The sequence below is a fragment of the Gluconobacter thailandicus F149-1 = NBRC 100600 genome (assembly GCF_000964465.1).
Taxonomy (GTDB): Bacteria; Pseudomonadota; Alphaproteobacteria; order Acetobacterales; family Acetobacteraceae; genus Gluconobacter; species Gluconobacter thailandicus.
Genome location: NZ_BANH01000074.1, coordinates 1 through 53,709, shown reverse-complemented (window position 1 = coordinate 53,709; position 53,709 = coordinate 1). Strand labels below are relative to the sequence as shown.

General features: G+C 57.0%; 57 protein-coding genes and 1 pseudogene. 23 read left to right on the top strand and 35 right to left on the bottom strand.

The window, feature by feature from the left end:
* Positions 1 to 3 precede the first annotated feature (3 nt).
* Complete coding sequence (locus tag B7444_RS14750) at positions 4 to 1,188, bottom strand: aminotransferase class III-fold pyridoxal phosphate-dependent enzyme (protein WP_081603795.1); 1,185 nt, start codon at positions 1,186 to 1,188, stop codon at positions 4 to 6.
* Positions 1,189 to 1,383: 195 nt separating this feature from the next.
* On the opposite strand from B7444_RS14750, the gene B7444_RS14745 reads away from it, so the two are divergent.
* The 8 genes from B7444_RS14745 (at position 1,384) to B7444_RS14710 (ending at position 9,583) form a co-directional block, all read left to right on the top strand.
* Entirely contained in the window at positions 1,384 to 2,814 is a 1,431-nt protein-coding gene (locus B7444_RS14745) for an aminotransferase-like domain-containing protein (RefSeq protein WP_231502981.1), read from the top strand.
* A gap of 593 nt (positions 2,815 to 3,407) precedes the next feature.
* Positions 3,408 to 5,591, top strand: a complete 2,184-nt coding sequence (locus B7444_RS14740) for a TonB-dependent receptor (protein ID WP_231502982.1) — start codon at positions 3,408 to 3,410, stop codon at positions 5,589 to 5,591.
* A 264-nt stretch (positions 5,592 to 5,855) separates the two neighbouring features.
* Positions 5,856 to 7,019, top strand: coding sequence for an amine dehydrogenase large subunit (locus B7444_RS14735; RefSeq protein ID WP_048855208.1), 1,164 nt, complete (start codon positions 5,856 to 5,858; stop codon positions 7,017 to 7,019).
* Complete coding sequence (locus B7444_RS14730; protein ID WP_146911354.1) at positions 7,019 to 7,537, top strand: MauE/DoxX family redox-associated membrane protein; 519 nt, start codon at positions 7,019 to 7,021, stop codon at positions 7,535 to 7,537. Before B7444_RS14735 ends, B7444_RS14730 begins: the two co-directional genes overlap by 1 nt.
* Positions 7,534 to 8,133 carry a redoxin family protein gene (locus B7444_RS14725; RefSeq protein WP_007283970.1) on the top strand — a complete coding sequence of 200 codons (600 nt, stop codon included), beginning with the start codon at positions 7,534 to 7,536 and terminating at the stop codon, positions 8,131 to 8,133. The genes B7444_RS14730 and B7444_RS14725 overlap by 4 nt, the downstream gene beginning before the upstream one ends.
* A complete protein-coding gene (gene mauA / locus B7444_RS14720) occupies positions 8,120 to 8,707 on the top strand; it encodes a methylamine dehydrogenase (amicyanin) small subunit (protein ID WP_035730529.1) in 588 nt (195 codons plus the stop codon). The genes B7444_RS14725 and mauA overlap by 14 nt, the downstream gene beginning before the upstream one ends.
* Positions 8,704 to 9,159: a c-type cytochrome gene (locus B7444_RS14715; RefSeq protein ID WP_007283968.1), complete on the top strand. Its 456-nt coding sequence runs from the start codon at positions 8,704 to 8,706 to the stop codon at positions 9,157 to 9,159. The genes mauA and B7444_RS14715 overlap by 4 nt, the downstream gene beginning before the upstream one ends.
* Positions 9,137 to 9,583, top strand: coding sequence for a c-type cytochrome (locus tag B7444_RS14710; RefSeq protein ID WP_035730530.1), 447 nt, complete (start codon positions 9,137 to 9,139; stop codon positions 9,581 to 9,583). The genes B7444_RS14715 and B7444_RS14710 overlap by 23 nt, the downstream gene beginning before the upstream one ends.
* On the opposite strand, the gene B7444_RS14705 is transcribed toward B7444_RS14710, so the two are convergent.
* The 4 genes from B7444_RS14705 to petA form a co-directional block, all read right to left on the bottom strand.
* Entirely contained in the window at positions 9,580 to 10,185 is a 606-nt protein-coding gene (locus B7444_RS14705; protein ID WP_007283966.1) for a thioredoxin domain-containing protein, read from the bottom strand. The genes B7444_RS14710 and B7444_RS14705 overlap by 4 nt on opposite strands.
* Before the next feature lie 68 nt (positions 10,186 to 10,253).
* The gene (locus B7444_RS14700; protein WP_007283965.1) at positions 10,254 to 10,946 is read right to left on the bottom strand and encodes a cytochrome c1; all 693 of its coding nucleotides are present in this window, start codon (positions 10,944 to 10,946) and stop codon (positions 10,254 to 10,256) included.
* Entirely contained in the window at positions 10,943 to 12,142 is a 1,200-nt protein-coding gene (locus tag B7444_RS14695) for a cytochrome b (protein WP_007283964.1), read from the bottom strand. Before B7444_RS14695 ends, B7444_RS14700 begins: the two co-directional genes overlap by 4 nt.
* Before the next feature lie 9 nt (positions 12,143 to 12,151).
* Positions 12,152 to 12,808 (bottom strand): ubiquinol-cytochrome c reductase iron-sulfur subunit, encoded by a 657-nt coding sequence (gene petA, locus B7444_RS14690; RefSeq protein WP_035730531.1) that lies wholly within the window; start codon positions 12,806 to 12,808, stop codon positions 12,152 to 12,154.
* 181 nt (positions 12,809 to 12,989) lie between these two features.
* Between petA and B7444_RS14685 the strand changes: the two genes are divergently transcribed.
* Genes B7444_RS14685 through B7444_RS14675 form a run of 3 tightly spaced genes read left to right on the top strand, consistent with a single transcriptional unit; the run spans position 12,990 to position 16,796 of the window.
* Positions 12,990 to 13,445 carry a (2Fe-2S)-binding protein gene (locus B7444_RS14685; RefSeq protein ID WP_007283962.1) on the top strand — a complete coding sequence of 152 codons (456 nt, stop codon included), beginning with the start codon at positions 12,990 to 12,992 and terminating at the stop codon, positions 13,443 to 13,445.
* The gene (locus tag B7444_RS14680) at positions 13,438 to 15,609 is read left to right on the top strand and encodes a xanthine dehydrogenase family protein molybdopterin-binding subunit (RefSeq protein WP_035730532.1); all 2,172 of its coding nucleotides are present in this window, start codon (positions 13,438 to 13,440) and stop codon (positions 15,607 to 15,609) included. The genes B7444_RS14685 and B7444_RS14680 overlap by 8 nt, the downstream gene beginning before the upstream one ends.
* Positions 15,606 to 16,796: a cytochrome c gene (locus B7444_RS14675; RefSeq protein WP_007283960.1), complete on the top strand. Its 1,191-nt coding sequence runs from the start codon at positions 15,606 to 15,608 to the stop codon at positions 16,794 to 16,796. Before B7444_RS14680 ends, B7444_RS14675 begins: the two co-directional genes overlap by 4 nt.
* Here B7444_RS14675 and B7444_RS14670 read toward each other — a convergent pair.
* The 4 genes from B7444_RS14670 to B7444_RS14660 form a co-directional block, all read right to left on the bottom strand.
* A complete protein-coding gene (locus tag B7444_RS14670) occupies positions 16,786 to 17,328 on the bottom strand; it encodes a cupin domain-containing protein (RefSeq protein WP_007283959.1) in 543 nt (180 codons plus the stop codon). The two genes, B7444_RS14675 and B7444_RS14670, sit on opposite strands and share 11 nt — an antisense overlap.
* Before the next feature lie 625 nt (positions 17,329 to 17,953).
* On the bottom strand, positions 17,954 to 18,346 hold the full coding sequence (locus tag B7444_RS16450; protein WP_146911356.1) for a DUF6527 family protein: 393 nt from the start codon (positions 18,344 to 18,346) through the stop codon (positions 17,954 to 17,956).
* Positions 18,346 to 19,506, bottom strand: a complete 1,161-nt coding sequence (locus B7444_RS14665; protein ID WP_007283957.1) for a ThiF family adenylyltransferase — start codon at positions 19,504 to 19,506, stop codon at positions 18,346 to 18,348. Before B7444_RS14665 ends, B7444_RS16450 begins: the two co-directional genes overlap by 1 nt.
* Positions 19,481 to 20,017: a multiubiquitin domain-containing protein gene (locus tag B7444_RS14660; protein WP_007283956.1), complete on the bottom strand. Its 537-nt coding sequence runs from the start codon at positions 20,015 to 20,017 to the stop codon at positions 19,481 to 19,483. The genes B7444_RS14665 and B7444_RS14660 overlap by 26 nt, the downstream gene beginning before the upstream one ends.
* 161 nt (positions 20,018 to 20,178) lie before the next feature.
* On the opposite strand from B7444_RS14660, the gene B7444_RS14655 reads away from it, so the two are divergent.
* Positions 20,179 to 20,484 (top strand): helix-turn-helix domain-containing protein, encoded by a 306-nt coding sequence (locus tag B7444_RS14655; protein WP_159107810.1) that lies wholly within the window; start codon positions 20,179 to 20,181, stop codon positions 20,482 to 20,484.
* A complete protein-coding gene (locus B7444_RS14650; protein WP_048855206.1) occupies positions 20,481 to 21,011 on the top strand; it encodes an ImmA/IrrE family metallo-endopeptidase in 531 nt (176 codons plus the stop codon). Before B7444_RS14655 ends, B7444_RS14650 begins: the two co-directional genes overlap by 4 nt.
* 238 nt (positions 21,012 to 21,249) lie before the next feature.
* On the opposite strand, the gene B7444_RS14645 is transcribed toward B7444_RS14650, so the two are convergent.
* The 14 genes and pseudogenes from B7444_RS14645 to B7444_RS14580 form a co-directional block, all read right to left on the bottom strand.
* Positions 21,250 to 22,449, bottom strand: coding sequence for a TrbI/VirB10 family protein (locus tag B7444_RS14645; RefSeq protein ID WP_007283953.1), 1,200 nt, complete (start codon positions 22,447 to 22,449; stop codon positions 21,250 to 21,252).
* Positions 22,446 to 23,448 (bottom strand): annotated as a pseudogene (trbG, locus tag B7444_RS14640) (P-type conjugative transfer protein TrbG). Before trbG ends, B7444_RS14645 begins: the two are co-directional and overlap by 4 nt.
* Complete coding sequence (gene trbF / locus B7444_RS14635) at positions 23,445 to 24,128, bottom strand: conjugal transfer protein TrbF (protein ID WP_007283951.1); 684 nt, start codon at positions 24,126 to 24,128, stop codon at positions 23,445 to 23,447. The pseudogene trbG and the gene trbF overlap by 4 nt, the downstream one beginning before the upstream one ends.
* Positions 24,129 to 24,133: 5 nt before the next feature.
* Positions 24,134 to 25,540: a P-type conjugative transfer protein TrbL gene (gene trbL / locus B7444_RS14630; RefSeq protein WP_007283950.1), complete on the bottom strand. Its 1,407-nt coding sequence runs from the start codon at positions 25,538 to 25,540 to the stop codon at positions 24,134 to 24,136.
* A gap of 5 nt (positions 25,541 to 25,545) precedes the next feature.
* Positions 25,546 to 26,328 (bottom strand): P-type conjugative transfer protein TrbJ, encoded by a 783-nt coding sequence (trbJ, locus tag B7444_RS14625; RefSeq protein WP_007283949.1) that lies wholly within the window; start codon positions 26,326 to 26,328, stop codon positions 25,546 to 25,548.
* Positions 26,325 to 28,778, bottom strand: coding sequence for a conjugal transfer protein TrbE (trbE, locus tag B7444_RS14620; RefSeq protein WP_007283948.1), 2,454 nt, complete (start codon positions 28,776 to 28,778; stop codon positions 26,325 to 26,327). Before trbE ends, trbJ begins: the two co-directional genes overlap by 4 nt.
* 13 nt (positions 28,779 to 28,791) lie before the next feature.
* Entirely contained in the window at positions 28,792 to 29,067 is a 276-nt protein-coding gene (locus tag B7444_RS14615; protein ID WP_007283947.1) for a VirB3 family type IV secretion system protein, read from the bottom strand.
* A complete protein-coding gene (locus B7444_RS14610; RefSeq protein WP_007283946.1) occupies positions 29,067 to 29,399 on the bottom strand; it encodes a TrbC/VirB2 family protein in 333 nt (110 codons plus the stop codon). Before B7444_RS14610 ends, B7444_RS14615 begins: the two co-directional genes overlap by 1 nt.
* Positions 29,396 to 30,376: a P-type conjugative transfer ATPase TrbB gene (gene trbB / locus B7444_RS14605; protein ID WP_035730536.1), complete on the bottom strand. Its 981-nt coding sequence runs from the start codon at positions 30,374 to 30,376 to the stop codon at positions 29,396 to 29,398. The genes B7444_RS14610 and trbB overlap by 4 nt, the downstream gene beginning before the upstream one ends.
* 172 nt (positions 30,377 to 30,548) lie before the next feature.
* Positions 30,549 to 30,992 (bottom strand): ribbon-helix-helix domain-containing protein, encoded by a 444-nt coding sequence (locus B7444_RS14600; protein WP_007283944.1) that lies wholly within the window; start codon positions 30,990 to 30,992, stop codon positions 30,549 to 30,551.
* Between the two features lie 2 nt (positions 30,993 to 30,994).
* A complete protein-coding gene (locus tag B7444_RS14595) occupies positions 30,995 to 32,983 on the bottom strand; it encodes a conjugal transfer protein TraG (RefSeq protein ID WP_007283943.1) in 1,989 nt (662 codons plus the stop codon).
* Positions 32,984 to 33,100: 117 nt separating this feature from the next.
* Positions 33,101 to 33,397, bottom strand: a complete 297-nt coding sequence (locus B7444_RS14590) for a DUF2285 domain-containing protein (RefSeq protein ID WP_035730537.1) — start codon at positions 33,395 to 33,397, stop codon at positions 33,101 to 33,103.
* Positions 33,398 to 33,747: 350 nt separating this feature from the next.
* Positions 33,748 to 34,653 (bottom strand): LysR family transcriptional regulator, encoded by a 906-nt coding sequence (locus B7444_RS14585; RefSeq protein WP_197026270.1) that lies wholly within the window; start codon positions 34,651 to 34,653, stop codon positions 33,748 to 33,750.
* 312 nt (positions 34,654 to 34,965) lie between these two features.
* Complete coding sequence (locus tag B7444_RS14580; RefSeq protein ID WP_007283938.1) at positions 34,966 to 35,661, bottom strand: SDR family NAD(P)-dependent oxidoreductase; 696 nt, start codon at positions 35,659 to 35,661, stop codon at positions 34,966 to 34,968.
* 99 nt (positions 35,662 to 35,760) lie between these two features.
* Here B7444_RS14580 and B7444_RS14575 point away from each other — a divergent pair, with 99 nt between their 5' ends.
* Complete coding sequence (locus B7444_RS14575) at positions 35,761 to 36,666, top strand: LysR family transcriptional regulator (protein ID WP_007283937.1); 906 nt, start codon at positions 35,761 to 35,763, stop codon at positions 36,664 to 36,666.
* A gap of 275 nt (positions 36,667 to 36,941) precedes the next feature.
* Here the strand turns inward: B7444_RS14575 and B7444_RS14570 are convergent, their stop codons facing one another.
* Positions 36,942 to 38,174, bottom strand: a complete 1,233-nt coding sequence (locus B7444_RS14570) for a DUF3363 domain-containing protein (protein ID WP_373277517.1) — start codon at positions 38,172 to 38,174, stop codon at positions 36,942 to 36,944.
* Between the two features lie 213 nt (positions 38,175 to 38,387).
* On the opposite strand from B7444_RS14570, the gene B7444_RS17260 reads away from it, so the two are divergent.
* A complete protein-coding gene (locus B7444_RS17260; RefSeq protein ID WP_231502984.1) occupies positions 38,388 to 39,266 on the top strand; it encodes a hypothetical protein in 879 nt (292 codons plus the stop codon).
* On the opposite strand, the gene B7444_RS14565 is transcribed toward B7444_RS17260, so the two are convergent.
* From B7444_RS14565 to B7444_RS14540, 6 genes are read right to left on the bottom strand one after another with little or no spacing between them, the layout of a single operon-like run.
* Entirely contained in the window at positions 39,232 to 39,885 is a 654-nt protein-coding gene (locus B7444_RS14565) for a lytic transglycosylase domain-containing protein (RefSeq protein ID WP_007283934.1), read from the bottom strand. The genes B7444_RS17260 and B7444_RS14565 overlap by 35 nt on opposite strands.
* 3 nt (positions 39,886 to 39,888) lie before the next feature.
* Positions 39,889 to 40,224, bottom strand: coding sequence for a DUF736 domain-containing protein (locus tag B7444_RS14560; protein WP_007283933.1), 336 nt, complete (start codon positions 40,222 to 40,224; stop codon positions 39,889 to 39,891).
* Positions 40,208 to 40,813, bottom strand: coding sequence for a S26 family signal peptidase (locus tag B7444_RS14555; RefSeq protein ID WP_007283932.1), 606 nt, complete (start codon positions 40,811 to 40,813; stop codon positions 40,208 to 40,210). The genes B7444_RS14560 and B7444_RS14555 overlap by 17 nt, the downstream gene beginning before the upstream one ends.
* Positions 40,810 to 41,325, bottom strand: a complete 516-nt coding sequence (locus tag B7444_RS14550) for a DUF2840 domain-containing protein (protein WP_007283931.1) — start codon at positions 41,323 to 41,325, stop codon at positions 40,810 to 40,812. Before B7444_RS14550 ends, B7444_RS14555 begins: the two co-directional genes overlap by 4 nt.
* Positions 41,322 to 42,440 (bottom strand): replication initiator protein A, encoded by a 1,119-nt coding sequence (locus B7444_RS14545; protein ID WP_007283930.1) that lies wholly within the window; start codon positions 42,438 to 42,440, stop codon positions 41,322 to 41,324. The genes B7444_RS14550 and B7444_RS14545 overlap by 4 nt, the downstream gene beginning before the upstream one ends.
* Complete coding sequence (locus B7444_RS14540) at positions 42,441 to 42,710, bottom strand: helix-turn-helix transcriptional regulator (protein WP_007283929.1); 270 nt, start codon at positions 42,708 to 42,710, stop codon at positions 42,441 to 42,443. It lies immediately after the preceding gene.
* A gap of 342 nt (positions 42,711 to 43,052) precedes the next feature.
* Between B7444_RS14540 and B7444_RS14535 the strand changes: the two genes are divergently transcribed.
* From B7444_RS14535 to B7444_RS14525, 3 genes are read left to right on the top strand one after another with little or no spacing between them, the layout of a single operon-like run.
* Positions 43,053 to 44,306, top strand: coding sequence for a hypothetical protein (locus tag B7444_RS14535; protein WP_007283928.1), 1,254 nt, complete (start codon positions 43,053 to 43,055; stop codon positions 44,304 to 44,306).
* A complete protein-coding gene (locus B7444_RS14530) occupies positions 44,303 to 45,481 on the top strand; it encodes a hypothetical protein (RefSeq protein ID WP_007283927.1) in 1,179 nt (392 codons plus the stop codon). The genes B7444_RS14535 and B7444_RS14530 overlap by 4 nt, the downstream gene beginning before the upstream one ends.
* A gap of 41 nt (positions 45,482 to 45,522) precedes the next feature.
* Complete coding sequence (locus B7444_RS14525) at positions 45,523 to 46,050, top strand: hypothetical protein (RefSeq protein ID WP_146911359.1); 528 nt, start codon at positions 45,523 to 45,525, stop codon at positions 46,048 to 46,050.
* A 46-nt stretch (positions 46,051 to 46,096) separates the two neighbouring features.
* Here B7444_RS14525 and B7444_RS14520 read toward each other — a convergent pair whose 3' ends face one another.
* From B7444_RS14520 to B7444_RS14505, 4 genes are all read right to left on the bottom strand, one after another.
* Positions 46,097 to 46,582, bottom strand: coding sequence for a DUF2285 domain-containing protein (locus B7444_RS14520; protein WP_048855207.1), 486 nt, complete (start codon positions 46,580 to 46,582; stop codon positions 46,097 to 46,099).
* Positions 46,583 to 46,631: 49 nt separating this feature from the next.
* Entirely contained in the window at positions 46,632 to 46,820 is a 189-nt protein-coding gene (locus tag B7444_RS17485) for a transcriptional regulator domain-containing protein (protein WP_373277516.1), read from the bottom strand.
* Between the two features lie 370 nt (positions 46,821 to 47,190).
* Complete coding sequence (locus tag B7444_RS14510) at positions 47,191 to 47,871, bottom strand: DNA methyltransferase (protein WP_007283923.1); 681 nt, start codon at positions 47,869 to 47,871, stop codon at positions 47,191 to 47,193.
* Positions 47,872 to 48,219: 348 nt separating this feature from the next.
* Positions 48,220 to 49,134 carry a LysR family transcriptional regulator gene (locus B7444_RS14505; RefSeq protein WP_007283922.1) on the bottom strand — a complete coding sequence of 305 codons (915 nt, stop codon included), beginning with the start codon at positions 49,132 to 49,134 and terminating at the stop codon, positions 48,220 to 48,222.
* Positions 49,135 to 49,235: 101 nt separating this feature from the next.
* Here B7444_RS14505 and B7444_RS14500 point away from each other — a divergent pair, with 101 nt between their 5' ends.
* Entirely contained in the window at positions 49,236 to 50,030 is a 795-nt protein-coding gene (locus tag B7444_RS14500; protein ID WP_007283921.1) for an NAD(P)H-dependent oxidoreductase, read from the top strand.
* A gap of 99 nt (positions 50,031 to 50,129) precedes the next feature.
* Here B7444_RS14500 and B7444_RS14495 read toward each other — a convergent pair whose 3' ends face one another.
* Positions 50,130 to 50,855, bottom strand: a complete 726-nt coding sequence (locus B7444_RS14495) for a DUF2726 domain-containing protein (protein WP_035730568.1) — start codon at positions 50,853 to 50,855, stop codon at positions 50,130 to 50,132.
* A 107-nt stretch (positions 50,856 to 50,962) separates the two neighbouring features.
* On the opposite strand from B7444_RS14495, the gene B7444_RS14490 reads away from it, so the two are divergent.
* The 4 genes from B7444_RS14490 to B7444_RS14475 all read left to right on the top strand — a co-directional run.
* Positions 50,963 to 51,190: a hypothetical protein gene (locus B7444_RS14490; RefSeq protein ID WP_007283919.1), complete on the top strand. Its 228-nt coding sequence runs from the start codon at positions 50,963 to 50,965 to the stop codon at positions 51,188 to 51,190.
* Positions 51,191 to 51,291: 101 nt separating this feature from the next.
* Positions 51,292 to 51,615 carry a type II toxin-antitoxin system HigB family toxin gene (locus tag B7444_RS14485; RefSeq protein WP_007283918.1) on the top strand — a complete coding sequence of 108 codons (324 nt, stop codon included), beginning with the start codon at positions 51,292 to 51,294 and terminating at the stop codon, positions 51,613 to 51,615.
* Positions 51,605 to 51,985, top strand: a complete 381-nt coding sequence (locus B7444_RS14480) for a helix-turn-helix domain-containing protein (RefSeq protein WP_007283917.1) — start codon at positions 51,605 to 51,607, stop codon at positions 51,983 to 51,985. The genes B7444_RS14485 and B7444_RS14480 overlap by 11 nt, the downstream gene beginning before the upstream one ends.
* Before the next feature lie 28 nt (positions 51,986 to 52,013).
* Positions 52,014 to 53,709: recombinase family protein (locus B7444_RS14475; RefSeq protein ID WP_048855205.1), on the top strand; the 1,696-nt coding region annotated here is incomplete at its 3' end.

The following is a 53,709-nucleotide window of genomic DNA, read 5'->3' as shown; positions in this document are numbered from 1 at the left end:
GAATCAAAATTCCCTACAAAAATCAATGGGTCCTGAGCCTAGACCGATATTGCGGATATCTTTGATACCCTTCAGATCAGCAAGGGAATGAATGGCCTCTGCCAGAATGGGTTCTAGACTACGAGCCCGAGAAATCAGGGACTCTTCTTCCATAATGTCCAGAACGGCATGACCGACAGCCGCAGCCAAAGGATGGCCCGAATAGGTATAGCCATGGGCAAATTCAACGGCATTTTTCGGACCAGTCATGAACGTGTCGTAAATGTCTGAGCTGACAATGACACCCCCCATCGGGACGATACCGTTGGTAACGGCTTTGGCGAACGTAATCATGTCCGGTTTCACATCAAACCGCTGGGATGCAAAATTTTCGCCCATGCGCCCGAAGCCTGTAATGACTTCATCAAAAATCAGAAGAATACCGTGCTTAGTGCAAATTTCGCGTAACCGCTGAAGATACCTGACTGGAGGTACCAGAACGCCCGTTGATCCCTGAACAGGTTCAATGATGACTGCGGCGATTGTTGAAGCATCATGCAGGCCGATCAGGCGCTCCAGATCTTCAGCATACTCGACACCCCAGTCCGGCTGCCCTTTGGAGAAAGCCATGTGCGCTGGATTGTAAGTGTGGCGCAAATGATCAACGCCATTCAGCATTCCGGTAGCAAACATCTTACGATTAGGAACAATGCCGCCAACCGACATGCCACCAAAGCCAACACCGTGATATCCACGCTCCCGGCCTATCATGCGAAAGCGACCACCTTCCCCTCTGAGACGATGATAACCGAGCGCAATTTTGAGGGCCGTATCCACAGCTTCCGAGCCGGAATTGGCAAAGAAAACATGATCCAATCCGCTGGGAGCCATACCCGCAATACGCTCAGCCAGGCGCACAGTCACAGGATTGGTCATCTGGAAGGCTGTGCAATAATCGAGGGTCTCAGCTTGCGTCTTCAAAGCTTCCACAATCCGCGGGTGACCATGCCCCAGAGGGGTGCACCACAACCCGGACAGCGTATCAAACAACGGTTTGCCTTCAGGCGTGTAGTAATAGGCTCCCTTCGCAGACGTGATGATGCGGGATGCCGGATCTTCCTTGACACGGCGGTTCGCCGTGAATGGCATCCAGTAAGTGCCGTTTCTCAAGGTCCGTTCACAATCGAATTCATTGAGCAACTGTGCCATTCCGCAACCTTTGTTATTAAACGCTGCCGCGCCCGGAGAGGTGGGAATACGGCGTTTCATGAATATTCTTTATTCGGAACAAGATTGCCTATATACAGTTCCCTGTTTTATGAGTGAACCTGTACCGGTCAATCGAGCAGTACAGGTTCTTTTGACTTGGAAAATAGCCATGACTGCCCTTCTGAGGGCGATGGTTTGAAAATTTTCAGTGGCTCGCGCATCGATATGCTCAAACTTTCCACGGCCTCTTCCCAGCCGCTTGTTGCCCAGATTGTCACCCAGATTGCAGAGCGGATCCGCACAGGCGACTGGCCAGAAGGCATGAGACTCCCTTCTATTCGACGGCTTTCTGCAGATTCCGGTGTCAGTCCCCTCACGGTTTCCAATGCCTATAACCGACTTGTTGCGGATGGCCTCCTGGAGGCTCGAAGAGCAAGTGGCTACTTTGTTACCCGGCAGGAAGACAGCGGTCGTATGCTTCCTCAGCGAACAGTGGCGACATCCGTAGATTCCCTATGGCTTCTGCAACGCGCTTATGAGAGCGCTCCAAACCATATTCAGGCGGGTTGCGGCTGGTTGCCTGACAGCTATCTATTTGGCAGTGGCGTAAAGCAGGCTCTCAGCAGCCTCGGCCGCAAATCAGAACAGATGGGTCTGGGATATGGAAATCCCTACGGGCATGAGGGCCTGCGGGAACAGATCTGCCTGATGCTTTCCAGGCAAGGAATTGCCTGCAACACCTCTTCGATCATTATGACGCATGGTGCCAGTCAGGCGCTTGAGCTTGCCGTTCGTTGTCTAACCCAAAGTGGTGACACGATATTTGTCGAAGACCCGGGGTATTGCAACCTTTTCCCGGCGCTTCAGGCGTTGAGGCTAAACATCGTTGGTATTCCCCGCTTGCAGGATGGCCCATGCCTGGAAACCCTGCAGAAACTGGCTCAGACGAAAGCTCCCAAAGTTTTTATCATCAACACCAGACTCCATAACCCAACCGGAACAAGTTGCAGTGCACCTGTTCTTCATCAGGTTCTGAAACTGGCTGAGCTTTATGGATTTACCCTGATTGAGGATGACATCTTTGGAGATCTTGCTGCAGAGAAAACACCAACACTGGCCTATCTAGGCCGGCTGGATCAGGTCATACGTGTCAGCAGTTTCTCCAAGACAATCTCGCCGGGATTGCGTGTTGGGTATGTTGCGTGCTCACCGAGCATGGCTCACCATATCCTCAAACTAAAAATGGCTAGTAGCCTGACAAGCAACGGTATTTCAGAGGCAATTGTGCATCACATTCTAGCAGATGGTCGCTACCGGCTTCATCTCGCAAGACTCCGCGAAGCACTTTCAGAATTACAAAAAAGCGCCGGGAAAAAATTTCAGAAGTGTGGCCTTGTTCCGTTTGGGAAACCCGAGGGTGGGATGTTTTGCTGGATGCGGTTTCCTCACGATATCGACCTGCTGACATTAACCCAAGAGGCTGCTCTCGCTGGCATCATGCTCGCTCCGGGAAGCTACTTTTCTCCTGACAATGCGCCGTCTCCCTGGCTACGTTTCAATATCACTCATACAAATTCTCCACGCCTGTTTTCCTTTTTAAATCAAAGGGTTTTCCAGAAGCTGTAAAATGTAGTCCATTTGAGGCGCACCAAAAGCCGCAACCAGAGCGACAGCGAAGGTTCGACGAGTCTATTGAATTGAAGTGTTTTGAATCCTAAACACCCATGGGCGTTTTATCAGCCTACTCAAGGACTTTCCATTTAACGAACAAAACCGTTGCGACTTCGATTTTATCTTCATACACTTTGCAAAATGACGGCTATTAAAGCTCTCCGATGAGAAATTCCTTCTCTCGAAGCGTTTTACTGATGCCTCAAGGCCAATGTGCTCTGGCGTCGATCGGCAACACCCTGCGTCTCTTTAAGAGACCGATCGGGGAGTCCGCAGTGGTTGTTACAGACACCCAAAGAGATGGAACAGAACTCGTGAGCAAAAGAACACCCCTCTCGGTCCATGCGAAGTGTCCTTTTCGACGTCTTTCCTTTCGGAAAACCCTTTCATTATCCGCCCTTCTCTGCGTTCTTCCAGGCCAACTCTATGCTGCAGAAAGCTTGCCATCTCCCAAAAAAGCCGTCGCTCACTCAACGCGAAAAGCATCCAACCCGGTAAAAAGAACGACGCATCGTACCCCAACATCCGTTACTGGCGGCAACGAAACGATGAGGGTCAGCGCAAGCCGAGCAGTGTCACGAGGGGCTGAAAACGTTGTTTCAAAGGCCGTTATGGCGCAGTTCACGCCGGGAACAAGCGTCCTGAAAGCCGTAGACCGCCTGCCCGGCGTCAGCTTCAGTTCCACAGACCCCTTAGGTATCGATACATGGGGCAGTAGCATCTACGTCCGTGGATTTTTCATGGATCAGATCGGCGTAACGCTGGATGGTATCCCTCTGAATGATCAGACCTACGAGAGCAACAACGGACTGAACGTCATTCAGGCCTCTATTTCCGATGATATCGAGCGCTCTGTCCTGTCGGAAGGACCAGGAGGCGTAGACGTTCCATCCATCTCTACGCTGGGCGCCACTCTTCAGTTTGAAACGTCCGATCCCAAGGATAAAGCGGGCGGAAAGATTTCTCAGGGTTTCGGCAGCTATAGTTCCTATCGCACCTATATCCGGGCGGATACCGGCAAGCTGAATGCCTCGGGCACCAAAGCTTATGTCGCCTATTCCCGAAGCCAGGAAGGCAAGTGGATGGGCGGCGGGGACCAGTTCCAGCAGCAGGTAGACGCAAAAATCGTTCAGCCCATCGGTCATGACAGCGTGATCAAAGCATTTTTTAACTGGAGCGACATGCAAGAATGGGGCTATCAGGATACGTCCCTTGCAATGCTCAAGACACTTGGCTGGCGTGTTCCGCACCTTTATCCAAACTATGGTTTGGCAACAGCCTATGCCGCTGGCGAAGTCTCCCTTCCAACCTCAGATGCGATTGAGGCCAACGGAGATGAACCTTACCTGTACGATGGCGGTCAGGCAGAAGTTGATTATACGGGCGGCCTGAACCTGGATCTGGCGCTGACGGATCGTCTTCGCTGGAAAAGCACGATTTATGGAACAAGTCAGACGGGTTATTACACCTATTCTGATTATGAAACGCCATCAGCGGACACCGGCGCGCCCTTCTCGGAAGAGGTCTGGCAGAACCGCCAGGAGCGCTATGGTTTCACGACGTCCCTGAACTATCATATTGCTCATCATACAATCGATACAGGCGTCTGGTTCGAAAACAACAACCAGCAGGCAGATCTCTTCTGGTATAATGAGCCACTTCTTGGGACAGGTGCACCGCTAAAAACTGTTGGCCCGTACGACACTTATGGAAAAGCCTTCATGCAGGGCTATGGTTTCGTATGGCACACAAACAACTTCACATATCACCTTGAGGATACGTGGCGTCCGTTGGAAAACGTCCGCATTTCTGCTGGCTTCAAGTCCATGATTTCCACTACGGCAGGTGGAGCAAACTACAATAACTCGGATTATACTGGCGCGGATGCTCTTCCAAACGGCAGTATGACGGCTTCGGCTGCATTCCTTCCACACGTGGGAGGAAGCTGGCACTTTCTTAGCCATCATGAGCTTTATTTTGATCTTGCCGAGAACATGCGTTCTTATCAGGTACTCCCGAATGGTGTGGGAAACTCTGTATGGTCCGTCCAGGATCAGGACACTTTTCAGCAACTTCGCCATACTGTGAAGCCGGAGCGTGACTGGGTTTATGCGGTTGGATATCGCTACACGGACAAATATGTTCAGGCCAGTCTGGCAGGCTATCATGCAGACGCCAGCCACCGCCTCCAGTCTGCTACGGAAGGTACAATTACGAACCCGGTATCAAGCGTAACCCAAACAAGCGTTCACACGAACGGAGTTGATGCCTCTCTGACCCTAACTCCTGTCAAAGGACTGACACTCTATAACAGCGTCAGTTACAACCACTCGACTTATGGCGGAAATATTACCACAGCCGATGGTATTTATTATACCAAAGGAAAGAAAGTCGTGAACTATCCTCAGTTCATGTACAAGGCGAACCTTTCGTATCGGTGGAAAGGCCTCGAAACACACTTCGATGTTCATTATTATTCCAAGCGGTACTTCAGCTACACAAACGACACCTCGGTTCCAGGTTATTGGTTAGCCAGCGCAGGGGCGAGATACAATGCCGGGAACTGGGGAATTGCCAAGAACATCACTTTTGACTTCAACGTCTATAATCTTTTCAATTCAAAATATATTTCCATGATGGGTGAAAATGGCAATCCGATGTCTGGGGACTACCAATCGCTTGAACGCGGGTCACCACGTCAGTTCTTTGGTACTATCAGCACGGAATTCTGAAAAAATGCTGGTATCGAGCCTACGGCAGGATTGTAGCCGAACAATAGAGAGGGTGTTTCCGCTCCTGCCCGCACCAATGTCCCGTGACTATTCAGGATGATCGCCCTTTGCATCTGCCTTTAAATTGATACCCCGCGCATCTGCAAGGATCAATCAAAACGGGAAAGGATCTTTGCAAAATCATAACAAAATGCCACCGTCGTGTTCCATATTGCTCGCAAGGATATGAATCGTATGCTTAAACTCCCAACAAAATTAGCGGCCATGACAGCGTTTCTGCTGGCAACCGTCGCTTCAGGAGCGTGTGGGAGCGCATATGCCGACGATCCTGTCCTTCAGACGGAGGAGAGCGATATCATCAAGCTTTCCCCCGTTACCGATCATCGCATCCTTGTTCAGGATGCTGTGGGACATCACGCAAAAGACGGGCGTGTCTATGTTGTGGATGCAGACAGGGGCAAGCTTCTTGGAATGGTTCAGGCTGCCTATAATGGGAACGTCGTACAGGACCCAAAAGGACGCGCGTTCTATGTAGGCGAAACTGTCTGGTCCCGCGGTAATCGTGGGGACCGCGCTGATCTGCTCGCATCCTACGATCCACAGACCCTTGAGATCGTAAACGACCAGGTCCTTCCTGGGCGGGCACTCGTTACACCCAAGAAAAATGATCTGACCATCAGCAGTGATGGCAGCCGCCTGTATATTTATGACATGGTACCGACGAACGCGGTGCATGTCATAGATACTGCAAGTCACAAACTCAGTCTGAATGTTGATCTTCCGGGCTGCGCCCTGACTTACCCATGGGGCAATGCCGGTTTCACGTCCATTTGTGCCGACGGAAGCCTCGCAAATGTAAGTCTCAACGCTGGAAAAGCCGAGGTCACCCACACGAAGCCGTTCTTTGACCCAGAGAAGGATGCTGTCTTCGAGCATAGTCCAACACGCCGGACTGACGGCAAAACCTGGTTCATTTCTTATAGTGGCCTCGTTTACCCTACGGCATTGTCTGCGCAAACGAAGATCGACACAGCCTGGTCCATTCAGGAAGCCGCAGGAATGAAAGCTGCTCCAGCGGCTGACAGTCCTTTTACGGTAACCTGGCGTCCCGGCGGTTGGCAACTCTCAGCCTTGCATTATGCAACAGGGCATCTCTTCGTAACGATGCATCAGGGCACGTTTTGGACGCATAAAACGGCCGGAACGGAAGTCTGGGAGCTTGATGTAGAGACCCACAAGCTGATCCGGCGTATCAAACTGCCAAAGCCAAGCTCCATGGTGGGGGTAACGCAGGATGCCAAGCCACTGATGTTCACCTCGGATGAAGCAGGAGATCTCTTCATCTGGGATGCTACAACCGGGACGATGCTACGCAAGATGCCTCATCTGGGTGATGATCTGTATTTTACAGTTGCTCTGGGGGAGTAATGACGTGTCTCGTTACGCAAATGGCTGGTGCGGTGACTGCCAACATAATAGGCGCTCTGTTTCTGGCCTCTGCAAGTTCGAAGGCTCTGGATGTCTCACGGTTTGCATCTGACATTGCCGCATATCGGTTGATCCCGCTCGATATGGCCTTCCCGGTTGCCTATGGGCTGGTTGGTGTTCAGGCCGCTTTGGGGGGTTGGCTATGGAGCGGATGGCTTGCGGCTACGGCAGGAATTGCAGCATCACTCCTGCTGTTATTCTTTGCCTTCGTGATGGGCATTAATGTCGTTCGGGGACGTATAACCCTGTCATGCGGATGCCTTCCGGGAAGCAACAGCCAGCTTTCATGGACTGCTGTAGGAGGAAATATCGGCTTGGCCCTTCTGGTGCTTCTCGCAGGCTTCCTGACAAGGCCCGTTGGTATTTTCCTGAACGGCGAGGCTCTCCTTGCAGGCATCAGCATTCTTCTGATTGCCCTTGCCTCTGTCCATCTCCGCCAGCCGGAACACCACGTATGATGCTCTTTCTCATGATCTCCACGGTTCTGCTGACCTGTCTTACGCTGGGACTGGCTGTGATAGTCTTTGCACTGGCGCGTCAGATCGGCGTGCTCCATGAGCGAACCGCTCCAATCGGCCAGCAGCCTGTTCTTGCAGGATTGCAGGTGGGTCAGGCCCTTCCGCGCATTACGGCACGGCTTTTGGACGATAGTCCTTTCCCGCTTGGAGGGATGCATACGACCGGCCGATCAAACGTGCTGATGTTCATTTCAGCAGATTGCCCCGTCTGTAAAAAAACACTCCCTGTCGTACAGGCCTTGGCGGTAGCTCATGACATTGACCTGATTCTGATAGGGGAAGAAGACGTTCCAGCCCTTCGGGCCATGACTGCCAGAACACACCTCGAACACACTCCGCTTGTGACCAGTCAGGAACTCTTGCTTCTACTTCAGATTGGGCGCCTGCCTACACTCGTTGCACTCGACAATCGCGGTGTCATTACGGCGCGGGATGTCGCTAGCACCCGAGCACAGGTCGAAGCCATTCTTGGCACTCTACCTGTCCCAGTTTCTTCTTCCTTTGAAACCAAGGAGCTTCTGCATGACGCAGTCTGATCCCTCATCTGGACGCGAGATGCGCGCCAATCCGCTGGATCGCGTCACGGAACGCCTGATCCGACATGTTGCCGGTCATAGCTCTCGACGCAGCTTGCTGGGGCGCCTGGGGGCATGGGCAACATTTGGCGCACTGGTACCAGTTCTGCCCGTAGAACGCGTGTCTGCCGCAACGCCGACAAAAGCAGCGCCTTCTCCAAAGGCTCCCTCGCCTTTTGCCGCCAAAGCACAAACCACCGATCCCACAGCATGCAATTACTGGCGATATTGCGCGATTGATGGATTTCTTTGCGCGTCCTGTGGAGGAGGCATCCATAGCTGCCCCCCGGGAACACGTCCTTCTCCTACATCCTGGATTGGGACCTGTTTCAATCCAGGTGATGGTCAGTCCTATCTTGTTGCCTATCGGGACTGCTGCGGTCAGGACGCCTGTAGTCAACCTGCCTGTCTTGGAACTGATGGAGATCAGCCAAGCTACCGTCCGCAGGCGAATAACGACATCATCTGGTGTTTCGGGACGGGTGCCCTTGTCTATAACTGTTCAACATCCGTTATCGTTGGAAATGCTTCATGATCAAACGTACAGCTTTTCTTTTCACCTGCATCCTGGCTGCTACGCCCTTAGCCTATGCTGAAGATGGCCAGTCTGTTTACAATAGCAATTGCAGCGTCTGCCATCAGGCTGGCGGAATTGGCTCACCGGGCCAGTTTCCACCCCTTACTGGACGTGTTGGCAAGATTGCAGTCTCCCCGGAAGGCAAGACCTATATTGCGGATGTTCTATTGAATGGGTTGCATGGCGCCATTCAGGTTTCCGGCGCGAGTTATATGGGGTTCATGCCGTCTTTCAAAGCACTCAGCGACGATCAGATTGCCGCAGTCCTGAGCTATGTGTCGTCCCTGAGCACGCCGGGAGCACCGGGTTTTACGGCTGATGACATCAAGACTGCCCGGGCAACGCCCAAAAAAGCAAAGGATCTCATTGCTGAAAGGAAAGCCCTTGATGCTACGCATCCCCTTCCCTGAGATCCTTGCCGTGGTCCTGACGTTGTGTGGAACGTCAGCGGCCCAGGCGGCCGTACAGACTCATACCGTGACCAATTACCTGACTCATTGTGGGGGGTGTCACGGTATTGAAGGCATCTCTGGGCGGACATTTATCCCGGTACTGCGCGATCAGGTTGGGGTCTTTAGCTGCTCTACAGAAGGAAGAGCCTATCTCGCACGCGTGCCGGGAATTTCGATGTCCTTGATCCGGGATGATCAGGAACTGGCGGATGTCCTCAATTTTGTTCTGTTCCAGCTTGGAGGAAAGAGCACTCCGGCTGGAACACCGCACTATTCAGCGTCCGAAGTGCATGAATTAAGAGCTCATCCCATTTCAACGACGGATCTTTTATCCCTAAGAGCGGCAGTTTTAAGCCGCGCTCAGGCGAGTTGTCCTCACTAGGGTGCAAGGGCGCCCGGATTTGCAGTCATGAAAGATTGCAAAGACGCGTGCCCTGTTTCCTGAACCCCTAACAGACTTTCAAGATGCTCAAGGCTGTTGACCAGTCCACGCGCTACGACATGCCCATCAGCGCCTAGCAGAACCGCAAAAGGCACACGGTCCACGCCTAGGCGCTGCCCGATCATGCCTTCGTTGACGAAAGCCTGTTCTGGAATACCCAGCATGGAAATCGCGCTCTTCTGGGCATCCAAAGCGTCATCACCGCAAAAAAGCAGCTCCAGCTTCTCCCGACGGGTGAAGTCCACGGCGATAGGAATCATCTTGCGTGAGATGGGGCATGAACCAGAGATGAAGAGTAAAAGCTGGCTTTTCCCATTAGAATTCATACCGCCAATAGAAATGAGATCTCCTGACACGGTTTCTAATTCGATCGCTTCGAGGTGATTAACTGCGGACATGGTGGGCGCGAGGGCCCCTAAAGGGGCAATACGGCGGTAAAAATATCGCACTTGCCCCAGTAAGGCGATCACCACACACACTGTTGCAATCAGCACGAGCCATAAAAGCGCCTGAGTGCCCAATAATGCAGATGAATCAACCATATTATTCGTCCCGCTCAGGAAAATATTGGAACACTAAATTTGTATCTGATCGCTTAAGATCGAAAAGATTATTCAAGGGTCTTCAATCGCTTCCAGACACGATGCTTCAGTATCCCGAGCAACGCCGCAAGCCCAGCAAGATAAGCCAGAACGAAGATCCCCGTCCGATGTCTGGCCTGAAGGTGCGGTCGTGCTGTCCAGTTAATAAACGCGGTGACATCATTAGCCATCTGGGGGATCGTTGCAGTGGTGCCGTCAGTGTACTTCACCTGTCCGTCATGCAGTGGTTGTGGCATGGCGATATGAAGGTGCGGCATAGCCGTATTATAGAACGCGCCCGGCGGTAACGTGGCCCCTGCCGGAGCCGACGTGTAAGACTCCAGAATGTGAATAATCCTCTGAGAACCACCTTCCTGTGTCAGGGCCAGTCTGGAAAAATCTGGCGGAAGGCCACCATGATTGGCCATTCGCGCCATGCTCTCGCTAGGATAGGGCGAACCGATATGATCTGACGGATGCGCAGGACGTGTCTTTGGATCACCATCCTCATCCAGACCATCAGGGACCTGATGCTGACTGGCATAGCTCTTGATATCAGGCACGGATATGCCCAGCCCCGTAAGATCCGAATACGTCACGTAATTCAGACTATGGCATGAGCTACAGATCTGTCGAAAAACCTGAAACCCGCGCTGCTCCGGCGTCGAGGCATGGACTGAGCCCCCTGCCAGAAGAAGCGTAGCGATGAAAAAACGTTTCATCCCCTAGGCTCCTGCAGGCTTGAGGGAGGAGATTTCGAAATTTCCACAAGGGGAAGATAGGGAAGCAAAACCAGAAAATAGAGATACCAGTATGCTACTGCGATCCGGCTGATCCAGAGCCAGAAACCCGTGGGAGGATGCATTCCTGCCGCTCCAAGCGCAATGAACGCCAGAAAGAGAATGGGCAATGCAATCCGCAGAATAGGTCTGTAACGGGCTGAGCGCACTGGCGATGCGTCCAGCCAGGGTACGGCGAAGAGAACACCAAGACTTCCTGCCGCCAGCAGAAGACCACCAACCTTCGAGGGGATGGCGCGCAGAATTGCGTAGAACGGCGCGAAGTACCACTCGGGCGTAATATCCCTTGGCGTTACAAGAGGATTAGCCTGCGCATAATTATCGGCCAGTGTCAGGATATCAGGCGCGAAGAAAATCAGTCCGGCATAAACCATCAGAAAAAGGCAGAGACCCAGACCGTCCTTGGTTGTGTAATACGGATGAAAAGGAACCGTATCATCGGTCTTGGCTGGCTCAATACCTGTTGGGTTGTTGGAGCCTGCTACATGCAAGGCCGCAACATGCAAAACGACAAATCCAATAATGGAAAAGGCGGTCACGAAATGCAGGACGTAAATGCGATGAAGCGCTGTATTTCCCAGCCCCTCTCCCCCTAACAGCCAAGCAGCCAAGGGTTTTCCGATCACTGGAAGGGCGTTCAGTGCGTTGATGACAACTGTTGCCCCCCAGTAGGACATCTGTCCCCATGGAAGGATATAGCCTGCAAAAGCTGTCGTCATGACGAGCAGGAGCAGTCCAAGCCCCGTTAACCAGAGCAGTTCCCGGGGGGCTTTGTAAGAGCCATAGTAGAGGCCGCGCCCGATATGCACGTACAAAGACACAAACAACATGGAGACACCCCCCATGTGAATCGCACGGACAAGCCATCCCGAGGAAACCTGACGATCGATCATCTCGATGCTGGCAAAGGCCTCTGTCACGGTAGGGGTATAGTTCAGCGCAAGGAAGATGCCACTCAGGATCAAAAGCCCCAAGGCAATCGTTGCGAAAGCACCGAAATTCCAGAGATAATTGAGATTTCGCGGCATAGCGAAATTAACATATTCCCGCCGGAAAGCCGTGATCACAGGTAGCCGGGCTTCAAGCCATTCTGACAGAGAATTGGAGCGTTCAGTCATAGCGGCCGCTCAGATCTGCTGGATGTTGGCAATATCGAAGTCGGGATCGCCTTTGCTTTGCCCGATACGAAGATGGGTCGCCGAAACCATGGTGACAGGCGGAACCGGCAGATTATAGGGTGCAGGCGCATTCTTGTAGGCGCGGCCGGCAATATCAAACTGCGACCCATGACAAGGGCAGGCATATTTCCCGGACTGGTCCGAAGGAGATGGAGTATCGTAGGATGGTACGCAGCCTAGATGGGTACATATTCCAATCAGCACACCAATTTCAGGCACGACAGAGCGATGCCAGTTGGTTGCATCCTTGGGTTGCTGAAGGATTTTAGACTCTGGGTCCCGCAAACGTTGCGCTGCGCCAAGAGCCTGCAACGACGCAAGCATAGCGGCCGTTCGGCGTTGCACAAAAACAGGCCAGCCCCGCCATGTCACGACGGCCTGCTGTCCAGGCGGAATTGCAGAAAGATCAACATCGACCGTGTCATCTTCCCCTACACGACTGTTCCGCGTTCCGTTCAAACTATCCAGAAAGGGATAAGCCAAAGCACAGGCACCCGCACACCCCACTCCTGCTGTCACGGTCGCAAGTACGTCACGTCGTCGGGTCCCTCCTCTGCCTGATGAACACTGATTACTGGAAGAAGTCGGTGCGCCGTCCTTGGTCATCGGATCCTACTCGAATAAGCTGTTATGATCATCCAAGGGCAACGAAATGGTGTCAATCTTAAACAACTGTTTTATTCGCTCCCCAGCAATGTTCTTGCAATCCGATCATTTGCTGGGGATGGTAGGAAAGTCATATCTGTTCAGAATCAATTGAAATTCACGAAGCGGAGGTTGGGTCAAAATGATAACGATCCGTGTTAACAACGAATCGCATCAGCTTGATGTGACCGATGACATGCCCCTTCTCTGGGTACTACGGGATATCCTCGGTCTGACAGGCACGAAATATGGATGCGGTGTCGCTCAATGCGGAGCGTGCACGATCCACATCGATGGAATTCCGGCCAGAGCATGCCAGCTTCCCGTCTCGCTGATTGGCGATCGTCACATCACGACAATTGAAGCGATTGGCAATACTAAAGAAGGAGCCCGCATACAGGCAGCCTGGTTACAGAATCAGGTTATCCAGTGCGGATATTGCCAGTCCGGACAAATCATGGCTGCGACAGCTCTGCTTAGAGACAATCCGAACCCTACAGACGATGATATTGACGACGCTATGTCCGGAAATATCTGCCGCTGCGGAACTTATGTCCGTATCCGGGAAGCAATCCATCAGGCCGCCAACAATGCCTAAGCCACGCGATATCGGAGCGGTATTGAACCGCCGTGCCTTTTTCCAGGGAAGCCTTGCGTTGGGTGGAGGAATGCTTCTTTCGGGCATGATCCCTGGATTGCCTGGTGCGCAGGCTGATACAGGAGGCGTTTTCAATCCCAATGCATTCATTCGGATTGATCGTAGTGGCGGGATCACTCTCATCATGCGTCATGCGGAAATGGGACAGGGCATTTACACTGGGATCGCGATGCTGATCGCAGAAGAGCTGGAAGTCGACCTGGAACAGGTCGTACTTGAAGCCGCCCCTGCTGACCCTTCCCGTTATACGGATAGTGCCGCGGGCGAGGAAGTGACCGGAGGCTCAGCCTCTACACGGGATAGCTGGCTCCCTCTCAGGCAGGCAGGTGCCGCCGCACGGATCATGCTGGTGGCAGCGGCTGCGGCACGCTGGAACGTGCTACCGAAGAGTTGTGCCGCGCAGCACGGACAGATCATTCATGTACTAACCGGCCGGACCTTATCTTATGGAGATCTGGCGGAGGAAGCCGCCCTTCAGAAGGTGCCTGAAAAAATCATTTTGAAAGATCCTTCAACATTCCGCCTTATTGGAACAAGCCCTCAAAGACTTGATACCAAGCCAAAAAGTAACGGCACTGCCATTTTCGGGATGGACGTGCGCGTTCCCGGTATGAAGATCGGCCGCATCATGGCCAGCCCGGTTCAGGGAGGACGGCTGATCAGTTATGACAGCGTCGCAGTACGAGCCATCGCTGGGGTTGTGGATATTATAACGCTTCCTGATGTTATTGCTGTCATTGGTGACCATAGCTGGGCAGCTATCAAAGGGCTGGAAGCGGCAAATCCGCAATGGGATCCCGGTCCGCACGCTGCGGTCTCTACAAAAATTCTTATGGATGACCTGCGAAGGGCTTCAGACAGAACGGGGCTGGTTGCGAAGAATACCGGAGACGTTGACGCTGCGTTAGCAGCCTGTTCGCACCAAATTGACGCCGTCTATGAACTCCCATTCCTCGCTCATGCGGCACTGGAACCTATCAATACAACCCTTCATATCCGGCCAGACGGCGCAGATGTATGGGTTGGGACACAGGTTCCTGTTCGGGCACGGCAGGAAGTTGCTAACGCGACCGGCTTGCCTCCAGAAAAAATCGCCATTCATAACCACGTTATTGGTGGAGGGTTCGGGCGCAGGCTGGATTCAGGATCGATCGGTCAGGCAGCCAGGCTCGCGAAACAGATTTCCTATCCCGTAAAACTGTTCTGGACACGCGAAGAAGATATTCAGCAGGACCAGTTTCGCCCTTTTTACTATGACCGGATCTCTGCGGGACTGAATAAACAGAGACGGATTGCAGCCTGGAAACACCGCACAACCGGATCATACGTAACGACAAGGTGGGCACCGGAGGGACTTCAAAACGGCCTAGATACAGATACGGTCGATGGCGCCACTGAGACGCCCTACGCCATTCCCGCCCAGAGAAATGAATCCGTTCAATGCGAACCTGAAGGGCTGACAACTTTATGGTGGCGCGGCGTGGGACCTACCCATAACATATTTGTTGTGGAAGGGATGATAGATGAACTGGCGCATCTTGCTGAAACCGATCCTCTCGACTTCCGCCGGTCTATGCTGGGTCATTCACCACGAGGCCTGAAAGTTCTGAACGAGGCTGCAAGCAAATCTGGGTGGGGAACGCCGCTTCCTGCTGGTCATGGACGAGGCATCGCCCTCCATTATTCTTTTCAGACCTGGGCAGCGACGGTTCTGGAAGTCCGCGTTACAAGAGATAATGACATCCGCCTGATCTGGGCAGATACTGCCGTAGATTGTGGTCCAATCGTTTTCCCGGATGCTATTAAAGCTCAGATCCAGGGTGGACTGATCTTTGGCCTGACAATGGCCCTTTACAACGAAATTACTGTAACAAATGGCCGAGTAGACCAAAGTAATTTTCACGACTATCGCATGATGCGTATTAATGAGGCACCCGATATCAGAGTGCATCTGGTGCCAGATCTCTCGGCGGATATTGGAGGCATCGGAGAAGTCGGCACGGTAGCCGCTGCCCCAGCCCTGGCAAATGCCATTTTTGCTGCTACAGGCCGTCGTCTGCGTAGGATTCCATTTGTTCCTCAGATAGCGGGAAAAAGCACATGAAGTATTTTCTGCTTTTCTTCGCAGTCATTATGGCAATCTCCGCTCGATCAGCACAGGCACAAACTGACCTGATTGAACAGGGAAAAACTCTGTTCCGGGCGGCTGACTGTGCGGCCTGTCACCTTTCCAGCGATGGTCAGACCTTGTCAGGAGGAAAGGCTTTTTCTCTCCCTTTCGGCACAGTTTATGCCGTGAATATTACACCTGATCGCGAGACAGGCATCGGGGCTTATACGGACGAGCAATGGCTTAGAATGATGCGCACTGGTGTCGATCGGAACGAGCGGCATCTCTATCCCGTCATGCCTTACACATCTTATACATTCCTGAACGACGCTGACACGTTGGCCATCAAGGCCTATCTCTTCACTCTCAAGCCAGTTCAGGCCAAGGCACCAGAAAACCGCTTACCCTTTCCTTTCAACCAACGCTGGGTAATGACTTTCTGGAATTGGTTCAACAATCCAAACCGAAGGATGACTACGGATCCGCACCGAACGCCGGAATGGAACCGAGGGGCCTATCTTGTGGAAGCACTTGGGCATTGCGATCAATGCCATACGCCACGCAACTTCATGTTCGGACTGAGCGGCAAGGCTTATGCCGGAACAGTCCAGGTCGGGTGGAGAGCCTATAATCTGACATCAGATACCGAACACGGGCTTGGTGGTTGGAGCGACAGTGAGCTTTTCGAATATCTTTCTACGGGTTATGCCCCTCACCGCGGACCGGCCTCCGGTCCGATGGCCGAAGCAATCAAAAATAGCCTGCGATATCTGCCTGCAGAAGATATCCGTGCCATGATTGTTTACCTGCGAAGCATCCCTGCCCGTTCCAACGGACCACAACGTGGAAAACGCGTGCCAGGTGCAAGCGGGGAGAATGAGGACGTGGGCCGGCATATTTTTCAACAGGCGTGCATGGGATGCCATCTTGAAAATGGGGCCGGGCGACAGTCTGACTGGGGAGCTTTGGAAGGTGCGCACAGTTTGAGCGATCCTGCGGCCACCAACATCATAGCTGTGCTTCGAACCGGCACATCAATCAAGACTGAGCATGGAAAAATGGCAATGCCTTCGTTTACAAAGGCTTATACACCCCAGGAATTGACGGCAATATCAGAGTACTTGCTTGACCACTTCGGAGGTATTCAAGCCCCAATCAAACCCGAGAGCTTCAAAAACTAGGCGGCGTAGACGCACTTATTAAATGACATGGCTCGTTACCTATGTTCCGGAAACGATGGGGAATGTTACTGTCAAAATAGTAAGCATCTCCTGGCCCGAGGATCGCGCGCTGATCTCCCGCCGTGACTTCCAACTCTCCCCGGACGATAACGCCCCCTTCTTCACCTTTGTGCTGGAGCATGGTCTTCCCGGTGTCCGTCCGAGGCGCATAGGTCTCGTTTAAAATCTGCAATGCACGGTTGTTCATGGAGGTTCCAACCTGCCGCAGCGAAATACCTCGTCCCCCAATGTCCCGCAACTCGACGGCCTTGTAAAAAAGCTTTCGCTCTTCTGCCTGCTCGAAGGCAAAAAATTCTGAAAGTGACATTGGAAATGCATCGACGATCTGCCGCAGCAATCCGACCGATGGGTTTATTGCATTCGATTCAATGAGAGAAATTGTTCCGTTTGCAACACCACAACGCCGGGCCAACTCGCGCTGGGAAAGCCCGCGTCGCGTTCGAAGCTCATAGAGCGTTCCACCAATATCCATTGCGTACCATCGCTTATTTCGTGTGCACTATCCTAAACAGGATATCATTTTTAATGCACCAAAAATTTTAGTAGCTTTGTTAACAGAGTTTGTCCCTAATTTTTTCAGAAGGGGAAAAGATATACTCTTACCCCAAAGAAAGAAGTTGTCCCATTTTTTCGGACAGTATTGCCGGCCTGACGGGCTATGCCCGTTTGATGTCATGCTGCCATTTTGACGGCGTTGCTGTTGGCCACTGGGTCCGGAGTTAACCCCAGGCCCAGTGACATTGGCGCGTAATGATACGCTTTTCGTTGGGCGCCCGGCCAAAATGCTGAATGCAGACGCAGCCCGTTATGGTGAGCGATCCACGCGGTGAGCCTGCCCGCAGTTTCGGATCGGGTCTCAAATGTGTGCAGAGAGTGGACTTGCTACGGCTATGTACCGGTTGACTGAGCGTTTTAAGCTCACATCGGCGGACAAACGAAAACCCCAGTCTGTTTCCGGGCTGGGGTTCGTGATGCGTTCGCATCGCAAGTTCAGATGGTTGCGGGGGCACGCAGCCCCCGATACCAACAACCACTAATATTTATAATATAGAAAAATATTTGTCAAAAGCATACAAAATTATCTTTTTTCTGTATTATTATCCAAAAATACGCTTCTTAAGATTACCAAACCAATTACGTACACGCTTTACCCAAGACTGTTGACGCGAGTAATAATTCTTACGCCGATCATCCTCTGCCTGACGTCCAGCGGCAATCGCAGCTGGCGACATCTGCTCTAGCCATTCGACTCGACCATTAGTGATGTAATAATGCGCATCACATACTCCCCAGTTTCCTACAGAAGGGCGAAGAGTAACGCCTTGGGAGTCTTGCGTAATCCGAAAATTCAATTCATCCACGGGCAATTGAATGACATCACCGCAACCGCATGCGCAACGGTGAGCGCTCATTTCATATTCCTGTGACCAATACAATATCCCTGACTCGATCACTTTCGGAAAGCGTTCAACGTTGGCAAGCCTATACATCAACTCTCTCCTACCCAATTTGATGATCCAATTGACAGAAGAGAGTTAAAATAATTAGGATCATCGGCATAGAAACCTTTGATTTGCTTATATTTTACAACTGCCATAGCGGCGTTAAGTGCATTAAGTTCCGCAATTTGTACAAAGACGCGGTATGCTCCCGCCTCATCGGCCCTGTCGAAAGGCACAGCCTCTTTCGCTCGCTCATATGTTTTTTCTGTAAAAAGTGTCGTTCGGAGAAGCCCATCGAGACGACCTTGTTCTTTTTCAACCCCCATACCAACATCGATGAAAGGTATTTTTTGCGCCATGAGCATTTCGCAAATATTTCTTCTACTTTCCCCATCATCAATACAGACAAATGCGAATGTGATATCAGAAAATAGAGCGTCATCTCCCGCTTCGATACGCTTGTTATGAAAACGTAAATGATGTCTAAAGTTATCATATTTCTTTTTATATAGAGCAATCTTTGGCTGCCCGAAGAATTCAAACGGCACCTCTCCGGGAGCCCGAAAGCCGTTATGAACTTGGAATACATCGAAGTCATAAGCGTCAATTGAATAAACCGGCGTCTTAACCATAAAATCCAATACGAACGCCCCGGTGCCTCCTAAACCGATAATTGCAATTCGATCGTCCGCGACACGCTGATTAAGATCGTTTATTTGCGCACAAGCAGAAAAAGTATCCGCCACCTTAAATGGTGAAGTTTCTTCCGGTACATCATATTCGGCCCCGGTTTGAGATGAGGCTCCAAATAACTGCTCTGCGGGACCCGAGACTAGCGTGACATAATGCATCACCAAATCTTCATAGGTAGAGAACACTTCAGGATATGGAGGCTTATTAGAAAGATTTGAAGAATAATTAACCTCACCAATAGATATATTGGCCGAATGAGATCCAAAAGGAATTAACGATCGATCAGCATTGCAGGGCGCAGTTCCACTCCAATACATCTGGTGGTTTTTTGGTGCACCGATCGTCGATTGATCAATTTTAGTCAGCGGGGCGGCGAGATGCCCCTGCTGCAACTCGCCATTGGTATCAACATACCAAACATCGTTGACGACAAGATGTTCACTTATCACCGACAAGGAATACCTGCGAGCAAGCAGGCCTTCCAAGCCCTTAAGATTCGCCGGTGCGTTTGACACGAAACCGCATCCCTTCGTCAATTTTGACAGAACCGCCCTTACTCAGCACTCCCTGCAGATTGGCTTTCGGGCCGCGTTCATACATAATGCTATATGTTGCCTTGGGAAAGGACGCGAAGTCAGGGTAAGCTAGCTCAACCACACGCTGATAAGAAATCGTGCCCTTCGGCTCCTCGAAATCTACAGTGTTAATGGTAATAGTTACCTCACCCTTAAAGGGACCGGGACTTCCGCCATTTCCATTCTGGCCATGATTATTCTGGATATCGCAAAGGTCTTCAGCAATACGCTGCTCCTCCTTTACCTCAGTTTCCTGTGCTTCACGCTTCTTCTGCTCCAGTTCAGCTTTTCTACGCTGAAGCTCCACGAGTTCAGCATCTATCAACGCTTCTTCTTCAGAAATCTTCAGTTCACGCTCACGAGCTTCTGCTAGCTCGCGACCCGCTTCCACAATGTCCTCAGCGTCTCGCTCAATACGATCGCTTTTCTCCGGCTTAGGTTCGTCATTCATACTTTAAGCTCCCGTGTATCATTGAGTCGTTGGATAAACTGGGAGACGGTGAACTGTCAATCTTGTAATCATTTAATTTAAATGTTTGCCACACCAACATGTCAGCCTTATTGACACCGTGAGTCATTTTAATGTACAAATGCCTCCAACTTGGAGGTGCCATGATCGATCAAACCAATGCTCTCGTCGGCGCGGCTATAAGAACTAACCGCGAAGCATTAGGCATGTCGCAATCCGTGTTGGCGGCAGCGTTAGGCCTGTCTCGCACTTCGGTCACGAACATTGAAAAAGGCAAACAACCTATCTCACTATATCATTTATATCTGGCGGCAGCGGCTTTAGGTTTGTCAGCAAAAGATCTTCTTCCTGATATGCTAGCTCCAGAACCTCGCTACCGCAGGCGGTCAACTGAGGTGACTGCTTTGTTAGAAAAACTTGAAACAACTTCAAGCATAACTTCGTCATGAGCATTCAACGTGCGCGCTATACCAAGATACGGCATCTAACAATTTCGTTGTTGGACCGATTTAATGTAAAAGTAGCACCAGTTCCCATTCAGGATCTGCTTTCTGCCAGCGGTATCGATATTAAATTTGGTGATTTAGGCGAAGTGTCCGGACTTATCGCTAGGCAGGGTCGGCATACTATCGTCGGTGTGAACTCAATACAGGCACATACGCGCCAAAGATTCACATTGGCGCACGAATTTGGTCATTTTTTGCTTCATCACGATCTTCAGTCACATACTGATGTTGGATTTCGGGTAAATTACCGAGATCGCAAATCATCCGAAGCGACCGATATCGAGGAAATAGAAGCGAATTTTTTTGCTGCATCAATTCTTATGCCTAGGCCATTTCTAGACCGAATGAACGCTTTTGAAGCTCTAACTGATGACGACCAAGTGAACCGGCTCGCCGAAATTTTTGATGTTAGTGTGCATGCCATGTCACTTCGTTTGGCGAACGAATATTCTTACCAACGCTCCTTTTAGATTCTGCATTAACAATAAACGGACGTGAGTTAGCCGCTAGGGCAGATCCTGTTTAAATGTGTGCGTGCGAACAGGTGAAGATGCTCGTAAAAATAACAAATTAGAGCATTTCAATCGAACCTGTGTTCGATTGAAATGCTCTAGGTATAGGCGCGCAAGATCACGGTGACGCACGCCAGGCGACTCCAACGTGATTTCAGGGGTTTGTCATCCTCGATCGGACCGAGCTTCAGCTTCGTCATGGGCGAGATTTGTCCTCTTTCCAAGGCTGGAGGACGAGGTCGCGATTCAGAATGAGCGTGAACGGCAGACCGGGCCGGTCTGTCAGCGTCGGCTGGACATTGAGGCTGCGATCAATCAGGCGGTTGCCGACCATTGAAAAACCGTTCGATGCCCCGCTGCGGATCGCCTGCATCAGGTTATTCTCGTTCCATGCCGTCCCGGCTTCGGAACCCACGCTGAGGAGGGTGGTAACAAGGGCAGCCCTGAAGAGTTGGCCCCAGTGGTTGTTCACCTCGTCAGACAGACCGGACTGGCCGATGGCGTCGCCACCGGGCAGCTTTTCCAGAACGAGGCTTTCGCCGTTCGGATAGATCAGCCGCGTCCAGATGATCTGGGTGCGCTGCTGCCCGAAAGAAATCCCGCTGTTATAGGCTCCGAACAGCGTGCTGCCCTGCGGGATCAGCAGATAACGGCCGGTCGGGCTGTCATAGACGTTCTGGGTCACATGGCCGGTAATCTGGCCCGGCAGATCAGAGCTGATCTTCGTATTTAGCGCTCCGGCGACGACGGTCCCGGCCTGCAGAAGATAGGGCGAAGCAGGGAGCGCGATCCGATCGGGGCTGAGCGTCGCGCGGTCAGGCTGACCCGCCAGAAAAGCGCGATTGCCGGCCTGCTGGTCCGTGGCGGTCGGTGATGCCCGTGTTCCGGACGCTGCTTGCCCCGGCATTGTCTGCGCGGTCTGGCCATCGTGCCCCTCGACCTGGGCAAAGAGCTTACTGGTGCGGGCCGCCTCAATCTCCTGATCGCCCCGACGATCTCCAATGCCCGAAACTGGTCCCGCGCGGCCTTCCTTCTGAGCGTCGAGGATCGGCTTACCAAGATCGCCAGGCAAGGGCGGTCCGAGCTTCGGGACGGCACTGTAGTCGCTGGGCAATGCGGCCAACCCGTCAGCCGACGGACGTGTGTCCGTATCCTGCGCCGTCTGGACCGCCCCTTTCTGTGTGCTGTTTTGCAGCGCGTATCCAAGAGCAAGGCCGATCGCGAGCATCCCGGTAGCCCCCAATGTCCAGATGACGGGACGCGACAGCCGAACCACTGACGGGCGCTGGGCGCGCAGCCGCAAATCAGGAGGAGAAGGCAGGGATAATGGTCCCGATCCGCTTCCGTTGCCGGACACGTCCTCACCCCCATCCTGACGATCCTGCGTGTCGGTCATGACTTCCTGCCATCGGTGCGTACGATCCGCACCCGCTGCTCGGAATGCTTGTCGCCCAGCCGCAGTTCGGCGGCAGCGAACAGCCGGTCCACGATCATCCAGTTCTGCCGCACCCGGTAATTGACCAGTTCCGGCCCGCCGTCGGCCCCCAGCACGAACAGGGGCGGTAGCTCGCCCTGCCCGATCCCGGTCGGGAAAGCGATATAGACCTTGTGGCCGTCATCGAAGGCCCGGCCGGGCAGCCAGGGCGGCGTGCCCCCTTTCACCGGCTGGATAGCATAGCGGAAATTCAGCGCGTTCAGATCCAGCCCTGCATCCACCGGTGCCGCTTCGTCGGCGTCCCTGTCCTGTCGGTGCAGGGCAATGAGATCATCTTCGGGATAATCCCACGATACCGACGCCATGTACGTCGCCGACGTGGAGCGCAGTTCCGCCAGATAAGTCCGTCGATCAGTGTTGACGATCAGGTTGGTAGTGAGGTCCGGCCGCGTCGGCTTGACCAGAATATGGATGCGTTTTGTTGCGCCTGCCCCGCTCTCGGTATCGCCGATAATCCAGCGCACAGTGTCACCGGCGGCAACCGGCCCCGTGCCGACCAGCTTTTCACCCTGCTGGAGCATGATGTCGGTGATTTCGCCGGGCGAGGTGTAAACCTGATAGAGAGCGCCCGGAGAATAGGGATAGACCTGCACCGCATTGATGAACCCGGCCCGCGTGGGCTGGATGCGCCGCCAGATTGGCCTGCGTCACGCGCGCGGTCGGATCGGCAACTTCGGGGGCCGGATGTGTTGTGATGCGTCGTGAGGGCAGCGGCTTGAGCTGTCCCGGCAGGGGAAGTAGCTGTGGCACCTCCACCACCTGCACCGGTTTCGGCGGGTCCGGCAGACGCGTGGCCTGCACGGCGTCATCGTAGCGGATGACCGGCGGATGGTAATGCTGCGCGCATCCGGCCAGGGGCAGAATCAGCAGCGGCAAGACACGAAGAGCGCGACGAATCATTGGCCCAGCTCCTTCGACCAGTTGATGGCAGAGACAAAAACACCAAGGGGATTTTTCCGCAGATGATCGGCGTCGCGCGGCGTGCGCAGAACGACCGAGACGATGGCGGTCCAGCGCTCGGTGCCGGTGAACGCGCCGTCGCGGTAATGGCGTTCGGTCCAGGCGACCCGGAAGCTGCCGGGCGAGGCCCGGATGACCGAGGCGATGTCCACCTCGACCTGCTCGTGCCCGATCCGCGAGAACGGATCGTTGAGGCGGGCATAATCGTTAAGCGCCTGCGCGCCCGACGTGGTGGTGAAATCATAGGCGCGGAGCCAGTTCTGCCGGACCACAACGGGGTCCGACGACAGGGCGCGCACGTCGTGGACGAACTGCGCCAAATACCAGGCGATCTGCGGATCGGCGGGCATATAGCCCGCTGTCGCGGGGGCCACGACCTGCGCCTGCCCCAGACGGTCCACCTGCACCACCCACGGGGTGATGGTGCCACGCGCAGACTGCCAGACCAGCCCGGCCCCGAGGCCTGTGGACAGGAACAGGCTACCAAAGGCCATCAGCCGCCAGTTGCGGGCCTGCACGCGGGCGGAACCGATGCGTTCATCCCAGATCTGGGCGGCTTTCTGATAGGGGGTAACCGGCTCCGGCGTCGTGCCGTAGCGCACCGTGGAGCGACGGAACATCGTCCTCATTCCTTTTCCGACAGATCGATGGAGGAAGATCCGCCCCCGCCGTCGGCGGAGCGGATGACATGCGCGGCCTCAGCAGCATGGGCGGCGGCATTGCGGCGCTTCATCTTTTGCGCCCAGCGGGGTGACTGACCGTCGGGACTGCCGCCTTCACCACCACCCGTTGGCCCGCCGCCGTTACCTGACGGATCACCGGACCGCCCGCCGTTCGCATCGGACGATAACCCACCCGTGAAACGTCCGCCCGTCGCGGTGAAAGCGCCTCGCGCGCCTTCGCCGTAGCTCTGCTTCATGGCGGTTGCTGCGGAAGACATTTTACTCTTCACGGCATTTGCGGCAGCACTGCCCGGCGCCCGGGCGACACCGCCCAGACCAGCCGCCATACGGGCACCGGCACTGCCACCGGCAGCATTTATGGCTCCCATGGAATAAGCCGTATTGGCTGCACCCGCGATCGCGGCCCCTCCCCGCGCGGCAGCCGCCGTGGCGCCCAATGCCGCCGCGCCACCGGAAGCAGCCGCCCCGACACCGGCCGCAGCAGCAGCGCCCATGGCACCGAGGGCCATACCAGTCCCGACAGCAGCACCCGTCCCAAGCTGGGGGGCACCGGAAATCAGACCATTGGCGATGCTGCCGCCATAAATGGACAGACCGACAATCGCCAATGAGGCCAACACCACCGAGACAGCCTGTCCGATCGTGGGAACGTCGCTGCCGTAGGAGGTTGAGAACTGCTGGAACAGGACGGAGGCAATGGCGGAAATGACCGCCAGCACCATGATCTTCACACCGGATGAAACAACATTGCCCAGCACCTTTTCGGCCAGAAAGGCCGTGCGATTGAACAGGGCGAACGGAATCAGGATGAAACCCGCCAGCGTGGTCAACTTGAACTCGATCAGCGCCACGAAAAGCTGCACGGCGAGAATGAAGAACGCCGCCAGCACGATCAGCCAGGACAGACAGAGCACGAAGATCTGGATGAAATTCGTAAAGAAGGCGACGGGACCAAGGAGATTGTGGACAGAGTCCAGAAGCGGCTGCGCCGCATCGAAGCCCGTGGATGCCAGTCGACCGGGCCGCAGGAAGTCTCCGAGTGCCAGACTGCCACCGCCGACCTTCAGTCCGAGAGCAGCAAAACTGTCGAAGACGATCTTCGAGAGCGCATCGAAATCGTTGATGACCCAGGCGAAGAACCCGATATACAGCGTCTTCTTCACCAGACGCTGGATGATGTCCTCGTCCGCCGCCCATGCCCAAAACAGGCCGGCAAGGGCGATGTCCAGCACCGACAGAGTGCCCGCCAGCGAGATCACATTCCCCTTCACCAGACCGAACCCCGTATCGATGGTGGTGGTAAAGGTGTTCAGGAAGCTATCGATAACGCCGACATCGTTCATGGCCATGGCGGTCAGTTCCCGCTGCTGCCGAACATGGAGACCGAAGTCGGGCTATAGGCATCATATTGGGAAAAATGCTCGTATTGCGCTGCACTTTCCGCCTCGACCGCAGCCTGCCGCGCCCGCTCCAGATCGGCGGCCCGGCCATTGGCGGACAGGACCGCGACCACGTCCGAAAGCTGGCGGGATTGCAGGGCAAGAAGCTGGTTTCCGGCCTGTGCCGCCTGCAACGCCCCGGTTGACGTCTGGCTGGCTGAAACCAGTTGGGTCATGGCGCTACTGTCAGAGGGAATGTTTCCCACCACACGCGCCTGAAGTTTCAGGGCATCCTCGAACCCGTCGACGGAATTCTGCCACCGTGTCTGTGCCTGGCTGAACAGGGCGCTGTCGGACATCCCCGACGAAATTGACGTATAGGCCTGCTGGTACTGCTGCTCGACCGAGGTGACGCTGTAGGCGATGTTCTGCGCCTGCGCGAGCAGTGCTGTCGTCTGGGAAATTGTCGATTGCAGCGTCGACAATGTCGAGAGCGGCAACAGGGCGAGGTTCTTTGCCTGGTTGCCCAGCATCTGCGCCTGATTGGCGAGGGACGTGATCTGGTTGTCGATCTGCTGCAATTCCCGCGCCGCGATCAGCACGGTCTGGACATGCGCGGCCCCGTCATAGACCGCCCATTGCGCATGGGCGGATTGCACCGAACTGACGCCGGCACCAACGGCCAGCGCCGTGACGGATGCGAACAGTCCCATACGACGGAAAAGTTTTGCCCGGATGCGGAAAAGTTTTTCCGTCATGGCACGCCCTCCGATCGGCGATCGTCACGCAGAAGGTCGGCCGCCCACGCAACGCCGCGTGCTTCGAACCAGACCGGGAGAAAGCCGTCTGGCCCGTGTTCCGCCAGCACACTGTCGATCAGCCGGTGATCGTCCTTGCCGGAGGCCGCGCACAGCGCCAGGGCAACAGGACCGAGCCCCAGTTCGAACAGGCGGTTGCCCCGCTGGGTCTGGCAGTAATATTCCCGCTTCGAGGCCGCACGGGCGATGATCGCGATCTGCCTATCGTTGAGGCCGAAATCCCGATAGAGCGCCATGATCTGCGGTTCGATCGCCCGCTCGTTCGGCAGGAAGATCCGTGTCGGGCAGCTTTCCACCACCGCCGGGGCGATCGGGGAATTAGCGATATCGGACAGGCTCTGTGTGGCAAACACCACCGAGGCATTCTTCTTGCGCAGGGTTTTCAGCCATTCCCGGAGCTGGCCGGCGAAGTCTCCGTCATCCAGGACCAGCCAGCCCTCATCGATGACCAGCAGCGTCGGGCGACCATCCAGTCGGCCTTCGATGCGATGGAACAGATAGGACAGTACGGAAGAGGCTGCGCCAGAACCGATCAGCCCCTCCGTCTCGAACACCACCACATCGGCGTCACCTACGCGCTCGCTATCAGCGTCGAGCAGGCGGCCATAGGGACCACCCAGGCAATATGGCGCCAGAGCCTGCTTCAGGGCGTTGGACTGGAGGAGTGCGACCAGCCCTGAGATCGTGCGTTCATGGCTAGGCGATGACGCCAGGGAATTCAGCGCCGACCAGAGGTGAGACTTCACCTCCGGCGTCAGCGCTACCCCTTCACCGCCAAGGATCTGGCCGAGCCATTCACTGGCCCATTTGCGCTCATCGGGATCATCAATCTGCGCCAGAGGCTGGAGCGAGACACTGCCACCCTGTTCTCCCGACAGATCATCCTCGGTTAAACCGCCACCGAGATCGTGCCAGTCGCCTCCCATTGCCAGCGTCGCGACCCGCATGGAGCCGCCAAAATCAAAGGCAAAAATCTGCGATCCCGCGTAGCGACGAAACTGGAGCGCCATCAGCGCCAGCAGGACAGATTTGCCCGCGCCTGTCGGTCCTGCGATCAGCGTATGACCCACATCGCCGACATGCAGGGAAAACCGGAAGGGCGTGGCTCCGGCCGTCCTGCCGTAGAAAAGCGGCGCTGCGTTGAAATGACCGTCCCTCTCAGAACCGGCCCATACGGCGGAGAGCGGAATCATATGGGCAAGATTCAGCGTCGAGACCGGGGGCTGGCGGACATTGGCGTAGACATGACCGGGCAGGCTTCCAAGCCACGCTTCCACCGCGTTGAGGCTTTCCGTCATGCAGGTGAAGTCCCGACCCTGAATGATCTTTTCCACCAGACGCAGCTTCTCAGTCGCGATGCTGGCGCTACCATCCCAGACCGTGACGGTCGCGGTGATATAGGCCTGCCCGACATCGTCCGCGCCCAGCGACTGCAAAGCCAGATCGGCATCGGCTGCCTTGTTGGCGGCATCGTTATCCACCAGCACCGAGGCCTCGTTGGTCATGACTTCCCGGACAATGGCCGCAATACTCTTGCGCTTTGCAAACCACTGCCGTCGGATCTTCGTCAGAACCTTGGTGGCGTCGGTCTTGTCGAGCAGGATCGCGCGGGTGGACCAGCGATAGGGCATGGCCAGTCGGTTCAGATCGTCCAGAATTCCGGGAAAAGTCCGTGACGGGAAACCGGTAATCGTCAGGGTTTTCAGATACGCGTCACCGAGTTTCGGCTCCAGACTGCCCGACAGCGGTTGGTCCACCAGCAGCGCATCCAGATGCATCGGGATCTCGGGCACCCTGACGCGCTGGTTCCGAGTGGAAATCGTCGAATGCAGGTAGGTCAGCGTCTCGCCGTCATCCAGCCAGACGGCCTCGGGCATGAACCCGTCCAGCAGGGCCAGAAGCCGATCGCTGCGGTCCACAAACGTATGGAGCATGCCATGGGGATCAGGGCCGTCCCGTTCCCTGCCCTCATACAGAAAACGCTCTGCACGGCCTGATGATTCCGCCGGCGGCAACCAGACCAGGGTCAGGAAATACCGGCTCTCGAAATGCGCGCCCTTATCCTCGAACTGCTCCCGGCGTTCCAGATCGACCATCTGGCTGGCGGCATCAGGAAAATCACTCTCGGGATACACTGTCGCCGGCACGCGCTGCGCTTCCACGAACACGCCCCAGCCGGAACCCAGACGGCGCAGGGCATTGTTCAGCCGTCCGGTCACGCCGACCAGTTCGGCTGGCGTGGCGCTATCCAGATCAGGGCCTCGAATTTTCGCCGTACGCTGGAAGGAACCGTCCTTGTTCAGGACGACGCCTTTCTCCACGAGCGCGGCCCAGGGCAGGAAATCAGACAGGAGCGCGGCACGGTGACGATATTCGCCAAGCGACATCATGGCTCTGCCCTCCCTACGCCCGGAGCCAGGCGGGATAACGCAGATGCCGCCGCCCCACCTCAATGAAGAAAGGGTCGCGCCTGGCACCCCAGACCGCGAGCCCATGCCCCACGATCCAGAATGCGGCCCCGATCAGCCACAGCCGCAGGCCCAGCGCGATCGCCGCTGCCAGCGTGCCGTTGGCGATGGCCACGGCGCGCGGAGCGCCGCCCAGCAGGATCGGGTCGGTCAGCGAGCGATGCACCGGGACATGAAATCCCGCCACCGCGTCATCGTCATACCCCGCCATCAGATCAGTGCTCCGCCGGAGAAGGAGAAGAACGACAGGAAGAAGCTGGATGCTGCAAAAGCGATGCTGAGTCCAAAGACAATCTGGATCAGGCGGCGAAACCCACCCGAGGTTTCCCCGAAGGCCAGAGTCAGACCCGTGACCGTGATGATGATCACCGAGATGATCTTCGCCACCGGTCCCTGGACGGATTCCAGGATCTCGTTCAGGGGCGTTTCCCACGGCATGTCGGAGCCCGAGGCTAGAGCCGAGGAGCACCATGCGATGGACAGCAGCAGCATGGCGGAAAGGACAGGCGCGTGCCGACGCACGCGCAACAGCGTGGGGGTCATTGGGGTTCTCCATCGGTATTATGGATTGAATGAATGCGATAGGCGCCTGTGGCGGGATCGAGCCCATCCACAGTGGCGAGTTCGGACAGCCGGCGCTGCGTGCCCCGGCCGGACAGCACCGTGATCACATCGATCGTCTCGGCGATCAGCGCGCGCGGCACGGTGACGACGATCTCCTGGATCAGTTGCTCCATGCGGTGCAGGGCGCCGATGGCAGTGCCGGCATGCAGCGTGCCGATGCCACCGGGATGACCCGTGCCCCACGCCTTGAGCAGATCCAGTGTCTCGGGACCACGCACCTCGCCGATCGGGATGCGATCGGGCCTCAGGCGCAGGGCCGAGCGCACCAGCTCGGACAGGGTGACGATGCCGTCCCTTGTGCGCATAGACACGAGGTTCGGCGCAGCACATTGCAGTTCGCGCGTATCCTCGATCAGCACGACCCGCTCGTCAGTTTTCGCGACCTCGGCCAGCAGGGCGTTGACCAGCGTGGTCTTGCCCGTGGATGTCCCGCCCGCGACCAGGATGTTTTTCCGTTCCGCAACAGCACAGCGCAGAAAACGGGCCTGACCCGCAGTCATGATCCCGGCAGCAACATAATCATCAAGGGTAAAGACAGCGGCAGCGGGTTTACGGATCGCGAAACTCGGGGCCGTCACAACGGGCGGCAGTAATCCCTCAAACCGTTCGCCAGTCGGCAATTCCGCCGATACGCGCGGTGCCGCTTCATGCACCTCCGCCCCGACATGGTGTGCGACCAGGCGCACGATGCGCTCGACATCGGCTGGCGTAATCCTGTCGCCCGTGTCGGACAGTCCTTCGGACAGCCGGTCGATCCACAACCGCCCGTCCGGATTGAGCATGACCTCGACCACGCCGGGATCGGCAAGGTGACCCGCAATCGCCGGCCCCATCGCAGTGCGCAGCATCGAGACGCCGCGTGCTTGACTCTCTGAATTATGATGCGAAACCACCATCTGATCCCCGCTCGAACGGGACCAGAACAGATGGTCCCCACACGGGGATAATTAAAAGAGGCCCATTTCGGCTCGATTCAACAACTATCGCATACCGTGCGGTCATCGCGTGGAAACGGCGGCGATCGGCGGGATTGACGAATCCTTGCGCCAACCCCACGCAATCTGACGATTACTGGGGGTCTTCACCACCATTGCGCCGCGTGTCGATGTCTCGCGACAGCTCCCTGAGAAACCGATCTCCGGTCGCCAGTTTCCGTCCGAGCGATTGCAAGAAACCCTCGAACCGCTCGACGCCTTTCGCCCTGGCGGATGCCTGGGCACTGTCAGGCAGTGGCGGGGTGACAGTCAGCCAGAAACGGATGAACAGTGCCAGCGTCTCGCCCATAATGGCGATATCCTCGTCCATCCCGGCGACCTGGCGGTCGATCCTGTCCATGCGGCGGGCGAACACCGCTTCCAGCCGCTCCGAGGCGTCGGCCGAGAGAAAGGACGCGACGGCCGCTTCGATCACCGCCGATTTCGAGACGTTGCGCCGCAACGCCAGCGCTTCGACCTGCTTCAGAAGCTCCGGCTCGAAATACACATTCATGCGGGTCTTGCTCGGCATGGGCATCCTCACAGATCGAGGCCATCGGCCGGGTCCATCGTCGCCTGCCGCGCAACGAAACGAGCCTGCTGGCGTATGGCGCGCGCTTTGGCAGCATCGACATCCGGCTCGTCGTCGAGCACATCGAACTCCTGCACGCCCGGATGCTCGGGCGGCACGACGTCCTCATACTCCGGCAATTCCGGTTCGCGGCGGATGCCGGCATTGGCGGGATCACCATCAGCGCCCGTGTTCCCACCCGGTGCTGATCCTCCTGATGGCGCCATTGTCTCCAGCGCCGACCAGTCGTCGGACGGAGGCGCGGACGGGCGTTTCGTTCCGGTGGCCGGGGGCGGGAGGACACGCTCCATGAACCGCGCGTCCTCGTAATAGCGCGCCTTCTTCGCACGCACGGGGGCGACGCCCGCGACCAGCAACAGTTCATCGGTCGGCGGAAGCTGCATCACCTCGCCGGGCGTGAGTAGAGGTCGTGCCGTCTCCTGCCGCGACACCATGAGATGCCCGAGCCAGGGTGACAGGCGATGGCCGGCATAATTGGTGGAATCACGCATCTCGGTCGCGGTGCCGAGCGCGTCCGACACACGCCGGGCGGTACGCTCGTCGTTGGTGGCAAACGCGACGCGGACATGACAGTTGTCGAGAATGCTGTTGTTCGCGCCGTAAGCTTTTTCGATCTGGTTGAGACTCTGCGCGATCAGGAAAGATTTGATCCCATACCCCGCCATGAAGGCCAGCGCACTCTCGAAGAAATCCAGCCGACCAAGGGCGGGAAACTCATCGAGCATCAGCAGCAACCGGTGCCGATGGGCGGAGACATGCAGATCCTCCGTCAGCCGCCGGCCAATCTGGTTCAGGATCAGGCGGATCAGCGGCTTGGTGCGGGCAATGTCGGATGGCGGTACGACGAGATAGAGGCTCGCGGACTGGCGGCCGGACACGAGATCCGCGATGCGCCAGTCGCATCGTGCCGTCACCTTTGCCACCACGGGGTCGCGATAGAGGCCCAGGAACGACATGGCGGTGGACAATACACCTGAGCGCTCGTTGTCGCTCTTGTTCAGCAGCTCGCGCGCCGAAGAGGCAATGACGGGATGCACGCCCGCCTTGCCGAGATGCGACGTGGACATCATGGCACGCAGCGTCGCCTCCATCGGCCGCTTCGGATCGGAAAGAAAATTCGCGACACCGGCCAGCGTCTTGTCCGGCTCGGCGTAAAGGACATGCAGGATCGCACCCACCAGCAGGGAGTGCGAGGTCTTCTCCCAATGGTTGCGTCGATCCAAAGCACCTTCGGGGTCGACGAGGATATCGGCGATGTTCTGGACGTCGCGCACCTCCCTGTCGCCACGCCGGACCTCCAGCAGCGGGTTGTAGGGCGATGAAGCCGGATCGGTCGGGTCGAACAGCAACACACGCCCGTGCCGCGCACGAAACCCGGCGGTCAGCCCCCAGTTCTCGCCCTTGATGTCATGAACGATGGCCGAGCCCGGCCAGGTCAGCAGCGTGGGCACGACCAGCCCGACGCCTTTGCCCGAGCGGGTCGGGGCGAAGCACAGGACATGCTCGGGACCATTATGCCGAAGATAGTCCCGATCCCACCGGCCCAGCACCACGCCGTCGGGGGCGAGCAGCCCGGCTTCCTTCACTTCGCCGACCTCCGCCCAGCGGGCCGAGCCGTATGTGGCGACGTTGCGGGCCTCCCGCGCCCGAAGTATGGACAAGCCGATGGCCACCACGATGGCGATGAGGCCGCCGGACGAGGCGATATATCCGCCCGTCACGAAGATCGACGGCGCGTAGGCGTCGTAGAAATACCACCACCAGAAGAAGGCCGGCGGATAGTAGAACGGCCAGCCCGCCACCATGAACCAGGGGACACCAAGCTGGGACTGAAAACTGAGACGCCAGGCCGTCCATTCCGTCGCACTCCAGATGGCGACGAAGACGATCAGCAGAACGAGGGCGACCTGCCCCCACAGGACACGGCTTCCAGACATCGGGGCTCCAATCAGCTTGGGGAATGAAACCGATCAGAGAAGGGGCGACCCAGCGGCAGACAATATATAATGAGTCGCGATCGTACCACCGGATACCATGGCGAAGAAAAAGGACGGTCAGTGCCGCGTTGCGCGGGCGTCGATCACGGCCTGTTCGAGAATCTTCCGATAACCGATTTTCGTCATCCATTGCGCACGGGCGAGATGGCTTTTCCAGCAGATGCGCGTGCGCTCTGCGTCCGCCGGATCGCGATGCAGCACGATCCGCGCCACCTCCGCCCAATCGGCCCGATCCGCCTCGGCATCGAGCAGGCGGAGATAGGTGATGAAATGCACTTCGTCATAAGTCGTGATCTCCGGCATGGTCGGGGCCAGGTCATCGACATCGGGGTCTAGTTCGGGCCTTGCTGTCATCCGACAGCGCTCCAGCAGGATTGCAGCCAACCATGTCCTAAAATGGGATAATCCCAAATCAGGATTATTGGAACAGCTCCGCAACCCGTCGGAGAGCGTTCCGCATGAAGAAATCCTTGCGCACACCCCGGCAGCTTTTGCTGCAATCACTTCTTACAGAAGCGCGCAAGACTTGGGACATGACGCAGGTGGAACTGGCCGATTGCACTGGCCTGAGCACCAGCTATCTCCGACGCTCGAACGCACGGACATATCGGCAAGCGTTACGATCCTGGAAAAGATTGCATAGGCACTCGACGTGGAACCGGGGGCTTATTGAAAACTGTCCCGTCCTGCTTGCATTAAAAGGATCATTTTGTGGCTAGATTGAGCATGTGCAACAATGCTGGGTTACGATTATGTGGCGACCATATAACATTAAAATGTGCCTCTTCAGGCTCATCAACAATCGTCCGGAACACAACACCAGGAAATGGTATATATGTTGCCGCCTTACTGACGAGCGTAATGCCCTCACCAGCAGCAACCATAGCCATCAGCGTATCTCGTGCGACATTGCAACGGTGAATACGCGAACTGCGCTTCCGTTCACTTATGCGACGTACGACGTGTTCGAATATTTTCGGCCCAGCCCCGCCATGACGGACGAGGAAGGTTTCGTCGGCGAGTTCGATCCATGTGATAATTTCCTGTTCTGCCAATGGATGATCTGTCGGCAGAACCACCATGACCGGCTCAGACCAAAGTTCACGGGAATGACAGTCGGGGGAATTCACTGCGCCAAGGATGAAAGCCATGTCGAGCGTACCTTCCCGGACTAGAGCGATTATTTCTGACTCATTTCCCTCCAACACAGACTGTCTAATCATCGGGTAGTTCGTGCGGAATTTACGGCGCAGATCGGCAAGAAAGCCGGTAGAAATTGGACTATATAGTCCAATCGACAGATGTCCTTCTGCACCGTCCATCAATGCGCCTACCCTGCGCACAGCATGATCGATTTTTGCAATGCCAGTCGATACCTCGGCAACGAAGCAACGCCCAGCATTGGTTAGCCGGACACCACGATGTCGTCGTTCGAAAAGCATGACACCGAGAGCATCTTCCAATCCCTTGATCCGGGCGCTGACACTTGATTGTGTCGTACCAAGTACAGTCGCTGCTTGACGAAAATTCAATACCTCAGCAACGATAACCGCGTGTCGAAGCGAAATTAAGGAAATATTGCGGATAACATTGAGATGTTCGCTTGGCACATTCCGTCGTATTTTCGTCCTACCCCACCGCATTAGAAATTCTTTCACGTAGCAGGCGCAACATCGTTAACCTGAGCGATAAAACGCTGGGCTGATACATCGCAGTTTCAGCTTATCAGCAGGCTACATTGAGAACATTCTCCCGATTAATCTCTGCGAACTCACGCCACAAAAACCAGCCAAAATGAGCAATGTCATCCATCGGACGTGCAAAAGCATCTCCAATAGGGTATATGGTCATGCCTTTTGGTAAGGTCTTCGAGGTATATAGCGTGCCGCAATAACTTGTTAATTGTTGCACTCAACATCTTCTTACCAAGGAATAATCCTGTTGAAGCGATCAAGGTAACGCAACCCAGGTAGGCCCAGATTGGCGTTGATCGTGTCCACGACGAGTGGGATACTTTCTTCAATTGAGAGCGTTGCCTCGTTTCCGCCCATCTCTGTGCGAACCCAGCCTGGAGCAATAAGTAGGAGAGCATATGCGTCTTCTGCATAGCGGCTCGCAAATTTCTTCATCAGCATGTTGAGAGCGGCTTTACTAGCTGAATAGCATTGCCAACCATCTTCTGCATTGGTGATGCTACCGAGTTCTGATGTCATGATCGCGATAACATTGCCTCTCGGGACTAGATCTCGCAGAATTTCTGCTGCTCGGACAGGCGAGAGGCTGTTCACCAGCATCATGGATAGAAAGTCAACTTCGTCGATCGTAGCGGGTGTTGCCTCAATCGACCGCGCAATCCCAGCGTTGATGAAAAGAAGATCAAGCTGTTGCCCGTCGAGCCGATCTCGGAGGAGACGAACCTCACCGGCATAGGCGATGTCGACGGTCTCGATGCGCAGAGTTCCAGAAAAGCGCTCTGTCAACTTATCGAGCTCTTGAGAGGGCGTGCGCTGTGTCGCAATGACGCTCCAGTCACGTTCTAAAAACTCTTTGACCAGTGCGAGGCCAAGCCCGCGAGAGGCCCCCACAATCAGGGCGGTCTGCCGCTGTGTCACGTTCATATCCTTATCGGGTTGAGTCTGCCTTATCTTTTACGCGTCCGCTATTTTTGATAGTAATGTCGATCTGTCACAACATTATGGACTAGAAGTCACAGATAGATGGCTTACGATGGACGACTTCTGGCGGGTTTGACCGTTTTTATGGCGGTGATCGAGGCAGGGTCCATGTCTCGGGCGGCCGAGACGCTCCACATGACCCCATCCGGCGTCGGGCGTGCTATTGCTCGGCTGGAGACCCGACTAGGTGTTCGGCTTCTTGACCGGACCACCCGGACGCTACGAATGAGCGACGAGGGGCGCCGGTTCTGCGAACGTGTTGGACCGCACCTCGCTGGCATTGAGGAGGCTGCTCTGGATGTTGCGTGCGCGAGGCAATGTGTGTCCGGTCGACTTCGGGTCAATGTCGATCCGTTTATCTCACGTCTTATATTGGCACGCGGTCTAGCAGATTTTCTGGCAGACTATCACGCTCTTCGGCTTGAACTCGTGATGCGTGACCATGTCGGTGATCTCATCGCTGACGGCTTCGACATGGCTCTACGCTTTGGTCCGCCTCCGGGTGGAAATTTCACGGCGCGGAAAATGCTTGAAACACGGATCCTGACTGTTGCCGCTCCGAGCTATCTTAAGAAACATGGAAAGCTGGAACACCCGCGGGACTTAATGAGTCATGAATGCATTGATTATCGCGATCCGATCACGGGGCGTCCATTCAACTGGGAATTTCGTCGAGGGGGGGAGGTCTTTCCGATCAGCCCGCCCGCTCGGCTTATGGTTTCCGATGTGGAGTCCATGCTAGAGGCTTGTCTAGCAGGTGTCGGGATAGCACAGGTGATGGCACTCGGAACAGAGAAGTTACTTCAAAGTAGCCGCCTCATCGACATTTTCACCGACTGGCCGGACGAAACATTCCCCCTTTTCGCGATCTACCCATCACGCCGCCATCGTGCCGCAAAAGTCCAGGCGTTTACTGACTTTTGTTTACGGTTGTTTGGGAGCGTGTAGGGCTTTTTCAGAACTTTTTATCCTGCGATATCCGATAACACTATTTCGATTTCCCTAGTCTAGTTTTCCACTAATAAGGCACGCTATTGGAGCTGGGATTAATACGAACGCGCAGTCCATAAGATATCCAGCCGAACGGGAAAATGAATTTAACTTATTGAAAGCACTCCTTGGGTGTATCAAACTCTACGCGCATTGTGACGATGCGAGGCGTGTTAAAAAAATTTGCAATCAGGCTCTCCCAGCAGCGAGAGAGTCTCTCCAGACCTTACAATTCAGCGCCCCACTCCCCTAGCCCGTCCTAACTGCCACGATACCGATCCACCCTGCACTATGCCTGTCACCTCCTGACCGAGAGGACGCTCAATCACAGGCCGCCACGGGAGCAGCGTGAACTCATGGGATTTCTCGACGATAGCGAAGCTCCCGCTGGATAGCTGGGCGGTACCGGTGAACGTGCCACTGACCGTCTCGCCGTCAGCAGCGACCCGAAACGGCACGGATTTCGTCGCCGCCAGCTCTACCCCGACACGGGCGACCTCCCGCTCCCGAAGCGTGGCGAGCAGGTTGCGCCGGTAGCTGACGCGCCCATCCGGCCGGCGGACCGCATCCCCCTGCTCGATCAACCTCTCCCGCCGCTGCTCCATCGCCTCGCCCACCTGTTCCCCGAAGCCGGCAGGCACCAGATCGGACACAGCACCTCCGACCAGCCGCCGATCGAGCCAGGTCGCACCATCTGCGCCGATCTGCCTGTCGAGATCGAAAGTCGACAGGATGCGAACATTGGCCCGTCCACCCCTCCCCGCATCATGGGCAGCAGCACGGGTGGCGAAATCCTCGGGAATACGCCACTGGTCGACGTCGATCCGTTCGACGATACCGGCCCGGCTCAGGGCCTCCAGCCGCCGGACATGGGAGGCGACAAAACCGTCATAGTCGCCGCTCGGCACGCGCCCCTCGAACCGGGCCTGTTCCAGATGACGGCTCGGCCGATAAATACCTCCCTCGGCCATGCCGGCAATCGCGCGATCGGAGGGACGTCCAGCGCTGTCAGGCGGCCCAATCTCGACGATGCTACCAATCCGCGCCTCCGCGACACGAGCTGGGTCAATGCCGGAAACATGGTGTGTGCGGCCATCGATCCCATCGACCACCAGCGTCAGTTCTTCGCCCAGCTCGTCGGACAGATGCTTGTCGATGACGCGACCGACGATCGGTACCGCCAGTGTGGTATCATGGATCGCAAAGCTCATCGGGTCGCGCTCGGTGCCCTCCGCCCGGAGCGCCTTCTGCATCGTGCGGATGATGTCGCCGCGCTCGCCCATCTCGCGCAGCGTCGGCTCCAGCCGCTCGCTCAGTTCCCACACACCGGGCGCATGCTCTGTGGCGAGGCCCATATCGCCCAGCTTGCCAAGACGGCGCAGGCGGAGCGTCCGGTCCGCCTGGCCACGCGGATCATCAGGTTCATGCCGCAAATCGAGAAACCAGCCCTCGGCCTCCGCGAGCATCGCCCGGTCGATACGGGTAAAACGATCCTGGTCGATTTCGGCGACCAGCTTGCGGCGTTGCTCGATCTCCGTGACGGGGCCGAGTTCCAAGGTCACCAGTTCGCTCGCCCGTTCGCGGATGCCGTTGGCAAGATAATCGCCATTGATGACCAGATCCTCGCCCAGGTCATCGCGGCCGTTGACGACGACATGCACATGCGGATGGCCGGTGTTATGATGATTAACGGCAACCCAATCGAGCTTCGTGCCGAGATCGGCCTCAACGTGCGCCATCAGATCGCGGGTATAGCCCGTCAGGTCGGCAAGATCCCCGGCATCCTCCGGCGAGACGATGAACCGGAACTGATGGCGGTCGTCGCGCCCACGATCGAGAAACGCATCACCATCGGCACGGTCTTCGATCCCCGAATAGAGCCGGCCCCGCTCACCGTCGCGGGCGGTGCCGTCGCGCTGGATGTAACGGAGATGGGCAGCGGCCTTGCCATTCCGCCCGGCGGCACGGACGGAGCGGGATTTGACGACGACGCGGCGGCTACCCGGTCGACGATGGCTCCAGCCATTCGAGAGGTTCCGGGCGCGCACGAACGTCGCCCCGCGTCCACGCCGCACACCACGTCCGGACGCGATGCTTCCCTCCCCCCTCGGCGCATGGCTAGGACCGCCACCTCGAGGGCGTCCGCTCGCGCCGGTCGCCGCCTGTTGCTGGCGCGTAACCGTCCGCACTCTGGTCAGGAAACTCCTGGCACGACCGACCTTCGGCGTGTTGGCGCGGATGCGACCCGGCCTCGGGCGAAACCGGTTGTCGTCGCCCGCGCTCATGGCCGCCGATCCATCCGAAACTGCCACAAACAGACAGGAGTGCCGCGAAAAATAGGGCGGAAACTGACTTCGCCGCCTGTCGCGGCACCATACCCCCTCAAAGGGGGTGCCACCCAAAACAATGTGCAGACAAGGGCTTGCCCTGCGGATCGGACCCATGGGGTGCCGTCCGCTTTAATCTTGCGCTCCCTCTTCTGCCCTCTTTCCGCCTCTCCACCTCCTGCCCTGCACATTGTCATCATGGCCGCGATCCCACGCCGCCACGCATCATGAACAGGCCATCCGAGCGCGGCATGATCCCCGACATATCGCGCACAGACGCGACCGCCGTGCTGCGATCCGGCTGCACGATAAAGAGCGGCGTACGGGTCCAGGCAAACCGATCAGCCGCCGCGATCATGACGGAATCATCGCCACCACCTGCGATGATCGGCCCAACGGCGGCAACATAAGCGCGTGTTTCCAGCGGCAGCGGACGCCCTGCCAGAGACGCCTCATAGCGTTCGGGACCGGCATTATACGCGGCGAGAAAACCCGGCGAACCGTAGCGGTCATGCAGTTCGCGGAGATACGCCGCGCCCGCCAGAATGTTGTCGCGCGGATCATAAGGATCACGGCCGAGATGATGACGGACGCGCAGTTCTGCCCATGTGCCGGGCATGATCTGCATCAGCCCCATCGCGCCTGCCGATGAAACCACGCCCGGATCGCCTGCACTCTCAGCGCCCATCACGGCCCTGATCCAGGTCGCCGGAATATCGAAGCGCTGTGCAGCCTCGGCAATCTGGGCGGCATACGGGACGTCGATTGTCTGCGCCGATACAGCAACCGGCACCATGGACACGAGACACCCCGCCGCCAGCAGACACGCATTCCGGATCTGATTGCGCATGGGTCAGTCCCGCGCATCGCGCCTCTGGGGGCGGCTCCAGTGCAGCGACCAGATAGCGCCATTGCTGCCGTCACGAAACAGATTGGCGCGCAACGGCTGCGGCAGGAACGGATCGTCAATCAGCAGGGCAACGTAATCGCCAGCACGCTCGCCCGTGCGTTTCCAACCGGCACCGATCTCCGGACCATCCTCGTCATCGCGATGGATGCGATAATCCGGTGCGTTGTCGGAGTCCGATTTCTCGGTCGACACGATGACGATCTCATGGGAACCCAGGAAGGTCTGGATGCGTCCGGCAAAGCCGGTTTTGTCGCGCGTGAAGCTACCGATCTGCGGCATGGGAAGTCTCCATTGCGATATTGGGAAGGAGCGGCATCGGCCTGTCAGCGAACAGGCCGTGCCAGACGAAATGACCGTCGCCGCGCGCGTCGGTGTAGAGCGGCGTCGCCCGGCCGATCACGGTGGTGCGCGGAAGCGGGCCGAAATAGCGGCCGTCCAGACTGTCGCGAACGGACGGATTCATGAGGAAAATCTGATCCGGTGCGATGCGGCGGCAGCCCTGCCAGACCGGCAACATACGCCTGCGCCGATCGCGGTCCTGCGCTTCGCCGAGCTTTACGCCATCAACCGTGACAGTGCGCCCAACACGGCACACCTGTTGCCCCGGCAATGCCGCCACAGACTTGAGCAGCGGCACGTTCCGCCCGATATAGCCGCGCCCGACCATGAAATCGGCCAGTGGTTTCGGCGGCCAGACGGCGACAAGATCGCCGGTCTTCAGCCCGTTCGGCGCTGTCAGATCGTAGAGGCCGAGGGGCGTGCTGGCGGAGGCGTTCCAGAGCAGCTTCACCGGCACGGGGACGATGGCAGCAACGGCCACACCCATCGCGGCAAAATACGTCGCCATGACATAACCGAAGCGGGTCATGGCGCGATCTCCCGCCGTCTGAGCCAGGCCCGATGACGTGCCATCATGTAGGGGCGCGGTTGCTCACCCGCGTTCAGCCGGTTGCCGACATGCCGCCAGTGATCCGGCGAAACCGCGCAGGCGTCGATGCCGGCCTCTTCCACCGCATCGATATGACGGAGCACCTGTTCGACCTTCGGCCAGCCTGCAACCCGCAGCAGGATTTCACCACCCGGTCGGACGAAAGGCACCGTCTGGCAGGGGTCTCCCGGTGCCACGGCGCGCAGGATGTCGATGCGTGACGCGATCGTGCCGAAATCGTTGGCGGCCCAGCGGACGAAGGCGAAAACGCTGCCAGGCCGGAAGGAGAAGATACGACGGCGCCGGTCGAGGATCTGTTCCTGAGCCTCATGGCCGAACCTGACCCAGTTCTCGACCCGCTTCTCAATGTGGGTCAATTCGACATGGGTTAAGGCTTCGTGTGCGAACGGCAGGGCGTGGCCCCGCGCACGGAACGTTGTGGCGCTGGTCATGACCCGTCTCCCAGCATGGGAGAAAGACCACGCGCGCGCGGATCGCCCGGCCTGTCGACGGCACCGGCACCACGGTCGGTATCCGGTCGCCCCAACATCAAAAAGTTAGACTCTAAGTTAGATTCTAAGTTAGGAGCGCGATTCCGCGTTTCAGGCCAAAGACTTAACTGGAGTTCGTGCGCCTGAAATCCCGATAGTGATGCGCCCGAAGTCCCGATAGTCCCTGCGCCCGAAATCCCGTGTCCATCCACACCGTCATCCACAGGCACTGTGGATAAGGTGACGGGACGAATATGCAGCAATTTCCGCCGTCCTTCGCGTCGGATCGTGAGGCGATAACCGGGGAGCGACTGGCGGCCAACAATGCGCCGCAAATCGAGCGCGAAATCGGAGACACGCGCTAGGCTGCCGGATTTCTCATGGAGGTGCGTGATCTCGAACAGCCAGCCGTGCGGCTGGTGCCCGGCATGTTTGCGGGCGACGCGGTAGAGCCAGCGTTCGATACCCCCGGTCAGGCGGAAATAGGCCGGGTCGATGGTGAGGACCAGCGAACGGTCGATGACGCCGCGATAGAACCAGTCCGGCAGGACGCACTCCATGCCTTCGACACGGCCGTCGCGGGTCGTCCGTTCCTCCCATTCGTTGATCCAGGAGAACTGGTGCCGGCGCCAGTGCTCGCCATTACGGATCGTGGTGCGGATCACGGTCGATTGCAGCCGGGCGAATGCGGCCTTGAGCAGGCGATAATCCCGAGCGCCCGTGGCACGGCCGACGGCCGTCAGAAGCTGGTACGGGGTGAAGCGCAGGAAGCGGGACGTCCTGAGGCCGCCATTCTCCGCCTCGACGATCTGCGAGGCGGCCCAGATCAGCACATCGGCGTCCCAGATGGTCGCCATGCCGTGCTCGGCCAGGCCGTGAATCTCGACCCGCTGGCCACCGGCCTCGTAGAGGATCGGGGCAATGCGCTTTGCCTTGGAAAGCGAGAAGAACGGCCGCTCCATCAGGTCACGCTGGTCGCGGGGACTGGCATCGCCGCCCGCGATCACGAAGGGGTCGAGGCGCAGCCGCTCACTCTCCCGCCCGTGCTGGCCGCGTTGCGGCATGACGTCAGCCATTCAGAGTGTCGCCTTCTCGGCCGGGGTCAGCGGGCGGGCCGGAAAGACGCGGCAGGGTGTCTCGTCGCTTGTGGACCTGCGGACACCGTTCTCAGTCCATCCCTGGAGGTCGTCGAGAGTATAGACGATGCGGCCACCGATCTTCCGATAGGTCGGACCGGTGCCATAGGTGCGATGCTTTTCCAGCGTGCGGATGGAAATGCCGAGGAAGCGCGCCGCATCGGGCGTGCGCAGGAAACGGGGCGGCAACCCCGTCTTGGGATCGAGCATGATCGGGCCTCCGGTTGGGGTTCGGCGGCTGTCGGTGACAACAGCGGGCCATGGCGAACCGTGGCGGAGGATCGGCGGTCTGGAGAGTGCCGGAATTAGAGGGGTTGATTCCGGCACCCCGATTGGGACTTCTTATCGAGAAGAGCCACTGTGCAAGCTAATTGACCCATGGGCTTTGGAGAGCTGGAATAGTTGCGGTTTCCAACTTTACCGCCTCCCTAGAAGATTGAGAAACGGGTGACGGCACACTCTATGCCATCGCTCCGCAAGCTTATTGATCATGCATTCCCTTTATGTTGGTAATCCTGTAACATTTGACCTCTCACAGGTAGAGGGCGTGGGGTGGAAAAACAGACTACTGGCGCTTGGGTTGTTCATCACGGCCGTAAGGTCGCTGCGGACATGCGAGGGGCTGCCGAATTCAGCGCAATCGACTTGGCCGCGAAATCAGCGGGGCTTCTTGCTCGTCTTGGGGAAAGTGACGAAGCCACTTTGACTCCAGAGCAGGTTATCGCGGCTGCGAAAGTTGGTAATCTCAACCCAAAAACAGAGCTTTCAGCCTGCTTGGAGCACCTTCAAAAGCGCAAGCTCATTGACCGTTCCTCTACTGGCGCCGTGTCCGTATTAGGCGTGAGCGGTTCCTCCGCGCTAATGCACGCTGCTGATCTTTTTGAAGACAACGAGCCTGACAGCACCGAACGGGCTGCCATCACTTTAGCAGAACTATCCTCGCAGGCTCCGATCACCGCAATTGGTGCGATTGAGTTTCTTGGCGACACTCATAAACTCACCAAGGCAGATGCTACTGATTTCGTCCAGCAGGCATCACAGATCGGGTTTGTCGACGCGGAAGGTGAAGGTACAGATAGACTTCTGTTCAACGGCAACCTTTTCCGTCGTGATACAGCTGCCAAGGCAAAAAAAGTCATCGACTCTCTTAGTTCCGCTGAACAGAATAAAATCGTTGTTTTCGATGCTGAATTGAAAGCGGCAGGCGCTGTAACAGCGGCGAGTGCAATAAAAATACTCGGAGAGCCATTATTTTCAAAAGTAAGGGCTGCAGCTCTTTACGACATGAATATCGTATCCAATGAGGCGGGTGAGCATGTTTTCATAACGTCTCCAGGATCATTCCATAAATTCAGCAATCCGCTTACAGAAGACGCTTTTGACCATGCAAAAGCTCTTGTAGCAGCCTTGACCTATGGCATGACGCACAGTTCAGCCGCTCGCGGCCAGATTTGGGGAATTAACCTTCTTCTAGGAAAACTTATCCGAGGCGGCACTGTGGGGCCAGCCACTGCTATTGGCAACGATTATCGCGCACTTGAAATTGAACGTGTTGTCCAGACCGAACGCTCGGGCTACGGGTTCAAGATGCGGCTACTCAAACGCGAAGTGGGAGTCATTGCCTTAGAGGTATTGAAAGGCAGAAACGCGGCAGCGGCGGCTTTAGAAACATTACCGAGCGCTGGGATGCGAAGTTATACTGCCCCAGAGGCAGCACGCGTCCGCTTGCGCAAAGGACAGTCACCCACGAGCCGAGCGCAAACCAGATCTCTTTTGAGTGCAATTCGTGGCGGAGGCGGCCTATGAGCAGCAAACCAGCCAACGTATCCAAGAAAACTGGAAAAAAAGGCTTCGAGACCGAAGAAATCGTCCGTTCATATTTTTTGGGCGCTGGATTTTTCGTTGTGCGTGGCGTGAAGTTGCGACATGGCGGCGACGAACTGACGGATATTGATCTCTGGCTTTATGAACGATCAGCGACGCTTGCTCGTCGCCGGATCATTATCGATATCAAGGATAATGCCCAGCCTAAAGCCGCCGAACGCCTATTTTTTGTGAAAGGGCTGGCCGAGTTAATTCAGGTCGAAGCGACCGGCATCGCCACAAGCGACACACGCCGCTCGCTAAGAGAATTGGCGCGAAAACACAATGTATTGTGGATCGACAATGCTGATTTGCAAAGGCTGAAATCAAGCCAAAGGCTGACCGTTTCATCTCGCTTGTCAGATGAAGATCTCGGGGAATTAATTGCTAAAGTCGATACATCGCGATCTTCAAAGAATGTCCGTGATATCTTCGCATCTGTAAAATCCGCAGTTGCTGATCGTTTCGGACCATCCTGTGCGAATACAGCTATTGACGGGGCACAATACTTTGCCAAGATGTGTGTCGAAGCGCATCCTGGTTCGTTGCCCGCACAGGTCTTCACTCGGCTCACATATTTCAGTGCTGCCATCGCGGCCGCAGCACTTGATTTCACTTCTGGGGAATCGGCCTTGCGTCCCCATCATGACCGACTGGCCAACTTAACAGACGCAATCCGTTTTGGGGATGATCCGAAGGGCACCGTAGAAAAGCTGCGCTGGGCGGAAGCTGCTATAAGAGATTATGCCCCCAACGGTGCTGGTCTCGCCGAGATTATTCACACTCGGTTCAATGACGCGCTTAAATCCGTGCCCGCAGAAAGTCTAGCAGAGATTGTCGTGAAGATGACAAACTCTGAGCGTCTTTTCAATGCGGCACGAGATCTTGAGCAAGCGGCATTCTTGACCGACTGTCCGTCATTCGATGATCTTCCAATCGATGCCAAATCCTTCTTGGGTGCCGTACTAGATTTTATCGCAATCAATCGTGTTGTTTTCTCTCAAAGCTGGAATCTGGACAATCCTATTCCTGCCGCCAAGGAAGACGCTGATTCCGATTCTACATCGCCATCATCGGAGGTAGTTGTACCTCCAATCGATGATGGCAAACTTTTATAAAGATGTCAGAAAAGCCAAAAACACAGGATACAGAACGCACAATGAAGGACGAAATCAAAAACAAACTCGATGCGCTGTTTGTTGACGATGCTAACCGCAAGATAAAATCCGAACAAAAGCGAAATATTGAAGCCGAGCAGCAAGCAGCGTTTATTGAGCAATTCCGCGCGAAAACCGATGAGGTGATTGCACCTGCGTTTGAAGATTTTATCTTATATCTTCGTCCAAACGGCTGGAATGGTTCGGTCCAACGTAAATCTGAAACGCCGACAGGCAATAACTATGGACGTGGCGTTACCTCTACTTCCAGTTCATTGGAACGTGTCTCTTTGGCGTTTACTCATGCCTCGCGTAACATTAAAGGCATTCATAACACTAACGAATCTCACTTCACGGTGATATGCGAAAAGGCCAAGCGTCTAGTAACCTTTCACGAGGCGACGCCCAGCCAGGCAGGCGGTGCGGGTTCTGCCAAATTAGACGACATCACAGCCGATTATCTCCATGAGAAGCTCGTCACCTATTTTAAGAAATTAATGCATGATGCCCGGCCTTATGATGAACGTTAAAGATACAAGACCAGAAAATGGAAGCGATCCATTTCTTGATCTGACCTCAGCGCTCAGATAGCCGGATCGGATAGCGCAATAGGTCACGATAGCCACCCCGAACATAATACCGCCCATCAGCAACAAGGCGGCGGACCTGGTTCTTGCGAGGATTGTTTTCCCAGTCGGCTTTTCTTCCGCGAAACCCGAGTAAGACCTCTGCGAGCTTGCGATAACTCGCACCAGCCGCCCGACCATCAACCGCTCGCAATATCAGGATATGCCGGTCCCGCGTTTGCTGCGGAAAATCATGAGCCCACTTGCCCTCAGATCGGCCAACCAGCGCGCGCCATAGACGCAGCACGGCCTCCACGCGAAGCTCCAGCAGCTTATCGAACGGCAGGATCACGGCATAGGTGGCGCGTCCATCCGGTGGATGTGTCGGGAGCCAGAATTGATGCGCCGACGCGCCGGGCCGCCAGAAACCATGCCACGCTTCCTCTCCATCCATCCGCGCAACGAGATCAGGTAATTCCGTCAGGTTGATCAGCATGACGGCCGGATCATCCGCGTCCGCAAATGCTGCGTGCAGTTCAATGACGTCAGGCGAAAGTTCCGGTATCCAGAAGACAGGCGTGCGGCCAGCAGGCTGCGCCGGATCGACAGGGAAATCGCAACCCCCATCGTTCAGAAAGGGCTTTGCTGCCCCCTGGCTTTGGAGCCGCAAGCCTTTTCATTCGCTGGAACGCGCGACGGTATTCGTCGTCACGTCGAAGATATTCCCAGGCCATGCCGGCGGCTGCAATGTCTTGTGCGTGTTCGTAAGCGGCCGGCGACTGCCAATTTGACATCGGCATCGCGTTACCCTTCCTCTGGCGCCTGCTTCTGGCAGCAGGAACATCAGGATGCGCAATGGGAAGATTTTGTGCAGACTGCATTTGGAGATATGTCGATCTCGTAACGAGATCGCAGGACGTTATGGCGTTCATCCGCGCGTGCAAGAATAGTCCGCGAGCCGGGCACTCGCCCGGCGAGCGACGCTTATTTCCCATCTTCCCGTCGCCGATCCGCGAAGTCGGATCGGCGCAAATTTGCGCGGACAGACAGGCCAAGGAAGGGGGCACCGCAGAACCGAATTGTCGGCCCTGCGGCGTTCGATCCCTATGCCGCCACCTTCTTCGCCGCGTGCCAGGCCAGGCGCCGGGTCGCCGTTGCCGCGTGTTCGGCGTCCAGTTCCATCCCCAGCCAGTCGCGGCCAAAATGCTGCGCCGCCACCAGCGACGACCCTGAACCGGCGAACGGGTCCAGAACCAGACCGCCCACCGGGCAGAACGCTTCCACCAGGGGCAGCAACGCCGCCACCGGCTTTTGCGTCGGATGCAGTTTATTGCCCGAATACGGCATGTCGATCACGTCCGGTACCGGCTGACCGGACCGCTTTACGTTCCCTTTCGCCAGAAGGTAGGCGCTTTCATGCTCGTAGCGCAGGAACCCCGAAGATGACGCATAGGATTTGCGAAACACAATATGCCCGACCATGCGGAACCCGGCGGCCTTCCAGGCTTCGGCAAACAGGTCGATCTTGTTCCATCCGTAAAAATTGACGGCGAAACCGCCATATTTCAGAACACGGTGCATCTGGTTGACCGCCGGACGGAGCCAACGCGCGTTGTCGTCGTTGCGGACCTTCCGCCCGTCCCGGCCCTGATAGTTCACCAGGTAAGGCGGATCAGTCAGGATGAAATCCACTGTATTGCGCGGCATTGCCCGCATCAGCCCCACGCTGTCGCCGTTGAGAATGGTATTGCGGAAATCGGTTGCCGTGATGGTGTTGCCGGTCATGGTCTCTACCCTTTGTTCCGCGAGGAACAGCCCCCGCTGTTCCTCTGCCTCGCGGCGAGCAGCGGGGTAGCAACGGCAAGGGCGGCCGATGGGGAGGGGTCTCTCCCGGTCTGCACGGAGCGCAGCGCAGGAAGATCGGGGAAACCCTATCGGGCGGCGTCAGCGCGCTGACGCGAACCCTTGCCGGCGCGAGGGCGGAGCCCTTAGCCTGTTCCTATCTTTTCGCCCCTCCTCACAGTCTCGGAAATGGCACCCATACGTTGCGACCGAATCATTTTTCCAGACACGGTATGGAAAATAGAACAGCCTGATTTTTGCGATGCTTGAGATTTCACGGCCATCCGGTCATCAGCGAATACCCGGAATTTCTCTGGCCCCTGACGTGAGGAATTCAACGCAGAGCCGAACCCGCGTCAAATTCGTCCGCTCCGGCGCAATCAGCATGCTCAGCGGCACGGACGACAAGGTGTAGTCAGGCAGCACGGGTACGAGGCGACCATCCTGCAGGCAATCCTCCACCAGCCAGCGATGGGCCGGCCCGTAACCTCGCCCGGCCAGAAACGCGTCGCGCGCAGCCAGACCATGATCGACGACCAGACGGCCATGAAACGGCACGACATGGTTTCTACCTTCCGCGCTCTGCAGAACCAGCCGCTCCGAGCCCTGCACGCGTGACATCCGCACGCCCTCCCGGTTGTGCAGATCCTCCGGCCGCCGCACCGGGCCGTAACGGCGCAGCCATTCGGGCGACGCGACCAGAAGGCGCCCGCTCTTGCCCAGGGACCGCAGTTTCATCGCGCAATCAGTCAGGGGGCCAAGGCGGATGGCGATATCGACCCCCTCGCGCACCAGATCGATGCGCTCGTCCGTCAGTCCGAACTCGACCCGTATACCGGGGTTCCGGTCCTGAAACTCGTAGATAAGGCGGCCGACATGCAGCACGCCCAGCGCGCCGGTGCAGGAGATGCGCACCGTCCCGGCCGTCGCCTGCCGCGTATCGCGTATTTCCTGGCTCGCCTGCTCGACGAGGGAGAGGATCTGTACGCAATGGGCGTAATAGCGCGTTCCTTCGTCGGTCAGCGCGGTACGCCGCGTTGTCCGCGTCAGCAGTGACACGCCCAGAGCCTCTTCGAGTTCACGCAGGTGCCGCGTGACGGTGGATGACCCCGTGCCGGTTTCCCGCGCGACGGCCGCCAGATTGCCGCGTTCAGCCACACGCACGAACGTCCGCATGCGTTCCAGCGAGATCAGAGATTGTTCCATTTTCCGGCATTATGCCTTTCGTTCTCACCGTATGGGAGAACAGTAGCCTATCGGCTAGCCTGGGCCGAACACGAAATTTCTTTCCGTGGAAAGACACGCTCATGAACATCCTGATCGTCTTCGCCCATCCCGAACGGCACTCTCTCAACGGCGCCCTGCTCGATGTCGCCATCAGCGCGTTGCAGGCGCAGGGCCACGAGGTCAGGGTATCCGACCTCTACGCCATGTGCTGGAAAGCGACGGTTGACCGGTCTGACTTCCCGGACATCCCCGCGGACGAGCGCCTGAAAGTGGCTTCCGCGTCCTCGCGCGAATTCGCCGAGGGCGGCCTGACGGATGACGTGAAAGCCGAACAGGACAAGCTGCGCTGGGCCGACACTGTCATTCTCCAGTTCCCGCTCTGGTGGTTCGCCATGCCCGCGATCCTCAAGGGCTGGGTGGATCGCGTCTATGCCTGCGGGTTCGCCTATGGTGTTGGCAAACACAGCGACCGCCGCTGGGGCGACCGCTACGGCGAGGGGACGATGGCGGGCAAGCGCGCCATGCTGGTCGTCACAGCCGGAGGCTGGCCGGAACATTATTCCGCGCGCGGGATCAACGGTCCGATCGACGATCTGCTGTTTCCCATCAATCACGGCGTCCTGTTCTATCCGGGCTTCACCGTCCTGCCGCCGTTCGTGGCCTACAAGGTGGATCGACTGGATGACACGGGTTTTGACATCCTGGCGGAGCAACTCCGCGAACGGATGCTTACACTGGCAACGGCGGCGCCAATCCCGTACCGGCAACAGAATGGTGGCGACTATCAGATCCCCACCATGGAGCTGAAGGCCGGTCTGGAAGCACCCGGTACCGTCGGCTTTGCCCTGCATGCGGCAATGACGACGCAGAAATAACCGCGTGAAAGCCTGTGATGCTTTGCGTAGCCATAACCATGACTATGGTCATAGGGGCGGTCCGGGACGAAGTCTTCTGACACGCGTCCTGGCACTCCCTTAGCCTGTTTTTACCTTGAGAGCCGCCCCGGCGGCCTCGGAAATGGCAGCCATGATTTGCGCCCTGGCCATCTTTTCGGGGATTTCGAGCAGCGGAATACCGGCCTTCTGCAAAGCCAGACGCTTCACCGCCATGCGGTCATCAGCATCGCCGGACAGGTCGTGGCCTGTGCCATGATATTCAATCACCAGAACTGGCAGCCCATAGCGATCAATCAGCAGAAAATCGACACGCTTGCCGCTATAGGAGCTGAAAGCCTGCTTCTGACGTGGATCTTCCGGGTCGTAAGTCGTTCTGATGAACCCACCCATCGAGACCTCGAAAGCGAAACGCCAGTCGGGCTGATATGTCCTGATCCATTCGTCGAGCGCGTAGAGCACCTGCACAGCCTCCTTATTAACGGGACGGACGGCCCGCAGACTGCACTGACTGATAAAATGTAACTGGTTTTGCGTATTGGAGAGGTCGTTGTCCTGAAAATATTGCCGCCGACGCTCTGCGTCCTTCTTCTGGTCGGCGGCCTGTGTTTCCAGCGTGGCAATCCGGCGGCGCAAAGACGATAGTTCTGCATCACGTCCAGAGATCTGACGATCCAGACTCTGAAGTCGGGCATTCCTCTCGGCAATCTGCTGCCCTGCCTGCGCCAGATCGGCCGCTGCACGACGCCCTCGAATATAGAATCCGATCGCATATCCGATCGCCAGAAGAATGATCACCTTTTCCACGACCAATAAGCCTCCCTTTTCTGCGCGATCACCGCCGATTACCGCATGGGCCGCCGCACAGTCTTCTCAAATCCCCTTGTCCTGTCCTTCATCGTTCCTGTCGCCCCATGACCGGGAAAGTGGACAGGATGGCACGCAAACCCGACAGGATCAGGATCGAGGTGTTCGGCCCCACTGAGGCGGAAACAGCCGAAGAGGCGTTTCGCCCCTCCAATGAAGCCGTCCGATCCCTCGCCCGCCTGATCGGGCGTCAGATCGCCCGCGAGCAGTTTGAGCGTGCCCGCGCGCTGGAGCGGAAACAGACCCGCCAGAACCGATCCGGCCCCATGCGGTAGCTTCCTCTTCCCGGCTGCGTTTCCCCCGGCGAACGCCCCCTCGCCGGGCAGTCGTGCATTTTTCTTGTGACCATTATGGTCCCGTGATATAAGGTCAGTCAATGAGGATCATCGCCCGTCGCACGCTGAGAGAGTTCGTCGACAGTCTGGTGGGTCAGAAGGACCAGCCGGCCGTGAAAGCGGCGCTGGACGCCTGGTTCGCCGAAGTCGGCAGGGCTGCGTGGACGAGCACCGCCGATGTGAAGCGGCTCTATGCGACGGCCAGTATCGTCAGCGCCGAGCGGATCGTCTTCAACATCAAGGGCAACGCCTATCGCCTGGTCGTGGCGGTCGATTTCGAGAAAAGCATCGTCTGGATCAAATGGATCGGCACGCACAAGGCGTATGACAGGATCGACGTGACGGAGGTGGAGCATGACGGCTGACCTGAAACCCATCCGCAGCGAAGCGGATTATGACGCAGCGCTGGAAGAAGTCGGGCGCCTGTGGGGGGCGAAGAGCGGCACGCCGGACGGCGACCGCCTCGATGTGCTGGCAACCCTGATCGACGCCTATGAGGCGAAACACCATCCGATCGATCCGCCCGATCCGGTCGAGGCGATCCGCTTCCGGATGGAGCAGCAGGGCCTCACCCGCAAGGATCTGGAGCCGATGATCGGTCCACGCAACCGGGTGGCCGACGTACTGAATCGCAAGCGCGGTCTGTCGATCGACATGATTCGCCAGTTGCATGACGGCCTCGGCATCTCGGCCGAGGTGCTGATCCGGCCCAGCCGGATGGACAAGGTCGCCTGATAGGAAACATTACCCAAGGAACATCCCCATGACCCGCGTCGCCCTGTATGCCCGCTACTCGTCCGACAACCAGCGCGACGCCTCGATCGAGGACCAGTTCCGCATCTGCCGCGAACATGCTAAGCGCGAGAAGTGGAAGGTGATCGGCGCCTACAAGGACGCGGGCATCTCCGGCGCCAGCATGATCCTGCGCCCCGGCATCCAGACCTTGTTGCAGGATGCCCAGGCCGGACGGTTCGATATCGTTCTGGCCGAAGCGCTGGATCGCATCTCCCGCGACCAGGCCGACGTCGCCACCCTGTTCAAGCACCTGAAATTCGCCGGTGTGCCGATCGTCACCCTCGCCGAGGGCGAAATCTCAGAATTGCATGTCGGCCTCAAGGGGACGATGAACGCCCTGTTCCTCAAAGACCTGGCAGCCAAGACCCATCGTGGCCTGCGCGGTCGGGTCGAGGACGGCAAATCCGGCGGCGGGCTGTGCTACGGCTATCGCGTCGTCCGCCAGTTCGACGCCAAAGGCGAACAGATCCGGGGCGACCGCGAGATCGACGCCCACCAGGCAGAAATCATCCGCCGCATCTTCGGCGACTTCGCCGCCGGCATCGGCCCCCGCACCATCGCCAAAGCCCTGAACGATCAGGGCATCGCCGGCCCCGAGGGCAAGCTGTGGAGCGATACCACCATCCGGGGTCATGTGAAGCGCGGCACCGGCATCATCAACAACGAACTGTATATCGGCCGCCTGGTCTGGAACCGACAGCGCTATATCAAAGATCCGTCCACCGGCAAGCGCGTCTCGCGCCTGAACCCAGAATCAGAATGGGTCATCACGGAAGTTCCCGACCTGCGGATCGTCGATGACGCGCTCTGGCAGGCAACCAAGGCCCGCCAAAGCATCATCGCCGAGAAATACGTCAACGTCACCGAGGCCGTGCGAGCTCATCACAAACGGAACCGGCTCAACGGCACACGCCGGCCGAAATCCCTGCTGTCTGGCCTGCTGTTCTGCGGCCTGTGCGGCGGCCCTTACACGCTGCGAGGTTCCGACCGCTTCGCCTGCTCATCCCACGTCACCAATGGTTCCTGCACCAACAGCCGGACGATCCCCCGCCCTGATCTGGAACGCCGGGTGCTCTCCGGGCTGAAGGACCGGATGATGGCGCCGGAGATCGCTGCCGAGGCGATGCGCGCCTATGCCGAGGAGACCAACCGGCTCAACCGCGAGCGCCGCTCCAACGCCGATGTCTGGCAGGTTGAACAGGTGAAAGTCGAGAAGCAGATCCGGGGCATCATCGAGGCCATCAAGGAGGGCATGTTCCATCCCTCCATGAAGGCGGAGATGGATACGCTCGAAGCCCGCAAAGCAGAGTTGACGACCCTCCTGTCCGACGTCCCCGACGATGTGCCGGACCTGCTGCCGAGTGCCTCGGCAATCTATGCCCGCAAGGTCGGCCGCCTGACCGACGCCCTCAACCGCCCCGAAGAACGGCTGGAAGCCGCCGAGGCATTGCGGGCATTGATCGAGAAGATCGTGCTCACTCCTGACCCAAACCGGGGCGAGATCGACGCGATGCTGTATGGGGAAGTGGGGACGATCCTGAACTGGATCGAGCGGCAAGCCATTGGAAAGGCTGAAAAAAGAAACACTCCCGGAGCTTTGCTCACGGGAGTGTCGGTATCAGTGGTTGCGGGGGCAGGATTTGAACCTGCGGCCTTCAGGTTAT

Excerpts from the sequence above, each read along its gene's own strand:
- B7444_RS14550 (WP_007283931.1), bottom strand. The coding sequence starts at position 41,325 with ATGACCAGCGCCACAACGTTCCGTGCGCGGGGCCACGCCCTGCCGTTC.
- B7444_RS14575 (WP_007283937.1), top strand. The coding sequence starts at position 35,761 with ATGGCTTACGATGGACGACTTCTGGCGGGTTTGACCGTTTTTATGGCG.
- B7444_RS14510 (WP_007283923.1), bottom strand. The coding sequence starts at position 47,871 with ATGACCGGCAACACCATCACGGCAACCGATTTCCGCAATACCATTCTC.
- B7444_RS14595 (WP_007283943.1), bottom strand. The coding sequence starts at position 32,983 with ATGTCTGGAAGCCGTGTCCTGTGGGGGCAGGTCGCCCTCGTTCTGCTG.
- B7444_RS14660 (WP_007283956.1), bottom strand. The coding sequence starts at position 20,017 with ATGAATGACGAACCTAAGCCGGAGAAAAGCGATCGTATTGAGCGAGAC.
- B7444_RS14505 (WP_007283922.1), bottom strand. The coding sequence starts at position 49,134 with ATGGAACAATCTCTGATCTCGCTGGAACGCATGCGGACGTTCGTGCGT.
- B7444_RS14750 (WP_081603795.1), bottom strand. The coding sequence starts at position 1,188 with ATGGCACAGTTGCTCAATGAATTCGATTGTGAACGGACCTTGAGAAAC.
- B7444_RS14740 (WP_231502982.1), top strand. The coding sequence starts at position 3,408 with ATGAGGGTCAGCGCAAGCCGAGCAGTGTCACGAGGGGCTGAAAACGTT.
- B7444_RS14650 (WP_048855206.1), top strand. The coding sequence starts at position 20,481 with ATGAGCATTCAACGTGCGCGCTATACCAAGATACGGCATCTAACAATT.
- B7444_RS14645 (WP_007283953.1), bottom strand. The coding sequence starts at position 22,449 with ATGACCGACACGCAGGATCGTCAGGATGGGGGTGAGGACGTGTCCGGC.
- B7444_RS14590 (WP_035730537.1), bottom strand. The coding sequence starts at position 33,397 with ATGACAGCAAGGCCCGAACTAGACCCCGATGTCGATGACCTGGCCCCG.
- B7444_RS14565 (WP_007283934.1), bottom strand. The coding sequence starts at position 39,885 with ATGCGCAATCAGATCCGGAATGCGTGTCTGCTGGCGGCGGGGTGTCTC.
- trbJ (WP_007283949.1), bottom strand. The coding sequence starts at position 26,328 with ATGACGGAAAAACTTTTCCGCATCCGGGCAAAACTTTTCCGTCGTATG.
- B7444_RS17485 (WP_373277516.1), bottom strand. The coding sequence starts at position 46,820 with ATGGCCTGGGAATATCTTCGACGTGACGACGAATACCGTCGCGCGTTC.
- trbB (WP_035730536.1), bottom strand. The coding sequence starts at position 30,376 with ATGGTGGTTTCGCATCATAATTCAGAGAGTCAAGCACGCGGCGTCTCG.
- B7444_RS14530 (WP_007283927.1), top strand. The coding sequence starts at position 44,303 with ATGAGCAGCAAACCAGCCAACGTATCCAAGAAAACTGGAAAAAAAGGC.
- trbF (WP_007283951.1), bottom strand. The coding sequence starts at position 24,128 with ATGTTCCGTCGCTCCACGGTGCGCTACGGCACGACGCCGGAGCCGGTT.
- B7444_RS14490 (WP_007283919.1), top strand. The coding sequence starts at position 50,963 with ATGACCGGGAAAGTGGACAGGATGGCACGCAAACCCGACAGGATCAGG.
- B7444_RS14580 (WP_007283938.1), bottom strand. The coding sequence starts at position 35,661 with ATGAACGTGACACAGCGGCAGACCGCCCTGATTGTGGGGGCCTCTCGC.
- trbE (WP_007283948.1), bottom strand. The coding sequence starts at position 28,778 with ATGATGTCGCTTGGCGAATATCGTCACCGTGCCGCGCTCCTGTCTGAT.
- B7444_RS14725 (WP_007283970.1), top strand. The coding sequence starts at position 7,534 with ATGATGCTCTTTCTCATGATCTCCACGGTTCTGCTGACCTGTCTTACG.
- B7444_RS14480 (WP_007283917.1), top strand. The coding sequence starts at position 51,605 with ATGACGGCTGACCTGAAACCCATCCGCAGCGAAGCGGATTATGACGCA.
- B7444_RS14705 (WP_007283966.1), bottom strand. The coding sequence starts at position 10,185 with ATGGTTGATTCATCTGCATTATTGGGCACTCAGGCGCTTTTATGGCTC.
- B7444_RS14500 (WP_007283921.1), top strand. The coding sequence starts at position 49,236 with ATGAACATCCTGATCGTCTTCGCCCATCCCGAACGGCACTCTCTCAAC.
- B7444_RS16450 (WP_146911356.1), bottom strand. The coding sequence starts at position 18,346 with ATGTATAGGCTTGCCAACGTTGAACGCTTTCCGAAAGTGATCGAGTCA.
- B7444_RS17260 (WP_231502984.1), top strand. The coding sequence starts at position 38,388 with ATGATGATTAACGGCAACCCAATCGAGCTTCGTGCCGAGATCGGCCTC.
- B7444_RS14540 (WP_007283929.1), bottom strand. The coding sequence starts at position 42,710 with ATGCTCGATCCCAAGACGGGGTTGCCGCCCCGTTTCCTGCGCACGCCC.
- B7444_RS14680 (WP_035730532.1), top strand. The coding sequence starts at position 13,438 with ATGCCTAAGCCACGCGATATCGGAGCGGTATTGAACCGCCGTGCCTTT.
- B7444_RS14560 (WP_007283933.1), bottom strand. The coding sequence starts at position 40,224 with ATGCCGCAGATCGGTAGCTTCACGCGCGACAAAACCGGCTTTGCCGGA.
- B7444_RS14670 (WP_007283959.1), bottom strand. The coding sequence starts at position 17,328 with ATGGATATTGGTGGAACGCTCTATGAGCTTCGAACGCGACGCGGGCTT.
- B7444_RS14735 (WP_048855208.1), top strand. The coding sequence starts at position 5,856 with ATGACAGCGTTTCTGCTGGCAACCGTCGCTTCAGGAGCGTGTGGGAGC.
- B7444_RS14675 (WP_007283960.1), top strand. The coding sequence starts at position 15,606 with ATGAAGTATTTTCTGCTTTTCTTCGCAGTCATTATGGCAATCTCCGCT.
- B7444_RS14485 (WP_007283918.1), top strand. The coding sequence starts at position 51,292 with ATGAGGATCATCGCCCGTCGCACGCTGAGAGAGTTCGTCGACAGTCTG.
- B7444_RS14555 (WP_007283932.1), bottom strand. The coding sequence starts at position 40,813 with ATGACCCGCTTCGGTTATGTCATGGCGACGTATTTTGCCGCGATGGGT.
- B7444_RS14600 (WP_007283944.1), bottom strand. The coding sequence starts at position 30,992 with ATGCCCATGCCGAGCAAGACCCGCATGAATGTGTATTTCGAGCCGGAG.
- B7444_RS14730 (WP_146911354.1), top strand. The coding sequence starts at position 7,019 with ATGACGTGTCTCGTTACGCAAATGGCTGGTGCGGTGACTGCCAACATA.
- B7444_RS14685 (WP_007283962.1), top strand. The coding sequence starts at position 12,990 with ATGATAACGATCCGTGTTAACAACGAATCGCATCAGCTTGATGTGACC.
- trbL (WP_007283950.1), bottom strand. The coding sequence starts at position 25,540 with ATGGCCATGAACGATGTCGGCGTTATCGATAGCTTCCTGAACACCTTT.
- B7444_RS14520 (WP_048855207.1), bottom strand. The coding sequence starts at position 46,582 with ATGCTGATCAACCTGACGGAATTACCTGATCTCGTTGCGCGGATGGAT.
- mauA (WP_035730529.1), top strand. The coding sequence starts at position 8,120 with ATGACGCAGTCTGATCCCTCATCTGGACGCGAGATGCGCGCCAATCCG.
- B7444_RS14570 (WP_373277517.1), bottom strand. The coding sequence starts at position 38,174 with ATGCTCGCGGAGGCCGAGGGCTGGTTTCTCGATTTGCGGCATGAACCT.
- B7444_RS14525 (WP_146911359.1), top strand. The coding sequence starts at position 45,523 with ATGAAGGACGAAATCAAAAACAAACTCGATGCGCTGTTTGTTGACGAT.
- B7444_RS14655 (WP_159107810.1), top strand. The coding sequence starts at position 20,179 with ATGATCGATCAAACCAATGCTCTCGTCGGCGCGGCTATAAGAACTAAC.
- petA (WP_035730531.1), bottom strand. The coding sequence starts at position 12,808 with ATGACCAAGGACGGCGCACCGACTTCTTCCAGTAATCAGTGTTCATCA.
- B7444_RS14715 (WP_007283968.1), top strand. The coding sequence starts at position 8,704 with ATGATCAAACGTACAGCTTTTCTTTTCACCTGCATCCTGGCTGCTACG.
- B7444_RS14615 (WP_007283947.1), bottom strand. The coding sequence starts at position 29,067 with ATGGCGGGGTATGACGATGACGCGGTGGCGGGATTTCATGTCCCGGTG.
- B7444_RS14695 (WP_007283964.1), bottom strand. The coding sequence starts at position 12,142 with ATGACTGAACGCTCCAATTCTCTGTCAGAATGGCTTGAAGCCCGGCTA.
- B7444_RS14700 (WP_007283965.1), bottom strand. The coding sequence starts at position 10,946 with ATGAAACGTTTTTTCATCGCTACGCTTCTTCTGGCAGGGGGCTCAGTC.
- B7444_RS14610 (WP_007283946.1), bottom strand. The coding sequence starts at position 29,399 with ATGACCCCCACGCTGTTGCGCGTGCGTCGGCACGCGCCTGTCCTTTCC.
- B7444_RS14710 (WP_035730530.1), top strand. The coding sequence starts at position 9,137 with ATGCTACGCATCCCCTTCCCTGAGATCCTTGCCGTGGTCCTGACGTTG.
- B7444_RS14545 (WP_007283930.1), bottom strand. The coding sequence starts at position 42,440 with ATGGCTGACGTCATGCCGCAACGCGGCCAGCACGGGCGGGAGAGTGAG.